At 44.1% G+C, this 56,710-nt stretch carries 59 protein-coding genes and 1 tRNA gene; 45 read left to right on the forward strand and 15 right to left on the reverse strand.

Annotated elements, in window-relative coordinates:
• Position 1: 1 nt before the first annotated feature.
• Positions 2-77, forward strand: a tRNA-Gly gene (locus MSG38_RS22810).
• A 632-nt stretch (positions 78-709) separates the two neighbouring features.
• Here the strand turns inward: MSG38_RS22810 and queG are convergent.
• Positions 710-1,870, reverse strand: coding sequence for a tRNA epoxyqueuosine(34) reductase QueG (queG, locus tag MSG38_RS22815; protein ID WP_048617802.1), 1,161 nt, complete (start codon positions 1,868-1,870; stop codon positions 710-712).
• A gap of 240 nt (positions 1,871-2,110) precedes the next feature.
• Between queG and tsaE the strand changes: the two genes are divergently transcribed.
• From tsaE to hflC, 8 genes are all read left to right on the forward strand, one after another.
• Complete coding sequence (gene tsaE / locus MSG38_RS22820) at positions 2,111-2,575, forward strand: tRNA (adenosine(37)-N6)-threonylcarbamoyltransferase complex ATPase subunit type 1 TsaE (RefSeq protein WP_004735870.1); 465 nt, start codon at positions 2,111-2,113, stop codon at positions 2,573-2,575.
• Complete coding sequence (locus MSG38_RS22825) at positions 2,569-4,284, forward strand: N-acetylmuramoyl-L-alanine amidase (protein WP_248369871.1); 1,716 nt, start codon at positions 2,569-2,571, stop codon at positions 4,282-4,284. The genes tsaE and MSG38_RS22825 overlap by 7 nt, the downstream gene beginning before the upstream one ends.
• A 102-nt stretch (positions 4,285-4,386) precedes the next feature.
• On the forward strand, positions 4,387-6,567 hold the full coding sequence (gene mutL, locus MSG38_RS22830) for a DNA mismatch repair endonuclease MutL (protein WP_248402704.1): 2,181 nt from the start codon (positions 4,387-4,389) through the stop codon (positions 6,565-6,567).
• 97 nt (positions 6,568-6,664) lie between these two features.
• Positions 6,665-7,597 (forward strand): tRNA (adenosine(37)-N6)-dimethylallyltransferase MiaA, encoded by a 933-nt coding sequence (gene miaA / locus MSG38_RS22835; RefSeq protein WP_248402705.1) that lies wholly within the window; start codon positions 6,665-6,667, stop codon positions 7,595-7,597.
• Positions 7,598-7,790: 193 nt separating this feature from the next.
• A complete protein-coding gene (gene hfq, locus MSG38_RS22840; protein WP_017059927.1) occupies positions 7,791-8,054 on the forward strand; it encodes an RNA chaperone Hfq in 264 nt (87 codons plus the stop codon).
• Between the two features lie 44 nt (positions 8,055-8,098).
• On the forward strand, positions 8,099-9,406 hold the full coding sequence (hflX, locus tag MSG38_RS22845) for a ribosome rescue GTPase HflX (RefSeq protein ID WP_017059928.1): 1,308 nt from the start codon (positions 8,099-8,101) through the stop codon (positions 9,404-9,406).
• 27 nt (positions 9,407-9,433) lie between these two features.
• Positions 9,434-10,636 (forward strand): FtsH protease activity modulator HflK, encoded by a 1,203-nt coding sequence (gene hflK, locus MSG38_RS22850; RefSeq protein WP_048610697.1) that lies wholly within the window; start codon positions 9,434-9,436, stop codon positions 10,634-10,636.
• Between the two features lie 2 nt (positions 10,637-10,638).
• A complete protein-coding gene (hflC, locus tag MSG38_RS22855) occupies positions 10,639-11,616 on the forward strand; it encodes a protease modulator HflC (RefSeq protein ID WP_050647226.1) in 978 nt (325 codons plus the stop codon).
• Positions 11,617-11,768: 152 nt separating this feature from the next.
• Here the strand turns inward: hflC and MSG38_RS22860 are convergent, their stop codons facing one another.
• Complete coding sequence (locus MSG38_RS22860; RefSeq protein WP_010434105.1) at positions 11,769-11,957, reverse strand: DUF2065 domain-containing protein; 189 nt, start codon at positions 11,955-11,957, stop codon at positions 11,769-11,771.
• Positions 11,958-12,129: 172 nt separating this feature from the next.
• Here MSG38_RS22860 and MSG38_RS22865 point away from each other — a divergent pair, with 172 nt between their 5' ends.
• Together MSG38_RS22865 and MSG38_RS22870 are read left to right on the forward strand one after the other, a co-directional pair.
• Positions 12,130-13,446, forward strand: a complete 1,317-nt coding sequence (locus tag MSG38_RS22865) for an adenylosuccinate synthase (protein ID WP_010434108.1) — start codon at positions 12,130-12,132, stop codon at positions 13,444-13,446.
• 299 nt (positions 13,447-13,745) lie between these two features.
• Complete coding sequence (locus tag MSG38_RS22870) at positions 13,746-14,381, forward strand: tetratricopeptide repeat protein (protein ID WP_017063177.1); 636 nt, start codon at positions 13,746-13,748, stop codon at positions 14,379-14,381.
• Positions 14,382-14,509: 128 nt separating this feature from the next.
• On the opposite strand, the gene MSG38_RS22875 is transcribed toward MSG38_RS22870, so the two are convergent.
• Positions 14,510-15,919: an amidohydrolase gene (locus tag MSG38_RS22875; RefSeq protein ID WP_060983117.1), complete on the reverse strand. Its 1,410-nt coding sequence runs from the start codon at positions 15,917-15,919 to the stop codon at positions 14,510-14,512.
• Positions 15,920-16,166: 247 nt separating this feature from the next.
• On the opposite strand from MSG38_RS22875, the gene rnr reads away from it, so the two are divergent.
• The 5 genes from rnr to rplI all read left to right on the forward strand — a co-directional run bounded on the left by rnr (position 16,167) and on the right by rplI (position 21,366).
• Entirely contained in the window at positions 16,167-18,668 is a 2,502-nt protein-coding gene (rnr, locus tag MSG38_RS22880; protein ID WP_050647227.1) for a ribonuclease R, read from the forward strand.
• 178 nt (positions 18,669-18,846) lie between these two features.
• The gene (rlmB, locus tag MSG38_RS22885) at positions 18,847-19,587 is read left to right on the forward strand and encodes a 23S rRNA (guanosine(2251)-2'-O)-methyltransferase RlmB (protein ID WP_017063180.1); all 741 of its coding nucleotides are present in this window, start codon (positions 18,847-18,849) and stop codon (positions 19,585-19,587) included.
• Between the two features lie 558 nt (positions 19,588-20,145).
• Positions 20,146-20,535: a 30S ribosomal protein S6 gene (gene rpsF / locus MSG38_RS22890; protein ID WP_004741278.1), complete on the forward strand. Its 390-nt coding sequence runs from the start codon at positions 20,146-20,148 to the stop codon at positions 20,533-20,535.
• Positions 20,536-20,647: 112 nt separating this feature from the next.
• Entirely contained in the window at positions 20,648-20,875 is a 228-nt protein-coding gene (gene rpsR, locus MSG38_RS22895) for a 30S ribosomal protein S18 (protein WP_000090472.1), read from the forward strand.
• 38 nt (positions 20,876-20,913) lie between these two features.
• Positions 20,914-21,366, forward strand: a complete 453-nt coding sequence (gene rplI, locus MSG38_RS22900; protein WP_048610692.1) for a 50S ribosomal protein L9 — start codon at positions 20,914-20,916, stop codon at positions 21,364-21,366.
• A 178-nt stretch (positions 21,367-21,544) separates the two neighbouring features.
• Here the strand turns inward: rplI and MSG38_RS22905 are convergent, their stop codons facing one another.
• Entirely contained in the window at positions 21,545-22,429 is an 885-nt protein-coding gene (locus MSG38_RS22905; protein ID WP_050652213.1) for a DUF481 domain-containing protein, read from the reverse strand.
• Positions 22,430-22,605: 176 nt separating this feature from the next.
• On the opposite strand from MSG38_RS22905, the gene MSG38_RS22910 reads away from it, so the two are divergent.
• From MSG38_RS22910 to MSG38_RS22920, 3 genes are read left to right on the forward strand one after another with little or no spacing between them, the layout of a single operon-like run.
• Positions 22,606-23,997: a replicative DNA helicase gene (locus MSG38_RS22910; RefSeq protein ID WP_016767560.1), complete on the forward strand. Its 1,392-nt coding sequence runs from the start codon at positions 22,606-22,608 to the stop codon at positions 23,995-23,997.
• 6 nt (positions 23,998-24,003) lie between these two features.
• A complete protein-coding gene (gene alr / locus MSG38_RS22915) occupies positions 24,004-25,089 on the forward strand; it encodes an alanine racemase (RefSeq protein ID WP_248369865.1) in 1,086 nt (361 codons plus the stop codon).
• A 23-nt stretch (positions 25,090-25,112) separates the two neighbouring features.
• The gene (locus MSG38_RS22920; protein WP_102447833.1) at positions 25,113-26,318 is read left to right on the forward strand and encodes a BamA/TamA family outer membrane protein; all 1,206 of its coding nucleotides are present in this window, start codon (positions 25,113-25,115) and stop codon (positions 26,316-26,318) included.
• Between the two features lie 117 nt (positions 26,319-26,435).
• On the opposite strand, the gene MSG38_RS22925 is transcribed toward MSG38_RS22920, so the two are convergent.
• Positions 26,436-26,855, reverse strand: a complete 420-nt coding sequence (locus tag MSG38_RS22925; protein WP_248402706.1) for a secondary thiamine-phosphate synthase enzyme YjbQ — start codon at positions 26,853-26,855, stop codon at positions 26,436-26,438.
• Positions 26,856-27,181: 326 nt separating this feature from the next.
• On the opposite strand from MSG38_RS22925, the gene pgi reads away from it, so the two are divergent.
• Complete coding sequence (gene pgi, locus MSG38_RS22930) at positions 27,182-28,834, forward strand: glucose-6-phosphate isomerase (protein ID WP_017632690.1); 1,653 nt, start codon at positions 27,182-27,184, stop codon at positions 28,832-28,834.
• A 152-nt stretch (positions 28,835-28,986) separates the two neighbouring features.
• Here the strand turns inward: pgi and MSG38_RS22935 are convergent, their stop codons facing one another.
• Both MSG38_RS22935 and zur read right to left on the reverse strand, forming a co-directional pair.
• On the reverse strand, positions 28,987-29,448 hold the full coding sequence (locus MSG38_RS22935; protein ID WP_017059940.1) for a chemotaxis protein CheX: 462 nt from the start codon (positions 29,446-29,448) through the stop codon (positions 28,987-28,989).
• Positions 29,449-29,465: 17 nt separating this feature from the next.
• Positions 29,466-29,924 carry a zinc uptake transcriptional repressor Zur gene (gene zur / locus MSG38_RS22940; RefSeq protein WP_017059941.1) on the reverse strand — a complete coding sequence of 153 codons (459 nt, stop codon included), beginning with the start codon at positions 29,922-29,924 and terminating at the stop codon, positions 29,466-29,468.
• Between the two features lie 612 nt (positions 29,925-30,536).
• On the opposite strand from zur, the gene MSG38_RS22945 reads away from it, so the two are divergent.
• Both MSG38_RS22945 and MSG38_RS22950 read left to right on the forward strand, forming a co-directional pair.
• Positions 30,537-30,830 (forward strand): pyocin activator PrtN family protein, encoded by a 294-nt coding sequence (locus MSG38_RS22945; RefSeq protein WP_248402707.1) that lies wholly within the window; start codon positions 30,537-30,539, stop codon positions 30,828-30,830.
• Between the two features lie 441 nt (positions 30,831-31,271).
• Positions 31,272-31,655 (forward strand): hypothetical protein, encoded by a 384-nt coding sequence (locus MSG38_RS22950; protein WP_248402708.1) that lies wholly within the window; start codon positions 31,272-31,274, stop codon positions 31,653-31,655.
• Positions 31,656-31,694: 39 nt separating this feature from the next.
• Here MSG38_RS22950 and MSG38_RS22955 read toward each other — a convergent pair whose 3' ends face one another.
• Positions 31,695-32,543: a hypothetical protein gene (locus MSG38_RS22955; protein WP_248402709.1), complete on the reverse strand. Its 849-nt coding sequence runs from the start codon at positions 32,541-32,543 to the stop codon at positions 31,695-31,697.
• A 209-nt stretch (positions 32,544-32,752) separates the two neighbouring features.
• On the opposite strand from MSG38_RS22955, the gene MSG38_RS22960 reads away from it, so the two are divergent.
• The 4 genes from MSG38_RS22960 (at position 32,753) to MSG38_RS22975 (ending at position 40,292) form a co-directional block, all read left to right on the forward strand.
• Positions 32,753-33,157 (forward strand): hypothetical protein, encoded by a 405-nt coding sequence (locus tag MSG38_RS22960; protein WP_248402710.1) that lies wholly within the window; start codon positions 32,753-32,755, stop codon positions 33,155-33,157.
• Positions 33,158-33,241: 84 nt separating this feature from the next.
• Positions 33,242-35,677: a class I SAM-dependent DNA methyltransferase gene (locus MSG38_RS22965; protein WP_248402711.1), complete on the forward strand. Its 2,436-nt coding sequence runs from the start codon at positions 33,242-33,244 to the stop codon at positions 35,675-35,677.
• Positions 35,674-37,023 carry a restriction endonuclease subunit S gene (locus MSG38_RS22970; protein WP_248402712.1) on the forward strand — a complete coding sequence of 450 codons (1,350 nt, stop codon included), beginning with the start codon at positions 35,674-35,676 and terminating at the stop codon, positions 37,021-37,023. Before MSG38_RS22965 ends, MSG38_RS22970 begins: the two co-directional genes overlap by 4 nt.
• Positions 37,020-40,292: a DEAD/DEAH box helicase family protein gene (locus tag MSG38_RS22975; RefSeq protein ID WP_248402713.1), complete on the forward strand. Its 3,273-nt coding sequence runs from the start codon at positions 37,020-37,022 to the stop codon at positions 40,290-40,292. Before MSG38_RS22970 ends, MSG38_RS22975 begins: the two co-directional genes overlap by 4 nt.
• Positions 40,293-40,438: 146 nt before the next feature.
• Here the strand turns inward: MSG38_RS22975 and MSG38_RS22980 are convergent, their stop codons facing one another.
• The 4 genes from MSG38_RS22980 to MSG38_RS22995 all read right to left on the reverse strand — a co-directional run bounded on the left by MSG38_RS22980 (position 40,439) and on the right by MSG38_RS22995 (position 44,521).
• A complete protein-coding gene (locus MSG38_RS22980) occupies positions 40,439-41,509 on the reverse strand; it encodes a helicase RepA family protein (RefSeq protein ID WP_248402714.1) in 1,071 nt (356 codons plus the stop codon).
• A 131-nt stretch (positions 41,510-41,640) separates the two neighbouring features.
• Complete coding sequence (locus tag MSG38_RS22985; protein WP_248402715.1) at positions 41,641-42,900, reverse strand: site-specific integrase; 1,260 nt, start codon at positions 42,898-42,900, stop codon at positions 41,641-41,643.
• Positions 42,901-43,178: 278 nt separating this feature from the next.
• Positions 43,179-43,913, reverse strand: coding sequence for a hypothetical protein (locus tag MSG38_RS22990; protein ID WP_248402716.1), 735 nt, complete (start codon positions 43,911-43,913; stop codon positions 43,179-43,181).
• Between the two features lie 2 nt (positions 43,914-43,915).
• The gene (locus tag MSG38_RS22995; protein ID WP_102277782.1) at positions 43,916-44,521 is read right to left on the reverse strand and encodes a S24 family peptidase; all 606 of its coding nucleotides are present in this window, start codon (positions 44,519-44,521) and stop codon (positions 43,916-43,918) included.
• A gap of 134 nt (positions 44,522-44,655) precedes the next feature.
• Here MSG38_RS22995 and MSG38_RS23000 point away from each other — a divergent pair, with 134 nt between their 5' ends.
• The 19 genes from MSG38_RS23000 to MSG38_RS23085 all read left to right on the forward strand — a co-directional run bounded on the left by MSG38_RS23000 (position 44,656) and on the right by MSG38_RS23085 (position 54,109).
• A complete protein-coding gene (locus MSG38_RS23000; RefSeq protein WP_017108645.1) occupies positions 44,656-44,910 on the forward strand; it encodes a pyocin activator PrtN family protein in 255 nt (84 codons plus the stop codon).
• A gap of 11 nt (positions 44,911-44,921) precedes the next feature.
• The gene (locus MSG38_RS23005; protein ID WP_248388859.1) at positions 44,922-45,116 is read left to right on the forward strand and encodes a hypothetical protein; all 195 of its coding nucleotides are present in this window, start codon (positions 44,922-44,924) and stop codon (positions 45,114-45,116) included.
• A gap of 2 nt (positions 45,117-45,118) precedes the next feature.
• Complete coding sequence (locus tag MSG38_RS23010; RefSeq protein WP_048662771.1) at positions 45,119-45,313, forward strand: hypothetical protein; 195 nt, start codon at positions 45,119-45,121, stop codon at positions 45,311-45,313.
• Entirely contained in the window at positions 45,313-47,142 is a 1,830-nt protein-coding gene (locus tag MSG38_RS23015) for a replication endonuclease (RefSeq protein ID WP_248402717.1), read from the forward strand. Before MSG38_RS23010 ends, MSG38_RS23015 begins: the two co-directional genes overlap by 1 nt.
• A 64-nt stretch (positions 47,143-47,206) precedes the next feature.
• Positions 47,207-47,524 (forward strand): hypothetical protein, encoded by a 318-nt coding sequence (locus tag MSG38_RS23020; RefSeq protein ID WP_102554673.1) that lies wholly within the window; start codon positions 47,207-47,209, stop codon positions 47,522-47,524.
• On the forward strand, positions 47,517-48,056 hold the full coding sequence (locus MSG38_RS23025) for a hypothetical protein (protein ID WP_248402718.1): 540 nt from the start codon (positions 47,517-47,519) through the stop codon (positions 48,054-48,056). Before MSG38_RS23020 ends, MSG38_RS23025 begins: the two co-directional genes overlap by 8 nt.
• Positions 48,043-48,510 (forward strand): hypothetical protein, encoded by a 468-nt coding sequence (locus MSG38_RS23030; RefSeq protein WP_061040027.1) that lies wholly within the window; start codon positions 48,043-48,045, stop codon positions 48,508-48,510. The genes MSG38_RS23025 and MSG38_RS23030 overlap by 14 nt, the downstream gene beginning before the upstream one ends.
• On the forward strand, positions 48,419-49,234 hold the full coding sequence (locus tag MSG38_RS23035) for a hypothetical protein (RefSeq protein WP_050621037.1): 816 nt from the start codon (positions 48,419-48,421) through the stop codon (positions 49,232-49,234). Before MSG38_RS23030 ends, MSG38_RS23035 begins: the two co-directional genes overlap by 92 nt.
• 131 nt (positions 49,235-49,365) lie before the next feature.
• The gene (locus MSG38_RS24015; protein ID WP_004735828.1) at positions 49,366-49,494 is read left to right on the forward strand and encodes a hypothetical protein; all 129 of its coding nucleotides are present in this window, start codon (positions 49,366-49,368) and stop codon (positions 49,492-49,494) included.
• Positions 49,495-49,506: 12 nt separating this feature from the next.
• Positions 49,507-50,322: a major capsid protein P2 gene (locus tag MSG38_RS23040; RefSeq protein WP_050621038.1), complete on the forward strand. Its 816-nt coding sequence runs from the start codon at positions 49,507-49,509 to the stop codon at positions 50,320-50,322.
• A gap of 9 nt (positions 50,323-50,331) precedes the next feature.
• Complete coding sequence (locus MSG38_RS23045; protein ID WP_004735826.1) at positions 50,332-50,604, forward strand: hypothetical protein; 273 nt, start codon at positions 50,332-50,334, stop codon at positions 50,602-50,604.
• A 2-nt stretch (positions 50,605-50,606) separates the two neighbouring features.
• Complete coding sequence (locus MSG38_RS23050; protein ID WP_164091129.1) at positions 50,607-50,753, forward strand: hypothetical protein; 147 nt, start codon at positions 50,607-50,609, stop codon at positions 50,751-50,753.
• Entirely contained in the window at positions 50,753-50,959 is a 207-nt protein-coding gene (locus MSG38_RS23055) for a hypothetical protein (RefSeq protein ID WP_059021657.1), read from the forward strand. The genes MSG38_RS23050 and MSG38_RS23055 overlap by 1 nt, the downstream gene beginning before the upstream one ends.
• Positions 50,940-51,863 (forward strand): hypothetical protein, encoded by a 924-nt coding sequence (locus MSG38_RS23060; protein ID WP_059021655.1) that lies wholly within the window; start codon positions 50,940-50,942, stop codon positions 51,861-51,863. Before MSG38_RS23055 ends, MSG38_RS23060 begins: the two co-directional genes overlap by 20 nt.
• On the forward strand, positions 51,860-52,510 hold the full coding sequence (locus MSG38_RS23065; RefSeq protein ID WP_061034285.1) for a hypothetical protein: 651 nt from the start codon (positions 51,860-51,862) through the stop codon (positions 52,508-52,510). Before MSG38_RS23060 ends, MSG38_RS23065 begins: the two co-directional genes overlap by 4 nt.
• Positions 52,510-53,193, forward strand: coding sequence for a hypothetical protein (locus MSG38_RS23070; RefSeq protein WP_248402719.1), 684 nt, complete (start codon positions 52,510-52,512; stop codon positions 53,191-53,193). The genes MSG38_RS23065 and MSG38_RS23070 overlap by 1 nt, the downstream gene beginning before the upstream one ends.
• A 73-nt stretch (positions 53,194-53,266) precedes the next feature.
• Positions 53,267-53,695, forward strand: coding sequence for a M15 family metallopeptidase (locus MSG38_RS23075; RefSeq protein WP_050621050.1), 429 nt, complete (start codon positions 53,267-53,269; stop codon positions 53,693-53,695).
• A 36-nt stretch (positions 53,696-53,731) separates the two neighbouring features.
• Positions 53,732-53,950, forward strand: a complete 219-nt coding sequence (locus MSG38_RS23080; protein ID WP_248402720.1) for a hypothetical protein — start codon at positions 53,732-53,734, stop codon at positions 53,948-53,950.
• The gene (locus tag MSG38_RS23085) at positions 53,951-54,109 is read left to right on the forward strand and encodes a hypothetical protein (RefSeq protein WP_198596053.1); all 159 of its coding nucleotides are present in this window, start codon (positions 53,951-53,953) and stop codon (positions 54,107-54,109) included.
• A 5-nt stretch (positions 54,110-54,114) separates the two neighbouring features.
• Here the strand turns inward: MSG38_RS23085 and MSG38_RS23090 are convergent, their stop codons facing one another.
• The 3 genes from MSG38_RS23090 to MSG38_RS23100 form a co-directional block, all read right to left on the reverse strand.
• Complete coding sequence (locus MSG38_RS23090; RefSeq protein WP_248402721.1) at positions 54,115-54,588, reverse strand: hypothetical protein; 474 nt, start codon at positions 54,586-54,588, stop codon at positions 54,115-54,117.
• Between the two features lie 17 nt (positions 54,589-54,605).
• Positions 54,606-55,526 carry a hypothetical protein gene (locus MSG38_RS23095; RefSeq protein WP_248402722.1) on the reverse strand — a complete coding sequence of 307 codons (921 nt, stop codon included), beginning with the start codon at positions 55,524-55,526 and terminating at the stop codon, positions 54,606-54,608.
• A 112-nt stretch (positions 55,527-55,638) separates the two neighbouring features.
• Positions 55,639-56,706 carry a site-specific integrase gene (locus tag MSG38_RS23100; RefSeq protein WP_248402723.1) on the reverse strand — a complete coding sequence of 356 codons (1,068 nt, stop codon included), beginning with the start codon at positions 56,704-56,706 and terminating at the stop codon, positions 55,639-55,641.
• Positions 56,707-56,710 lie beyond the last annotated feature (4 nt).

Raw genomic sequence — 56,710 nt, forward strand, 5'->3', positions numbered from 1 at the left:
TGCGATACTAGCTCAGTTGGTAGAGCGCAACCTTGCCAAGGTTGAGGTCATCGGTTCGAACCCGATGTATCGCTCCAGCTTTCTTCTAAAAAGCTATTAAGACTCTTTAAACCACCGTGTTTTTCTTTAGATCACAGAGTTTAAAGGCGACCTTAAGGGTCACGCTCTTTCTTTAATGCTGCGAAGCATAATCCCCCCAAAAAGCAAATAATCCTCCATCATGGTGGATATTTTTTTGTCTTAAATTTTTCTTAGCAACTGGAATGCTAGTAAACATCAGGTCTCTGAAGCAGATACTTGAGGTTTTTCATATCTATAAACAGACTTATCCACAAAATGTTAGGTGTGGATAACTTGGTTGATAAAGTTATTTCAGTCTTAATTCTTTACATATCCCTAAAAGATCTTTCTTGTTTTCAATATATTAGCTGAATTGTGGTGATCGTAACTTGTTGTTTTTTATCAAGTTGAATGCTTATCTTGAATTTGATAAAAGATCGTTAACTTGTTGTTTTTTGATCTTAATCATTTATCGGTACTGTGTTTAACTTTGTGCGGGTGTCGGAAGTTTACGAGAGTTCTGAATTTTTTCCACATTGTTAGAATTGAGAACAAGGTCAAACATTGTTCTAAAATTATGTGCAACGAGTTGTCTTAAATATTGGACTATCGATGTGGGTGTCGCTGTCAATCCTTGATGCCAAAAGGGCTAGGCGTCTCTTGGTAGCCCTTTCTCAACAATGCGTATCAGTCTGTGCTTTTTGGTGAGGATTTTGCTGTTACTTTTTTGTACACCGTTATCTTCTTGCAGACTGCTAGAGTTGGGTAACTGCTGTAGTTGTTTATTCAAAGCCCACTCTATATGCACATCCAACATATCGTTTTTTCCTTGATGGGATTCCAGCGTTTCAACAATGCGTTGTTGGAATGGTGCATTGCCCATCGCAACAAAGATGTTGCGTAACCACTGGGTGTGGCCGATACGTCTTATTGCTGAGCCTTCCATTTTCTTTAGGAAGGTTGCTTCGTCCCAACTTGAAAGTGAAACCAGATCGGCTTCTTGGAAATCTTCTCTGCGGTGAAAGTCTGTTTGCTCTGTGAGTTCGGCATGACGATTCCACGGGCAAACTAACTGACAATCATCGCAACCGTAGATACGGTTACCAATAGCATCTCTATACTCTTCAGGGATCACACCATCATATTCAATAGTTAAGTACGAGATACATTTTCGCGCATCAACCACGCCATCAGCAATAATGGCACCCGTTGGGCAAGAAGTGATACATGCGGTGCATTTGCCGCACTCATCGACACTGGGTTCATCCGTTGGAAGAGGGATGTTAACCAACAGCTCCCCTAAAAAGAACCAAGAGCCAGCGTCTTTATCAAGAATTAATGAGTGTTTACCTGTCCAACCCAACCCGGCTTTCTGAGCGAGCGGTCTTTCCAAAATAGGTGCTGAATCGACGAAAGGGCGTGAGTCTAAACCCTCGACCTCTTTTTCAATTCTTTGTCCCAGCTTTTTCAACTGGTTACGGAACAATTTGTGATAGTCGCGGCCTAAAGAATAACGGCTGATGTAGCCTTGAGTGGTATCGCTTAGGTTAGAGGCAAACTGAGCTTCTGGTGGTAGGTAATTCATTCGAGCGCTGATCACTCGAATTGTGCCTGGGTGAAGTTCATCAGGACGTGCACGCATCATCCCATGTCGAGCCATCCAATCCATTTCGCCGTGATTGCCAGCATCTAGCCATGCTTGAAGAGGGGCTTCGTGTTCACTTAAGTCAACATCGCAGATGCCAACTTTTTGAAAGCCTAGCTCTTTTCCCCAGATTTTAATTTTTTCAGCAAGATGGTCTAGATTCATGGCTTAATTCTTATTTTCTCTGTTTTACAATTAGAGATAAGGCTAATTAAAATTAGGTTCGGCAAAAATGGGGGCGGATCTTAACGGATCTTAGTGGTGTTGACCAGAACAGACGCGTTTTGAGCAGTATTTTTCATAGAACTTACACTTGAGTGCTTGTCTCCCAAAAGCATCACGGTTTACTATTCTTGTTCTTTTGATTTTTATATAGTCAACGATCGATTTTTAGAGAACGTATTCATGAGCACGAAACAATTTACTTTGAAAGATGAACAAGCAACGATTCAATTAGGAACGGAGCTCTCTAATCTTTGCTCACAGCAGACGACTATTTATCTGCATGGTGATCTTGGCGCAGGTAAAACGACCTTCAGTCGTGGCTTTGTAAAAGCACTTGGCCATCAAGGAAATGTAAAGAGCCCAACGTATACTCTAGTTGAACCTTATCAACTTGCCGATTGGCAGGTGTACCACTTTGACCTTTATCGCCTAGCCGATCCTGAAGAGTTAGAGTTCATGGGAATTCGTGACTACTTTACTCCGGATGCTATCTGTTTGGTTGAATGGCCTGAGAAAGGTTATGGGATGCTACCAGAAGCCGATTTGGATATTGATATTCGTTACCAAGACGATCACCGTATTGTTTCTTTAACCGCTAATAGTGAATACGGACAGCGCTTACTTAGTCAGTTGGAGTTATGTTGATTTCTAAACGCCTTATTTCAACAGTGGCCATGATGGCTGCTGTTTTTTCTATACTGTTTTCTTCACTTGTTTCTGCAAACTCACTGAAAAGTTTAAGGGTTTGGCCTTCTCCAGAAGAAACTCGTGTGGTTATCGACTTAAAATCAGAAGCGGACTTTAGCTATTTCACCCTGAGTAGCCCGAGTCGTTTAGTGGTCGATTTAAAAAATACCAATCTTGCGACTAAGTTACCGGTCGTGGTGAAAGACAGTCCTGTTTTGTCTAAGATTCGTAAGAGCTCACCACCAAACAAAAACACCTATCGCTTGGTTTTTGAATTAAAGAAGTCGTCTAAAGCCGAGTTGTTCAAACTGAGCCCGACTCCGGGTGGTCAGTATGGACACCGTTTGGTGATCGACTTACCTCATGGTGCGGCAAGTAAAGCGACATCGACGCCGAGTAAGCCAACGGTAAGTAAGAACATTAATCAGGTTAAGCGCCAGAAAGACATTCTAATTGTGATTGACCCTGGCCACGGCGGTGAAGATCCTGGCTCAATCGGTCCATCTCGTAAGTATGAAAAAGACGCGACTCTGAGTATTTCTAAGAAGTTAGCAGCTCAACTGAATGCGGTCCCGGGGATCAAAACTCGTATGACTCGTAATGCTGACTACTTTGTGAACCTGAATCGACGTGTTGCGATTGCTCGAGAGAATGAAGCTCACCTGTTGATCTCTATTCACGCCGATGCCTTTACTACGCCTCAACCAAGAGGTGGTTCGGTATTTGTGTTGAATACTCGACGTGCGAATACCGAGATCTCACGCTGGATTGAGAACAAAGAGAAACAGTCAGAATTGCTGGGTGGCAGTGGTGCAGCGTTCACCGGCAATATTGATGATAAGAACGTAAACCAAACCCTACTTGATTTGCAGTTTAGTCACTCACAGAAAGAGGGCTACAAACTGGCAACGGCGATTCTGTCTGAAATGGGTAAGGTTGCGAAGTTGCATAACAGTAAGCCGATTAACACCAGTTTAGCAGTATTACGTTCACCACAGATTCCATCAGTACTGGTAGAGACTGGCTTTATTTCTAATCCGACGGAAGAGAAGCTTCTTTTCCAACGTTCGCACCAAGATAAATTGGCACGAGCAGTGACTAAAGCGGTCGTTAAGTATTTGAAGGCTAACCCGCCTGAAGGGATTATCTTATCTAACGCAACGTCATCAACGGGTAGCGTGAGCCAACATAAAGTCTCTCGTGGCGAGTCTTTGTCTGTGATTGCGAGCAAATATGGTACGTCGACACAGACGTTGATGAAGTTCAACAATCTGAAATCGAGCAGCCTAGCAATTGGCCAAGTACTTAAGATTCCAGGCAGCGCTTCAAGTTCATCATCAAGCAGTGCGGTTAAAACGAAGACCATAACTCACACGGTTAAGTCTGGAGAGTACCTAGGTAAGATAGCCAGCCGTTACAAAGTATTGGTGGCAGATATCAAACGTGAGAATCGCTTGAAGTCTGAAACATTGAGAGTCGGTCAGAAGTTACGTATTACGGTTGAAGTGAAAGATGTTCCTCTGCGTAAACACAAAGTTGCAAGAGGTGATTACCTTGGCAAGATTGCGTCGAAATACGGCGTGAGCGTCAACAGCATTCGCCAAGCGAATAAGCTACGATCTGACAGCCTAGCTATCGGCCAAGTGTTGATTATTCCTCACAAGTAGTCTTGGGAATACTAAGCGGCTTCAGGTATATCAATGTTAAAAAAGAAGAACTAGTGCAAACGTAACAGCGTTTCCATCAATGGCAGTAAGGTAGCTATAAATATGACGATCAAAATACTGCCAGCTCGGTTAGCTAACCAAATCGCAGCGGGTGAGGTGGTAGAAAGACCCGCTTCTGTTGTAAAAGAGTTGGTTGAGAACAGTTTGGATTCGGGTGCCACTCGTATCGATATTGATATCGAGAAAGGTGGCGCTAAGATGATCCGCGTTCGTGACAATGGTAAGGGCATCGTTAAAGATGAGCTTGCCTTGGCGCTGAGTCGTCATGCTACCTCCAAAATCCACACTCTTGATGACCTAGAGGCGATCGTCAGCCTCGGTTTCCGTGGTGAAGCGCTGGCGAGTATTAGCTCGGTTGCGCGCTTAACCATGACTTCACGTCCTGCCACTCAAGATCAAGCTTGGGCAGCGCACAGTGAAGGTCGTGATATGCAGGTCAAACTGCAGCCTGCGGCGCACCCTATTGGTACTTCGGTTGAGGTGTTGGATCTGTTCTTCAATACACCAGCACGCCGCAAGTTCTTACGCACCGAGAAAACCGAATTCACGCATATCGATGAACTGCTTAAACGCATCGCATTGAGCCGTTTCGATGTGACGATCAACCTTCGCCATAACGGTAAAATGATTCGTCAGTACCGTGCTGCTAAAACACAAGTTCAAGCAGAAAAGCGTATCGCTGCGGTATGTGGCAATCCTTTTGTTCGTCATATGCTTAAGATCGAGCTTGAGCACCAAGGTCTAAAACTCCATGGCTGGATCACCACGCCAGAAGGAGCAAGACAACAAAGCGACCTGCAATACTGCTATGTGAATGGTCGTATGATGCGTGACAAGCTGATCAACCATGCGATTCGTCAAAGCTACGAAACCAGTCTGCGTCCAGACCAATTCGCGACGTATGTGTTGTTTATTGAACTTGACCCGCATCAGGTGGACGTGAATGTTCACCCTGCAAAACACGAAGTACGTTTTCATCAAGCGCGTCTTGTGCATGACTTTATTTACCAAGCATTGAGTGATGGTTTAGCACAGAGCAAGCAGATCGATGCTGCACCGATCAATCAGTCGGCTTTTCATCAATCAGAAGTGATTCATCATCAGCAGGATAGTACGAGCTCTGAAGTTGATGGTGTTGCAAGTTTCGCTGAGCCAGAAAGCGTAATGTCTAGCAGTTCGGATCAAAGCCAAGTTTCGGATAGGGTGCGACACGCTATTGAGCAAACGCCTGCCTACCCGAGAAAAGCAGAATCAGAGCACGCTTTTGATAAGCCTCAACACAGTGTTAATGATGCTGGGCGATACTATGCTCCATCAACCAGCTCAAGTTCATCTGCTGGCCGAAGCTCGTCTGCTAGTGAAAGCAGTTTTACCGGTTCTCCTCGCCAAGAGTGGATAGAGTCTCGACCTGAACCTAAAAAAGAGAAAGAGCCACACCAGCATCATGGTGACCCCGCGCCATCTAAGCGAGAAGTGAAAGCCTATAAAGAGCTTCTGAAAACGCCTGATTTTGATGTTCAAGTTGTACAGCCTTCATCTTCTCAAGCGCATGTGGCACCAGTAGATAACGTAGAAAATATAGAAGCTAAGCCTGCTCAACAGAATCCCGTTAACTTGAAGCCAAGAGTACCTGTAACGGACTTGGGTAAAGCGGTCTCGATTGTGGAACGTCAATATCTGGTGATGGGCAATAAGAACGGCAGTGTATTGGTTTCCTTGGCTAAGGCTGAGTTATTGCGTGTTGTTGGTCAGCTTGATACTCGAGGGGGCGCGTTAAAAAGCCAACCACTATTGGTGCCCTTATCGATTAAGCTGGGTAGTGAACTTGTCGAGGTTGCTAAGGCGCTGAGCCAAACTTTGGCATTGCTGGGGATTGAGCTTAAGGCGCGAAACAGCGAGGCGGTAATGGTGATGGGCGTACCTTCTCCTTTGAGGCAGCAAAACTTACAAATTTTGATCCCAGATCTGTTATCTTACGCGGCTTCATTAAACGCTCAGATTGCTGATAATCACACGGCTAATGTTTCTAACGACCTATTGCCATCATTGGTCAACTGGATAGGGATTCAAACGGCACAAGTAAAAAGCGACTACACTTTATCTGAAGCGGTTCAACTAGTTGGGGAACTAGAACAACTTTGGCATGGTCTACTTCCATTAGATGATCCAGAGTTTGTTAATCCTATCGACTTTTCAGCGACTATAGCCGCGTTTACGGTTTAATTTTTTCGCGACGACCTTTGTCTTTTTAGCTGAATACGTCGCGACACAAAGCCCTTTGCTAAAAAGCGCTAAAACAGAGAAGCAAATACAAAATATCATGACTGAAAAATTACCTTTAGCGTTGTTTTTAATGGGCCCAACGGCGTCGGGAAAAACAGATTTAGCTATCCGCTTACGTCAGAAATACCCTGTAGAGATCATCAGCGTCGATTCGGCATTGATCTACAAAGACATGGATATTGGTACCGCTAAACCGGATGCGGAAGAGCTTGAGCTCGCGCCTCATCGCTTGATTGATATTTTGGATCCAAGCGAAGCGTATTCTGCGGCAGATTTTCGTCGTGATGCGATCAATGAAATGAATAAGATTGTAGCGGAAGGCAAAATCCCGTTACTTGTTGGCGGCACAATGCTTTACTACAAAGCATTGTTGGAAGGTTTATCGCCATTACCAGCCGCGGATCAAGAGATTCGTAAGCAGATTGAAGCGGAATCTATCGAACAAGGTTGGCAGGCATTGCACGATCAATTAAGAGAGATAGATCCCGTATCCGCTGAAAGAATACACCCAAATGATCCACAAAGGCTTTCAAGGGCATTGGAAGTTTACCGAATTTCGGGTAAAACATTAACAGAGCTAACTCAAACGAAAGGCGATAGCCTGCCATTTCGTGTAAAACAATTTGCAATAACTCCCAAGGAAAGGACTGAACTCCATCGCCGCATTGAGCTGCGTTTCGAGAAGATGATAGAAGCGGGATTTGAAGATGAAATGAAGGCGTTGTACGCCAGAGAAGATCTTCACCCTGAACTGCCATCGATCCGATGCGTTGGTTATAGGCAGATGTGGGATTATTTAGACGGTAATTGTGATTTAGACGAAGCGGTTTTCCGTGGTGTCTGTGCAACCCGTCAGTTGGCCAAGCGACAAATCACCTGGTTGCGCAGTTGGGATGATTTAACTTGGTTAGATAGCGAAAACATTGATCAAGCGTTAGAAACTCTTTCAGATGCAATAGCATCTGATTAGTATTGCTGTGTATAATGTGATCGCTTTTGCGTGAATATACTCTGGAAAGGATCCGTTATTGAGGCTTTTAAAAAATCACAGCCTTTCAATAACAACGGAGTTTTTTTATTCATTTAGCTCAGATGCAAAGGCCGCACCTTTTTGTGCACCACTAGCTAAATAATTACAACAAAATACAAATAAGGAAAATAAAATGGCTAAGGGGCAATCGCTACAAGACCCATTCCTAAATGCACTCCGTCGTGAGCGCATTCCAGTCTCTATCTATCTTGTTAACGGCATTAAGCTACAAGGTCAGATCGAGTCTTTCGATCAATTCGTGATCTTATTGAAGAACACAGTAAACCAAATGGTTTACAAGCATGCGATTTCTACTGTGGTACCTGCTCGCGCAGTTAGTCACCACAGCGGCGAGCAACGCACGCCATCTGATCGTCCAGAGAAGACTGAAGATTAATCGTTCAATTGATACAGCTTGCGCTGTAATAAGGAGTTGGTTGCTTGTTTGACCGTTATGAATCCGGCGAGCGAGCCGTACTTGTTCATATCAACTTCACGCAAGAGGGAGAATGGGAAGATCTAAGCGAATGTGAAATGCTGGTCTCCTCAGCGGGGGTAGAAACGCTACAAGTGATTACTGGTAGCCGACAATCCCCACTCCCTAAATACTACGTTGGAGAAGGTAAAGCCCTAGAAATCGCACAAGCTGTTCAGCTAACCGGTGCTGAAATTGTGATTTTTAACCACTCCCTCTCTCCTGCCCAAGAGCGAAATCTCGAGCAATTGTGTAAATGTCGTGTGATTGATCGCACGGGTTTGATCTTAGATATCTTTGCACAACGTGCGCGAACTCATGAAGGTAAGCTACAAGTTGAGCTCGCTCAGCTTCGTCATATCTCTACTCGATTGATTCGTGGTTGGACTCACCTTGAAAGGCAGAAAGGTGGTATTGGTCTTCGTGGTCCAGGTGAAACTCAACTGGAAACCGATCGACGTTTGTTGCGTGACCGTATAAAGGCAATACTACGTCGTTTAGCGAAAGTCGCTAAGCAGCGTGAACAAGGACGACGTGCTCGTAATCGAGCTGAAATCCCAACAATTTCTTTGGTTGGTTATACCAACGCAGGGAAATCAACACTTTTCAATCGCATCACAAGTGCTGGTGTTTATGCGGCAGACCAACTGTTTGCAACTCTAGACCCAACACTACGTAAGATTGATTTGGCAGATGTCGGGCCTGCAATTCTCGCAGACACCGTAGGTTTTATCCGTCATCTACCACACGACTTGGTCGCTGCGTTCAAGGCAACATTACAAGAGACGCAGGAAGCTGACATTTTGTTACATGTTGTTGATGCCAGTGATGACCGTTTTCGTGAGAACATTCAGGCTGTTCATGAAGTATTAGAAGAAATTGATGCTCATGAAGTGCCAACCCTTGTAGTCATGAACAAAATTGACTGCATGGAAGACCAAAAACCTCGAATTGAAAGAGACGAAGAGGGCGCACCTCGCGCTGTTTGGGTTTCTGCAATGGAAGGAGAAGGTATTGAACTGCTGTTTGAAGCTTTAACTGAGCGTTTAGCTAGCCAGATGGTTCAATTCCGGTTGTGTATTCCACATCAACATCAGGGCCGTATTCGCAGCTTATTCTTCGAGATGAAATGTATTCAACAGGAAGAGTATGATGAAAATGGTAACTTGTTGATAGATATCCGAATGCAACAAATAGATTGGTCTAAACTTGAAAAAAGAGAAGGGGCGCTCTTAGGTGACTTTATCGTTACCAAAGAGACTGCTACAGTATAACGTCATATCAAATGATGGAGCTTTCTAATGGCGTGGAATGAGCCTGGAAATAACAACAACGGCGATAATAACGGCCGCGATAATGACCCTTGGGGTAATAAAAACAATCGCGGCGGCCGAGATCAAGGACCGCCAGATCTAGACGAAGTGTTTAGTAAACTAAGTCAAAAGTTAGGTGGCAAGTTTGGTAAAAAGGGTGGCAACGGTAACGGGCCATCTATTGGCGGTGGCGGTGCAATTGGCTTTGGTGTCATTGCCGTTATTGCTATTGCTATCTGGTTCTTCGCTGGTTTCTACACCGTTGGCGAAGCAGAAAGAGCAGTAGTACTTCGACTGGGTCAATTCGACCGTATCGAAGAACCTGGTCTTAACTGGCACCCACGCTTCATCGATGAAATCAAAGATGAGCAACTAGTAAACGTTCAAGCGATTCGTTCTCTACGTGCTGCTGGCACGATGCTAACGAAAGATGAAAACGTTGTGACTGTTGAAATGGGTGTTCAATACCGTGTTTCTGACCCATACAAGTACTTGTATCGTGTAACGAATGCAGACGACAGTTTACGCCAAGCAACCGATTCTGCTCTTCGTGCGGTAATTGGTGACTCACTAATGGATAGTATCCTGACAAGTGGTCGTCAGCAGATTCGTCAAAGCACTCAAGAAACGTTGAACCGTATTATTGATAGCTACGACATGGGTATTCTGATTGTTGACGTGAACTTCCAGTCAGCACGTCCACCTGAGCAAGTGAAAGATGCATTTGATGATGCTATCGCGGCTCGTGAGGATGAAGAGCGTTTCGAGCGTGAAGCTGAAGCTTACCGAAATGACATTCTTCCAAAAGCAACAGGTCGAGCTGAGCGTTTGAAGAAAGAAGCGGTAGGTTACTCAGAGCGCACAGTTAATGGTGCTCTAGGTCAAGTTGCTCAATTCGAGAAACTGCTACCTGAATACCAAGCTGCTCCTGAAGTAACACGTAACCGTATGTACCTAGATACAATGGAAAAAGTGTACTCAAGCACATCGAAAGTCCTGATTGATTCTGAATCAAGCGGTAACTTGCTATACCTACCAATTGATAAGCTAGGCGCACAAGGTGGTTCTCAGTCGGGCTCTCGCCCTGCAAAAGCATCATCAACTTACGATCAAATTGAGTTAGAAACTCAAGCGGATCCTAAGCCTAGCACTCAAACTCGTTCAGACAGTTCACGCCAAGGGAGATACTAATAATGCGTAAATTAATGATCCCTGTATTAGTTGTGACGATTGCCCTTCTATTGATGTCACTATTTGTGATTCAAGAAGGCGAACGTGGCATGGTAATTCGTTTTGGTCGAGTTCTCGATGACAACGGCGTATCACGAATCTATGAACCAGGCCTGCACTTTAAACTGCCTATGTTTGATCGCGTAAAAGTACTTGATGCTCGTATTCAAACTATGGATGGCCGTTCTGACCGTTTCGTAACATCAGAGAAAAAAGACGTTCTAATTGATACCTACGCAAAATGGCGCATTGCTGATTTTGGACGTTTCTATCTGAGTACCGGTGGCGGTAATATCATGACGGCAGAAGCACTTCTTGAGCGTAAAGTGACAGATGTTCTTCGTTCTGAAATTGGTTCTCGTGAAATTAAGCAAATCGTGTCAGGTCCTCGTAATAAGGACATCCTGCCAGACTCTGCTGATAGCGAAGTCGTCACAACGGTAGCGGCTGCAGAAGCACTAGAAGTTGATGGCGAACGCGATAAGATCATGGAAAACGTTTTGTCTGGAACGGCAGAAAGTGCGATGGCTGATTTAGGTGTTGAAGTTGTTGATTTCCGTATGAAGAAGATTAACCTTCCTGACGAAATCAGTGAATCTATCTACCGTCGTATGCGTGCAGAACGTGAGTCGGTTGCTCGTAGACACCGTTCTCAAGGTCGTGAGAAAGCGGAAGTTATCCGTGCTCAAGCTGAGCTAGAAGTGGCAACAGTTCTTGCTGAAGCTGACCGTACAGCTCGAATCACTCGTGGTGATGCGGATGCAGAAGCAGCGAAGATCTACTCTGATGCGTTCAGCAAAGATGCTGAGTTCTACGGCTTCATGCGTTCATTGCAAGCTTATGAGACATCATTTAGCGACAAGAGCGACATTCTAGTACTGGATCCGAAGACAGACTTCTTCCAATACATGAATCAAGCAAGCGGCGCTCCAGCAAAATAAGCTGATGCGTTAGCGAATGCTTAGCTCAATAAGCAAAATACGTTAAAACTTAAAAGGCTCCCATTGTGGGAGCCTTTTTGTTTTCTATGCGTTGAATATTGACCATTGAATCTTCGAGGGAGATTGAGTAACAGCTCCGTGCTTTGGAAAACCTAACGGTAGGTCATGAAAGCGATAACCGCTCCAGCCACTACAAGACAGCCTCCAATGCGGCGCAGTTGCGTGTCTGGTTGCTCGCTCAGTTGTGCGACCATGTTTCTCCAGCCATTGGGTGCAATCAAGGGGCCGAGCCCTTCAACAATAAGTACGAGCCCAATAGCGAGCCAAATTGATTGAGACATGGTTCTGCCTTTTGTCTGTAAAAAAGCAATGATATCAGTATCTTTACACATCTGCCCCCAGTTATAGCTGGTTTATTTTTGTACAGCGTTAACGTTTATGAACAAAAAGTGACTGCAAGAAGTGTGATTCAGTGCTAGAATCCATTTTTAATTAGCAACAGAAATTGGAAAGATGGGAAATAACGTAGTCGTTCTAGGCACCCAATGGGGTGATGAAGGTAAAGGTAAAATCGTTGACCTTTTAACTGAAGATGCAAAATACGTGGTTCGCTACCAAGGCGGTCACAATGCAGGTCACACACTTGTAATTGACGGTGAAAAAACCGTTCTTCACTTAATTCCATCAGGCATCCTACGTAATAACGTTAAATGTGTTATTGGTAACGGTGTAGTATTATCGCCTGACGCACTTCTAAAAGAAATGAAGCCTCTTGAAGATCGCGGTATTCCAGTACGTGAACGTCTTTTCATCTCTGAAGCTTGTCCTCTAATTCTTCCGTACCACATTGCAATCGACAACGCGCGTGAAATCGCTCGTGGCGCTAAAGCTATCGGTACAACGGGTCGTGGTATCGGTCCTGCTTACGAAGATAAAGTTGCTCGTCGCGGTCTACGCGTTGGCGACCTTTTCGATAAAGAAGCATTTGCTGAGAAGCTAAAAGAAGTTATGGAATTCCACAACTTCCAACTAGAGCACTTCTACAAAGCTGAAACAGTAAGCTACGAAGAAGTTCTTGAGCAAGCGATGAGCTACGCAGACATGTTAACTGCGATGGTTATCGACGTAACTGACGAACTAGACGCAGCACGTAAGCGCGGCGACAAGATCATGTTCGAAGGTGCTCAAGGTACGCTACTAGATATCGACCACGGTACTTACCCATACGTAACGTCTTCTAACACGACTGCTGGTGGTGTTGCTGCAGGTTCTGGTTTCGGTCCTCGTCACATCGGTTATATCCTTGGTATTACTAAGGCTTACTGTACTCGTGTTGGTTCTGGTCCATTCCCAACTGAGCTATACGATGGCCTTGAGAAGCAAGACCCAGTTGGTAAACACCTAGGCGATGTTGGTCACGAGTTTGGCGCAACAACTGGTCGTCTACGTCGTACTGGTTGGTTCGATGCTGTTGCTATGCGTCGTGCAATCCAAATCAACTCTCTATCTGGTATGTGTCTAACTAAACTAGACGTTCTAGATGGCCTAGAAGAACTAAAAATCTGTACTGGTTACAAGATGAAAGATGGTTCTATCCTAGAAGTTTCTCCAATGGCTGCTGAGTCATTCGAAGAAGCGACGCCAATCTACGAAACAATGCCTGGTTGGTCTGAAAACACATTTGGTGCTAAATCTATCGACGCGCTTCCACAAGCTGCTCTAGATTACATCAAGCGTATCGAAGACCTAACTGGCGTTCCAATTGATATCGTATCAACTGGCCCAGATCGTAACGAAACTATCATCAAGGTTCACCCATACGGCGCGTAATGCCCGTTGAGTGATTACCACAGCACATAAAGTGCTTTGATAATTAAATAGTTTTCTAAAAGCCGACTTTATTAAGTCGGCTTTTTAATACCTGCAATTTAGCCGTTCACTCTTTGATGGTGATCTTTTAAGCGTCATCAGGCAAAATATTGCCCATTAGCGGCAAGTTTTGTCTAAAGCCGTCGGGGTTATTGCCGATACAGATATCATGGAAAGTGAAGTTCACCCTGTTTTGTGCGTGTAGAAATCCTCTGCACCCCTCAATAGATAACTTTAGCGACAGATAATAGAGTGCAGGTATGAAGCTACGAATTGTGGCAGCTTCATTAATAATGGCGCTGAGCTCACCCTTGAGTCATGCAAATTTGGCTGATGTGGGAGAGCCCGTTCCAATATATACAGAAGCTGAACTGATTAATTTAATCGAAAATAATCAACATCTAGAACGAGTGAAAGCTGATAAGTGCCAGTTAGTTGAAGATATCGTTGCTCGTGCAACGCGTATTAGCTTGCCTTCTTATGAGTTTTTATATGGTGATATGTTGGCTTGGGGTGTGTGTGTTCCACAAGATGTAGAGCTTGGCCTTTACTATATGGAAAACGCGGCACATCAAGGTTTACCCGCTGCATTAGAGCAGTTAGGTCGTTATTACTCTCGTGGTACTTTGGTACAACAAGATCAAGAGCGTGCGATTCCGTATCTACGTGAAGCAGCCTCGATGGGTAACTTAAGTGCGAGTATTCACTTAGCGGAACTCTTGTTACGTGACTACGGCAGCCCATTGGATTATGAAGATGCTTACCGTTGGTTGTATAACTCGGTAACGGCAGACCAAAGACAACACAGACGTATCACTGTGCTTCGTAGTGGTCTGGAACAGAGAATGCCAGACAATATTATTGCTCGAGCAAAACGTCGAGACGTGTTCTGGTAATACCGAGCCAAAAAACTGTAATGATCCCTGCACTCATTGTTACAGGAAATAAGATTTAAAAAGCCCCGCCTAACTGAATTAGTGCGGGGCTTTTTACGTTTAGATGGTCATGCTATTCGATAGCGAGCTTATTGAACAACCTCACCAGACTCAATGACCGTTTCACGAACAACCTTGGTGAAATCGAGTGCTTCTTGACGAATCTTGTCTTCGTCTACCGTTAGCATGTCGCGGTCTTGCATGATGATCTTGCCATCAACGATGGTGTGACGAACGTTACCTGAGTTTGCTGAGTACACTAACGCTGAATATGGATTGTACACTGGCACCATGTTCGGAGCCTTAGTATCGATCACTATGATGTCCGCGAGCTTACCTGTTTCAAGAGAACCGATCTTATCTTCCATGTGTAGCGCTTTTGCTGCGCCCATTGTCGCCATGTCGATCACTTTGATCGGCGGCATCGCAGCACGATCTTTATTAACTAGTTTGTGAACCTTAGCGACTTGGTTGAACTCATCAATGGTGCTCAGTGTGTTACCAGACATTGGGCCATCAGTACCTAAACCGATACGCACGTTCTCGTCATACATCTTAAGGGCAGGTGATACACCTTTTGCTGACTTGATGTTAGCACTCATGTTATGAGCCACACCCATATCCGATTTCTTCACCAGTTCGATATCATGATCGTCAACGAGGATCATGTGTGCACCCACCAAGTTCTTGTTGAGTGCACCAATGCTGTCCATGTATTGAACCGGAGATAACCCATCAGAACGCTCTGCGATTTTCTCTTCTTCACGGTGTGATTCTGCAAGGTGAATCATTACTGGCACATCTAACTCTAGGGATAGCTTAGATATTTTCTGCAGGATCTCTGTGGTGTTGGTGTAAGGCGCATGCGGGGCAAACGCTGGTGTGATTCGCGGGTGATCTTTGTATTCTTCAATAAAATTCAACGCGTACTTAATGCCTTCTTCGGCGTTAGCCGCATCGGCGACTGGGAACTTAATAACGGTTTCACCTAGGATGGCACGCATACCGATCTTATCGACGGTTTTTGCGACTTCATCTTCGAAGTAGTACATGTCGGCGTAAGTTGTCACACCGCCTTTCACCATTTCAACGTTACCTAGGTTGGCACCAATGCGTACCATGTCTCGCGATACTAGCTTCTTCTCTAGTGGGAAGATGTAGCGGTGCAGGCGATCTGGCACATCATCGGCCAACGAACGGAAAACTGTCATTGATACATGAGTATGGGTATTGATGAGACCTGGCATAACGATATCGCCATCCACGTCTAACACTTGCTTAGCTTGGTACTGCTTCTCTAGTGAAGCATCTCCAACCGCAATGATTTTGTTGTCTTTGACCACAACAGTACCGCTTTCATAAACCGTTTTGTCTTGGTTCATGGTCAGAACCATCGCATCGGTAATCATCAGGTCAGCTTTTTCCATTGCCGAACTTGCGAATGGGAACAGAGCTAGGCTCGCCATAGCTGAAGCCAATAAAGTGCGTTTTAGTTTCATATCATACTCAGAACAGGAGTTGGTAAAGTGCGTGGATAATAGTGTATTTCATTCATGGCGCAAACGTTTGTTTTATCGTTTGCTTGAAATTTTGATGATAGTCCACGTCTATGAAGTGATGTTTCACAAAGTGAAGATATGTATCAATCTGAGGTTATTTGAGTGTTTTCTAAAGCATATCTGTAGCTTACCCCTAGCATCAGATATACTAGGGGTATATACCTTCCTTGCTTAAGCAGGCCCGCCTATGTCAAAAAACACACCAACGTCAGAAAATACGACAGCGACAACCACTGTTGATCCTTTTGCCGACCGAGAGTCGAAAAATTACGATAACCCAGTACCAAGCCGAGAGTTCATTATTTCGTTTCTAACAGACGCGAATATTCCGATGAACCGCAACGATCTATTCGAAGCTTTGGGTCTTGCTGGAGAGGAACAATATGAAGGGCTGCGTCGTCGTTTACGTGCAATGGAGCGTGATGGACAGCTTATCTTTACTCGTCGTCAGTGCTACGCATTGCCTGAGAAGATGGAACTGATCAAAGGCTATGTGATTGGTCATAAAGACGGTCATGGTTGGGTGCGCCCAGACGGCAGTGTGGGTAAAGACAACGATATCGTTCTGCCGCATCATCAGATGAAAACCATCATGCACGGTGATTACGTATTGGTTCAGCCTACTGATAACAGTAAGCGTGGCCGTCGTGAAGGTCGTTTGGTTCGTGTGCTTGAAGAGCGTAAAACGCCACTTGTTGGTCGCTTCTTCCTAGAGTACGGCCATTCTTACGTTGTTGCTGATGATTCGCGTATTAGTCATGACATCCAGATCCCTACTGAGCATAAAGGCGGTGCTCGAATGGGTAATGTGGTTGTGATTGAAATTACGGATCGCGGTGGTCGTTCTCGTAACATGATGGGTAAAGTAACCGAAGTTCTTGGTGAAAACATGGCGCCGGGTATGGAAACGCAGATTGCGATCCGTACTCACCAGATCCCACAAGAGTGGCCTGAAGCAGTAGATAAGCAAATCGAAAACCTCGGTGAGCATGTTCCTGAAGAAGCAAAAGAAGGACGTGTAGACCTGCGTAAACTGCCATTGGTTACCATTGATGGTGAAGATGCGCGTGACTTCGATGATGCGGTTTACTGCGAAGCGAAGAAAGGCGGCGGCTGGCGTCTATGGGTAGCGATTGCTGACGTAAGTTACTACGTTCGCCCAGATACAGCGCTAGACAAAGAAGCGATTAACCGTGGTAACTCGGTATACTTCCCGTCACAAGTTGTCCCAATGCTGCCTGAAGTGCTTTCAAATGGTTTGTGTTCATTGAACCCTCAAGTAGACCGTTTATGTATGGTGTGTGAGATGACTATCTCAGACAAAGGTAAGCTGTCGGGTTACAAGCACTACGAAGCGGTAATGAACTCTCATGCTCGCCTTACTTACAACAAAGTAGGCGCGATCTTAGATGGCAATGAAGAACTTCGTGAGCGTTACGAGCCAGAAGTACCGCATCTTGAAGAACTGCACAAGATGTACAAAGTGCTTAAGAAAACGCGTGATGAGCGTGGTGCGATAGAGTTTGAAACGGTAGAAACCAAATTTATCTTCAATGCGGATCGTAAGATCGACCGTATTGAACCGGTAATCCGTAACGATGCACACAAGATCATCGAAGAGTGTATGATTCTGGCGAACATCGCATCGGCATCTTACGTAGAGAAAGCGAAAGAGCCTGCTCTGTACCGTGTTCACGAAACTCCGGGCGAAGAGCGCTTAATGGGCTTCAAGAGCTTCTTAAGTGAATTAGGTTTAACGCTGGAAGGTGGTCTGTCACCATCTCCTGTAGACTACGCGCAACTGATGCAACAGATTAATGAACGTGAAGACCGTGAGTTAATCCAAACCATGTTGCTGCGCTCAATGAAACAAGCGGTCTACAACGCGGATAACGCGGGTCACTTTGGCTTAGCCCTTAAACGCTATGCTCACTTTACCTCGCCGATTCGTCGTTACCCTGACTTGCTATTGCACCGTGCGATTAAGTACCTTATTGCGAAAGAAGGCGGTCGCAACAGCGAACGTTGGACGCCAACCGGTGGTTACCACTACACTTTCGATGATATGGACTTCTACGGCGAGCAGTGTTCAATGACTGAGCGTCGTGCTGATGACGCAACACGTGAAGTAAACGACTGGTTGAAGTGTGAATACATGCAAGACCATGTCGGCGAAGTGATGGATGGCGTAATTGCCAACGTGACTGGTTTTGGCTTCTTTGTTCGTCTAACTGAGCTGCACATTGATGGCTTGGTACATATCTCAGCGCTAGCGAATGATTACTACCAATTTGATGCTGTTGGCCAGCGTCTAGTGGGTGAAAGCTCTGGTAATATCTACCGCTTGGGTGATTCGGTTAAAGTGAAGGTTTCTGCGGTTAACTTAGAAACTCGTCAAATCGACTTTGACTTAGAAGACACCGATCGTCAGCCGCGTGGTAAAGGCAAAACAGCCAAGAAGCGTGCAGCAGAAGCGATGAAAAAGGCGAAAAGCAAGAAGCGCTCAGCAGTGAAGAGTAATAAGCCAGGTGTATCAGCGAAGCCTATGGTTGAGCCAACTAAGCGACCTGACGGAAGCAGCGAAGGCCCTGCTAAGAAGAAAAAGCCAGCGAATAAAACCGGTGCTGCTAAAGCTCGCGCTAAGAAAAAGCGTGCTGCAAGCCGTAAGCCAAAGGCTGATAAGTCTTAAGACTGATAGATCTTAAGGTTAAATAAGGCGCTTTGCTAATCAGGTTTAGCGCCTAACTGATTTAATTTAATGCGAGAGTATCAGGCGCAAGACGCATACTCTCGAAATGAACAACACAGAGAGGGATGCATCGGCATTGATGTCATTCTTCTCTGAGCAATAAGAGTAACTTGAGACAATGAGTAACGAATTTATTTACGGTATTCACGCGGTGAAAGCCGTACTAGAAAAAGATCCTGCACGTTTTATCGAAGCGTATGTATTGAAAGGTCGCCAAGACGAGCGCCTTCTTCCATTACTGAACCAACTGCAACAGTTTGGTGTGTCGATTCAGCAGATGGGCCGTAAGCCGCTGGATGAAAAAGCACAAGGTGCGAATCACCAAGGTCTTATTGCTAAGGTGAAGCCTGCTAAGCAGCTTAATGAAACTCACCTAGACGATATCCTAGCGCAGCACGAACAGCCTTTGCTGTTGGTTCTAGACGGCGTAACAGACCCTCACAACCTAGGTGCTTGTCTACGTAACGCGGATGCCGCAGGTGTCGCTGCTGTTATCGTACCGAAAGATCGCTCTTCGCCGTTAACCGCAACGGTAAGCAAGGTTGCATGTGGCGCAGCTGAAACGGTTCCGCTAGTACGTGTAACCAACCTAGCTCGCACAATGCGAGCACTGCAAGAGCAGGGCGTATGGTTTGTGGGTACGGCAGGTGAAGCTACGCATGATATCTACCAAGCGAAGCTAACAGGCCCTCTTGCGGTTGTTATGGGGGCAGAAGGTGACGGTATGCGTCGTCTAACGCGTGAAACCTGTGATGACCTAATTAAGATTCCAATGGCCGGCAGCGTGTCGAGCCTAAACGTTTCGGTAGCATCAGGCATCTGTCTGTTTGAAGCGGTACGTCAGCGCCTAGCTCAATAGAGTAAAGCTGAGTCAAAAGGCAAAACGACTTTAAGTCTATGAATTTATTAACGCTCACCACTTGTTGGTGGGCGTTTGTTTTTAGGCTGTTATGGCAGAATCGATTGGTTTATCAGATGGCAAGGGGCTGTTGCTCTTTCGTGGTTGAATTTTGTTCGAGATAAAATCGTTTTAGGCGCGGCGAAGAGTATGTAGCCTAGTCATTCTAAGCAAATATTCTTCAACAAAGCATAAAACGATTTTAGCCGAACCCTTCGGGCAGTCTTTGTGGTTCATTTCTACTGCGTTATCGGCTTTTTATGTAGGCTAGCTACACGTCAAAGCCTCTGCCTTGTATAAATTTCCCACAAAGAACTGCAAAAGCCAGCTCGAAAGATTAACAGCCCCTAAATGGCGAAAGAAAAACTGTTTCATTATTCGCCAAATACCACTTGCCAATACAGGGTTCTTTCTATAATATTTGCCGTCCTTAAAACTCGGTCATTTATCTTTAGTTCCTTGCTTCCTCTGGACGACCGGGCCACTCGTGGAAGCTAATAATCCGTAAGGAGCAACCAAATGCGTCATTACGAAATCGTATTCATGGTTCACCCTGATCAAAGCGAGCAAGTTGCTGGCATGATCGAGCGTTACACTGGTTCTATCACTGAAGCTGGCGGTACTATCCACCGTCTAGAAGACTGGGGTCGTCGTCAAATGGCTTACCCAATCAACAAGCTTCACAAAGCTCACTACGTTCTTATGAACGTTGAAGCTGGTCAAGAAGTGATTGACGAGCTAGAAACTGCTTTCCGTTTCAACGATGCAGTTCTACGTAACATGATCATGCGCACTAAAGGCGCTGTGACTGAGCAATCTATTATGCTTAAGCAAAAAGAAGAGCGTGCAGAGCGTGCTCCTCGTCGCGAAGAGCGTACAGAAGCTAAACCAGAAGCAGCTGCTGAGTAATTCTTTTTTGGCTTAACGCCTTAAAAAATTCTCAACTTGTTTTAGGTCATTGATAGTTATTTCGATAATTGTGAAAGACCGCTTTACTAAATTTAAGATCAGGAGATAGCCCATGGCTCGTTTCTTCCGTCGTCGTAAATTCTGCCGTTTCACTGCAGAAGGCGTACAAGAGATTGACTACAAAGACGTAGCAACTCTTAAAAACTACATCACTGAAGCTGGTAAAATCGTACCTAGCCGTATCACTGGTACAAGCGCTAAGTACCAGCGTCAACTAGCTCGCGCTATCAAGCGTTCTCGTTACCTAGCTCTACTACCGTACACTGACAAGCATCAGTAATCGGTAATAGTTAATAATAGTTTAAGAGGACTAAGATAATGCAAGTTATTCTACTTGATAAGATCGGTAACCTAGGTGGCCTTGGCGACCAAGTAAACGTTAAATCTGGTTACGCTCGTAACTTCCTTATCCCACAGGGTAAAGCAGTTATGGCAACTAAAGACAACGTTGCTATGTTCGAAACTCGTCGTGCTGAACTAGAAGCTAAAGTTGCTGAGCAACTAGCTGCTGCTGAAGCTCGTGCAGAGAACGTTAACACTCTAGAAGGCGTTTCAATCGCTTCTAAAGCTGGTGACGAAGGTAAACTATTCGGTTCTATCGGTACTCGTGACATCGCTGACGCTATTACAGCGGCAGGTGTTGCAGTAGCTAAGAGCGAAGTACGCCTACCTGAAGGCGCTCTACGTAACATCGGCGAATTCGAAGTAAGCATCCAACTTCACTCTGAAGTTTTTGCTACTGCGAAAATCGCTATCGTTGCAGCTGAGTAATTTCAGTACCAAGACGAATTCTTTCTTTTGAAAGTTTTAAACACCAGCTTCGGCTGGTGTTTTTTTATGTCTGGAATATAGGAGTATAAGGAAGGGCTACAATCGGTAAAAAGCTTATAGTGATCCATAAGCTGTTATTGCTGAGCAAGCCGTTCTCAAGGTTAGAAGTGGCCTAAGATTAGAATTGGAATAGCAAGTTGATCGATAGAACAGAGTCTTCTTTGCTTAACCCTTCAGGCACTTTATCGTGGTACTGGCGAGAGTGTGCGATCTTCAGCGCGATATTGTCAGTGATATCATTGATGGCTTCGAGTTCAGTATCAAACTTTAGGTTACTGTGACCAGAGACAAGCGTCACGTCGGCCTTGAGCTGCAAATTCTTCAATACCTGCCAAGACGTATTCACGTTGCCACGGAAAATTGCCTCTTCAACAATCTCTGGGAAGATGATGTCATCGTCGTCTAATTCATCAAGGTTAGGTTCTTGGTAACGAAAACCTGGGCCCACTTCGACTTCTAACACAAACTTTTCGGTATTTGAAAACTGGTAACCCAGACCACTCGAAATTGTGTAGTCCTTAAAGTAAGCACTGTATCGCGAGTCGACTCCTTTAAAGCTGCCGTAAAGGTAGGTTTTAGGGCTTAACTTGTAGTCACTCTGAGCTGAGTAAGTCGATTGCCTTTTATCCTCTTCGCCATCTTTGTAGAGGTTGTAGTATTTCCATTCACCACTGGTTCTATGACGGCCAGCCGTGTACTCACCGTTAAGGCGTGCGTTAAGCGAACGTGAATCAGAATTACCAGTATGCGACTGATATCCAAATTCAACTTCCGTTTTTAGCGGGCTCGGCAGTTCTGTATCACTAGCATCACTCGGTGCGATATCCATATCTTTTTCTTCAGGTGTCGGTGCAACGACGATCGGCTCAGCAGTAGGTTCTGGAACCACTATAGAGTCGAGGATTGCATCAACAGAGGCTTTAGCATCATCAGCTAAGGCCATTGGAGCGCTCAGGAGGCCAGTGCTTAGAAGACCAGTGCTCAGAGCCAATAATTTGGACACGCATACCTCTAGTTATACAGTGAATGAATGGCAGGATCGTAATGCTACCCTTGGTTAATTCCGTCAGCAATAGGTAAATTCTTCCTGAAGAATAAAACAAACTCATAGGATCGGATTACAAACGGATGTTCTTGGGTATAATGAACGATCATTATTAGTTATTGAGTGTAGTCATAGTGGATACCAAAAGTCAGAAATCAGCCAACGATCAGGTGGACGCCATCAAGGTCCCGCCACATTCATTAGAAGCTGAGCAATCTGTTATTGGCGGTTTGTTATTAGATAACGAACGCTGGGATACAGTTGCCGAAAAGGTTGTGGCCAAAGACTTTTATAGCCGTCCTCACCGTCTGATCTTTGAAGCGGTAAAGGATATCCTTGAAGAAAGTTCTCCTCTGGATCTTATTACACTCTCTGAACATTTAGAGCTGCGTGAGCAACTTGAAGAAGTGGGTGGCTTTGCTTACCTTGCTGACTTAGCGAAAAACACACCAAGTGCCGCAAACATCAATGCGTATGCGGATATCGTAGCGCAACGTGCACTTGTTCGTAGCCTGATTGGTGTCGCGAATGAGATTGCTGATTCTGGTTATGACCCTCAAGGTCGTACATCGGAAGAGCTGGTTGATCTTGCTGAAAGTAAAGTCTTCGCGATTGCCGAAGGCCGTGCAAGTGAAAACGAAGGTCCACAAAACGTTGATAGCATTCTAGAGAAGACGCTAGAACGTATCGAGATCCTATACAAAACGCCGCAAGATGGTGTGACAGGTGTCGATACTGGCTTCAACGACCTCAACAAGAAAACAGCAGGTCTACAAGGCTCTGACTTAATTATTGTTGCTGCTCGTCCATCGATGGGTAAAACCACATTTGCGATGAACTTGTGTGAAAACGCAGCGATGAAGCAAGACAAACCGGTTTTAATCTTCTCGCTAGAGATGCCAGCCGAACAGCTGATGATGCGTATGCTTGCGTCACTTTCTCGCGTAGACCAAACCAAGATTCGTACTGGTCAGCTAGATGATGAAGATTGGGCTCGTATCTCGTCGAGTATGGGTATTCTGATGGATAAGAAGAATATGTATATCGATGACAGCTCGGGTCTAACGCCAACAGAAGTGCGTTCTCGTGCTCGACGTATCGCTCGTGAACACGATGGTATCTCTATGATTATGATAGATTACCTTCAATTAATGCGTGTACCTTCGTTATCTGATAACCGTACTCTTGAAATCGCCGAGATTTCTCGCTCATTGAAAGCGCTGGCAAAGGAGCTGAACGTTCCGGTTGTGGCACTTTCTCAGCTTAACCGTTCCCTAGAGCAACGTGCTGATAAGCGCCCAGTAAACTCGGATTTGCGTGAATCAGGTTCGATTGAGCAAGATGCCGATTTGATCATGTTCATCTATCGTGATGAGGTTTATAACCCAGATAGTTCCTTGAAAGGCATTGCTGAGATCATCCTTGGTAAGCAACGTAACGGTCCGATCGGTTCGGTTCGTCTTACGTTCCAAGGCCAACACTCCCGATTTGATAACTATGCAGGCCCTGCATTTGATGATGAGTAATCGCTAATGACTTACATGAAAGCGGCGACGGCGAGCATTGACTTAAACGCGCTCGAACATAACCTGAACCAGATAAAGTCGAAGGCTCCTCAGTGCAAGGTCATGTCTGTTGTGAAAGCCAATGGCTACGGACACGGCTTACTGCATATAGCCAGGCATTCAAAAAGCTCTGATGCTTTTGGTGTAGCGCGTATTGAAGAAGCGTTACAACTTCGTGCTGGTGGCATTGTTAAACCTATTTTGTTGCTGGAAGGGTTTTACTCTTCGGGCGATTTACCCATCCTGGTGACCAACAACATTCAAACCGTGGTGCATTGTGAAGAGCAATTAAGCGCGCTAGAGAATGCAGATTTGGAAACACCCGTTGTGGTATGGCTCAAAGTCGACAGCGGCATGCACCGATTAGGTGTTCGCCCTGAGCAATACCAAAACTTTGTTGAGCGTTTGCATCAATGTGCGAATGTTGCTAAACCTCTACGTTACATGAGCCACTTCGGTTGTGCTGATGAACTGGATAGAGCAACCACTGTTGAACAGACAAAGCTTTTCTTATCTCTTACCGAAGGTTGTGAAGGTGAGCGTTCACTTGCTGCCTCTGCGGGTTTGCTCGCTTGGCCAGACAGCCACCTTGATTGGGTTCGTCCGGGAATCATCTCTTATGGTGTCTCTCCGTTTGTTGATAAATCGGCGCAAGAGCTTGGATTTTTGCCTGTGATGACCCTGACCTCACACCTAATTGCCGTTCGCGATGTGAAAGCCGGTGAAAGTGTGGGTTATGGCGGAAACTGGACCAGTGAGCGTGATACTAAGGTTGGTGTTATCGCGATTGGTTATGGTGATGGCTATCCTCGCACTGCACCTAACGGCACTCCAGTGTTCGTTAACGGTCGAAAAGTACCGATCGCAGGACGTGTATCAATGGACATGCTAACGGTCGACCTTGGCCCTGATGCTGCAGATAAAGTCGGTGATGAAGCGACATTATGGGGTAAAGATTTACCTTCAGAAGAAGTGGCAGAACATATCGGCACTATCGCGTACGAGCTAGTCACTAAGCTGACTTCGCGTGTTGCGATGGAGTATGTGAAGTAGCTATGGATCTTGTAAACTAAATGATGTTCAAGCGAACTACTCGACACTGGCTAACGTCAGTCTTGGCGTTAGCCAGTGTCAGCTTTTCTTCTTCTGTCTTGAGCGAAGAAAAAGATTCAGCCTTTGTCCCTTTCTATTTTAGTACTGAAACTTTGGGCAATACCTTTGGGGTTGCGGGTGTCGCAAAGGGCGTTTGGCAACCTCAAGCCGCTCTGTTTGGTATGGCACTCTATTCAGACAAAGACAGTTATGTCGGTTTTCTATCGGCCTTTAACTACGCTTTGTCTGAGAATGTTTTATTCAGTACTCAGATGTACCAAGCGCGCTTCAACGACAATCCTTATTACATAGGCTCTCAAGGCGATAACGATTCATCTATTGATGATAAAACCATTGCCGATGGCTTAGAACAGAACTATCAGTTTGAATTCAAGTATTTGCTACCTTGGGGCAATGTTGCAGAACATGGCTTGTTAGGGGCTTTTCAGCCAATCAAAGATGTGAGCTTTGCTTCGCCAGTCGAGTCGGGTGTCAGTTCGATTATCTTCACGCCTTTCTATACCGCTCGTGAACTGGAAGGTTTAAATAATACTGAAGAGGCGACAGGCTTTAGTCTGGCATTGGATTGGGATAACCGTGATAGCACACGTAACCCAACCACGGGCTCTCATACTAACCTGGAATTCACCACCGGAGCAGAAAGCTGGTCTAACGATGACTTGTGGCTCAAGTGGACCTTCCAAAACAGTCAGTACTTCGCATTAGGCCCTTTAGGTGACCTGTTCGACCAACAAGTCGTGGCACTCGATTTCTATACGGCTGACACGCCTACATGGGATAACTGTTCTGGGCAAGATTGTGCTCGTCCACCGGAAACGGAACAAGCTCGACTTGGTGGTTTATATCGCTTACGAGGTTATACCGGAGGTCGCTACCACGGACGTTCTGCGGTTCATTACTCTGCTGAGTACCGAGTGATTCCTGACTGGCAACCTTTGGGTGATATCCCATTGATTAATTACTATGATTTGCCTTGGTGGCAATGGGTAGCGTTTGCCGAAGTCGGGCGCGTTGCGGATGAGTACGACATCAAAACACTGCACTCAGACATGAAATGGAGCTTAGGTGGCGCGGTGCGTTTCCAAGTGGAAGGCATTGTTGTACGTGCTGAGTTGGCGCGAGGTGGTGATGAAGGGACCTTTAGGGTCATGATCAATCAGCCCTTCTAAAGCTTTCGGCCTACAGTAGGCCAAATACTATTTTTATAAGAGTGGTTGTGGAAACTCACCACTCTTTTTTATTAACAAGATATTGTTTTTATTAAGGAGACCTTGTTTTCAAGCAGTCTACTCACCTTGCATCGTAGCAATCACAGTTCGGCTTCCACTACAATCTCGGTGCTCTCCTAAGTAAATGCCCTGCCATGTACCTAAAGCTAAACGACCATTGCTAATCGGTATTGTCACACTGGTGCCAAGTGTCGATGCTTTAATGTGGGCAGGCATGTCATCATCACCTTCATAGGTGTGTCTGTAGTAGGGCGCTCGCTCTGGGACAAACTTATTAAAGTGCGACTCCATATCGGTACGGACGGTAGGATCAGCGTTCTCGTTTAGCGTGAGGCTGGCAGAGGTATGTTGGATAAAAAGATGTAATAAACCAACAGATAGAGAATTGATATCGTGTATCTGTTGTTCAATTTCATCAGTAATGAGATGAAATCCACGCTTTCGTGCATTTAGGTGTATAGTCTTCTGAATCCACATACGCCATCCTTTATAATGTATTTGGAAAAAAAGTGGTTTAACGCTATCTTTTGAACTTGAATTTATCAGGTATCGCTCACATTTAATTATGTTAGAGCTAGAGTCTGTACCGATTCTTCTGTCAGGAAATCTAATCCTGATTTATCTCAAGGTACAGCTCTTCATATGCGGCATAATACGTCGTGAAAAAAAATTACAAAGAATCTTTCAGTGGTGACGCGGTTTGGTCATCACAGAAAAATATAAACTTTCGCCTAATCGGGGGTTCTATTCATCACCCAGGTGACGTTTAGAATAAAACCTACAGTAACATCGGGATAGATACCATGTTGAAAAATATCAACCCAACGCAAACACAAGCGTGGAAAGCTCTAACGGCACATTTTGAGTCTGCTCAAGATATGGATATGAAAGAACTGTTTGCTCAAGATGCAAAGCGTTTCGAGAGCTTTTCTACTCGTTTCGGTTCTGACATCTTAGTGGATTACTCTAAGAACCTTATCGATGCTGAAACTATGCAGCACCTATTTGCTCTTGCGAACGAGACTGAAGTTAAGTCCGCAATCGAAGCAATGTTCGGTGGTGATGCAATCAACAAGACTGAAGGTCGTTCAGTACTTCACACTGCTCTACGTAACCGTAGCGACAACCCAGTAATGGTTGACGGCAAAGACGTAATGCCGGCAGTGAATGCAGTACTAGCAAAAATGGAACTGTTCACACACCGCATCGTTTCTGGTGAGTGGAAAGGTTACACAGGTAAAGAGATCACTGATGTAGTTAACATCGGTATCGGCGGTTCGGACCTTGGTCCATACATGGTGACTGAAGCTCTAACGCCATACAAAACTCGTCTAAACATGCACTTCGTTTCTAACGTAGATGGCACTCACATCGTTGAGACTCTTAAGCCTCTTAACCCAGAAACAACGCTATTCCTAGTGGCATCTAAAACATTCACGACTCAAGAAACAATGACTAACGCGCACTCTGCACGTGATTGGTTCTTGGCTGAAGCGGGTGATAACGCACACGTAGCTAAACACTTCGCAGCACTATCAACGAATGCAACTGCGGTCGCTGAGTTTGGTATTGATACTGACAACATGTTCGAATTCTGGGACTGGGTTGGTGGTCGTTACTCACTATGGTCTGCAATCGGTCTTTCTATCTCACTATCTGTTGGCTTCGATAACTTCGTTGAGCTACTAGAAGGTGCTCACGAGATGGATAACCACTTTGCTTCAACTGAGTTTGAAAGCAACATTCCAGTAATCCTTGCGCTTATCGGTATTTGGTACAACAACTTCCACGGCGCTGAGTCAGAAGCAATTCTTCCTTACGATCAATACATGCACCGTTTTGCTGCTTACTTCCAGCAAGGCAACATGGAATCGAACGGCAAGTTTGTTGACCGTGAAGGCAACCCAGTAGAGTACCAAACAGGTCCTATCATCTGGGGTGAACCTGGTACAAACGGCCAGCACGCGTTCTACCAACTGATTCACCAAGGCACTAAGCTGATCCCATCAGACTTCATCGCGCCTGCTATCAGCCACAACCCAGCATCTGATCACCACCAGAAGCTAATGTCTAACTTCTTTGCTCAAACTGAAGCGCTCGCTTTCGGTAAGACAAAAGAGACAGTAGAAGCTGAATTCCTAGCTGCGGGTAAAACAGCTGAAGAAGTTGCTGAGCTAGTACCTTTCAAAGTATTTGAAGGTAACCGCCCAACGAACTCAATTCTTGTTAAGCAAATCAACCCTCGCTCTTTAGGTAACCTAATCGCGATGTACGAGCACAAGATCTTCGTTCAAGGCGTTATCTGGAACATCTTCAGCTTCGACCAATGGGGTGTAGAGCTTGGTAAGCAACTAGCAAACCAAATTCTTCCAGAGCTTGCTGACGATGCTCAAGTAACGTCTCACGACAGCTCAACGAACGGTCTAATCAACGCATTTAAAGCGCTTAAAGCTTAATTGAGTTGATAGCACCAAAAAAACGCCAACCTTCGGGTTGGCGTTTTTGTATCTGTAGAGCAAGAATTGCTTAAATCGCAGGTAATAAAAAAGGCTGGCATTACGCCAACCTTCTTTGATTCGATACTCAGTACTGCTAGAAATAAACAGCGTTATTCGAAGCAGATCTCGATGAAAGCATTACCCCATTGAGATGAGAAAGGCATGATGATGATTGCCCCATCACACTTGTGACGAATCGTATGACCTTTACCGGAAACCACGATTGGCGTTGCCATATCGAAGTCAAAACCGCTTTCTGCAAGAATACGTTTTGCACCGCCAGTCACCATGTTAGTGATTTCACCCACCATATCGGTCACTTCTTCGTTGAGGCCGTTTGGTCGTTCACCGAGCATGTTTTCCATGATTTCGAGAGCGAGACCTTCATCAAAGGTGATCGACATCGAACCACGAGATTGTGTACCAACCATACCAATTAGGCCGGATACATCACCACGAGCGATTTCATCTTTCTTAACTCTCGGTTTTTGTGGCTTCAATTCTAAAGAAGCCATCGTTTTTAATACGTTCATCAAAGAAGCTAAAAACGGGTTTACAAATTCAGCGCGCATAATGTTCTTCTATAATCTTATTCTTTCATCTCAGAGGAGCAAGATTGGCAAATGCCATGCGATTCAATGACATGATTCGTCAATTGAAAGCCATGCTTCTCAGCGTTACTGGCGAGTAGGGTGACAAGCGCATCGTCTTGCAGTTCTATCACAGTGCCACATTTATCGCAGATCAGTAGTTGGGAGAAATGTTTGTTGGCATTGCAAGAACAGCAGCATATGAAGCTATTGGTTGACTCAACTCGGTGAATGAAACCTTGTTCCAACAAGAAATCCAAAGCGCGATAAACTGTAGGAGGCTTGGCCTGTGGTTCACTGACTTTCAACTGCTCTAATAATTCATAAGCACTGGAGGCTTTCTTATTAGAGAGGATGAGCTCAAACACTCGCTTTCTTTGAGGTGTTAATCTAACGCCTCGCGATGCGCATATCCCTTCAACTTGCTCTATTAATGTGTGGTCCAAATTTTTCACCATTCAATCGGACATCCCTAATCAAACCTTATTTCTAGGTTACTACGTTTTGGGAGCCAATGATTTCTATTAAAGTCAGGTACAGAGCGTATTGTGACCCACGACTTTGAATAAGACAAGGTAACTCAAAATGACAGTGTGACTCAAGGCATAACTGATTAATGAGGTTGAATTAGAGATCTGGTGAATAGGTTTATAAAAAAGTGTGAGGCAAAGTTCATATAGCACAAATAGGGCATAGCATTTACAATAGCCGACCTTGCTTTTGCTGGGTATTCCAGCATATTTTTTTGACTCGCTACTAGGGTACTTTGCCATGACACATTCATGTAGGTTGTCTGTCGCTCCAATGCTCGATTCGTGCAACTGTAGATAAAAACTCCATAATAACAGTGCCTTAGGTTTTCCCTTTGTATTTAGGGGGTAAATTGGGGGCAAATACTAGATTCGGTCTCTTCGATATCCTTCACACTACCTTCAAATCTCATATTATTGCCCCCACAAAAAAAATCGACTTATTTTCAAAATAAATTTGGATTCTTGCTCAAAAGTTTGTAATAGCTATGAGTATGAGCAATTTTGCTTATACGTTCACGTCATCTACAGAGGTAAAAAATGGCAGGACGTAAGACTCGTAGTACCAATAATCTTTTATCCACTAAATCAATGCTTGCTGGAATGTTTGGAATGAAGCCTTGTGTCTCCTTGGAAGAGGTGACAGAAGAGTTCTTGGATATATCTTTCAGTACAGCTCAACGTAAAGCACGCTTAAATGAACTCCCTTTTCCAGCCTTTAGACTAGGTTTAAGTCAAAAATCACCTTGGTTCATAAATCTAGATGATCTTGCCGAATATATTGACGAGCGCAGTTCTACGGCTCGTACAGCATGGAAGAGGGCGATGGTATGAATCTTGGTAATATGCCTATTCTCAACCCAACGTTCGCACTACCTAGCGATGACAAGATCATTTTGGAAGATTTCGTTCGCGGATTGGTTCACAGCCCTTATTTTATACAATTAGTTTTGAACTTGTCACGAGACGCTGTGGGTAGTTCAATAAACCTAAGCGGGTTAATTAATGAGATGACAATCTTTGAGGGTTCAGGATTTTTGCGTTTTATTGAACTGACTCAATTTCATTCAAGTGATGAGTTGTTCTCTAAAGAATTTATGTCTTTTATAAGACTAAAGCGGTGACTTACCTATTGTACCATGATTGGTTTTCATGTCATTTTTATCTTTTAAAGTCAATAGCTTGGAATTATTTGCTTACATTTTTATTCCCTAAGATTGCTTTTAATGTGGCATCATTCTCAGCAAGTTAATTCAACGTAAAGGAACAAAAATTATGAACACAGGAACTTACCAAACGAGCTTTGAAAAAATGCAGACTCTACGCGCTCATCATCTTAGGTATGTAGATCATTATGCTGAGATGCTACATGACTTTAGAGAGCATTTGTTAACTGCGGTGAAGAGTGACGATTTGTGTGCTGTTGATAAGCATGACTTTACTACATTTGCTAGCCATCTGAATGAGGTTGTACATTGTGCAATGTTCGGTGGTGTGTTGTCTTCAGAAACAGAAGAGTACCTTCGTTATCGTCTTGGGATGGAGTTGATTAGCTACCATGATGAAGGTGACACTGGAGCGTTTGAGAGTCTAGAAGAGCTTTGTGAGTGGATGGATGAAATGTTTGGAGTAGATTTTAACGTTTACAAAACTCACTAATATGTAAACGTTAGAACCTATTAGCTGTATTAGCACCTTTTAAAGGGGCTTTTTTGTAGACAAAATTCGGTATTTTAATTTGTCTATTTCCACTGCGTAATTTTCAGTTACAGCTAATTCTGATAGCTCATCAAATGTTTTAATCAGACGATTTAGCTGGCGGTTAGCCTGCCGTTGATTATTGTTATCATTAGCCTCAAACCACCTTGCTGCCTGATTTTGCATTCGTAGAACTATTTTTTCAACGTGAAGAGATTCTTCAGCTTTTTGTTGTTGATACCGCCATGTTTCTAGGCGTTTACTTCGCCCCATTTCGTAGGGGGTGTACTTTTTATGATCTATGCCAACGTGTTTTAATACAGCTGCATTAAAAGCTGTTTTGAGCATCTTAGTGCCTTTTTTTTGTTGGAGTGCTTTTAGCACCCTTTTTCCAACTATTTTACCGATCAAAAGGTGTACATGATCGCCAGCCCCATGCTTAGTGTCTTGTTTTTGTCTGTGCAGTACAGCTCTGATTTGTGATTTTAATTGTTTTATTTCTTGTGGCTGTAACTCGCATAACTGAGCAAGAGTGCTGCAGCAGTCGCTCAAGATTAACTTCCACTGCCTTTCTGTTGGTCGATAGCCCTTTGGCAGTGTCAAACAGTATTCCATAGCATAGCTGGAAAGGGGTCTACCTCCCTTACGATTTAGATGTTGCCGCACTCTAAATTGTTCTCCAGCTAGAGCTATTCTCTGTGATGTTTTTGCATCACCTATGAGTGAGATGATTGATTCTGTATTACGGTGATTTGGGTGTTTTTGGGCAAGTAAATATCGCTCTCTAGCCATAACACCATCACTTTGATTCTTGATAGACTCCGTTGTAACAACCCAGTTTTTGATCATAGTTTTCTATAAGTGTATTAATTCTTATAGACAGATTGCAAACAACGAATCACCAACATCATACTGAGTCCGGTATTCCAGATAGTACAACCCCATATGCTACGCATTTGTTGGTTGTCACTGGTGAGATTGGGATACCCCCTCTCAACGCCCCCAAGGTATTTGCTATTTGTATTCAGAGTTATTACGCTCAATACAAAAGATACTTTATGAAAAACGTCGAAAATGAGTTATCTCATTTAGAAAAGTGCCTAATTCCTGCAATATCCACTGATGAACTAATCAATAAAGCCATTGAAACTAAGGTGATTAATCATTGTAAAAAATCAGGGTTTATTACCGTAGAGGATATTGAATTAAAGTCTGAACGCTACCTGTGGCTAGTCAGCGTTCTTGATGTCAACCTGCAAGCTCTATGTCTGCTAGATCAGATCGTTTTAGAGGTCGTCAGTAATACCGATTCAGACGATTACAACTCAGAGGTTGGAGATAAGTCGGCAGCAATAATTAAAGACCTTGTCAGGAGGTTAATGGTGATTGCTCCTGTAAGTACAGGCTTCTCCTCAAGCGATAGTAAGATATCGCAATCCTCTACTTCGCTTTATATGAAATAGTGTTCAACCTATCAGACAGTTAGTTGTTATTTAGATATAATCCCCTGAATTATGCATATTGCTATACTCAGGGTTTTTCTTTTCATGACTAACACAAATTTCTCTCAAACCGCAGCCTTCATCTGGTCGGTAGCTGACCTGCTTCGCGGTGACTTTAAACAATCCCAATACGGTCGTGTGATCCTGCCGTTTACCCTTCTTCGTCGCCTTGAGTGTGTATTAGAAGAAACAAAAGATGCAGTAATCGCTCAAGTTCCTTTAGTTGATGCAATGAGTCAGAAGTTAGTTGACTCAGAAAAACCAGCTTTGGATGAAAATCAGCGAGAAAAGTTGCTATTACGAGCGACGCAAACTGCAACTGACAAAAAGGGACTGTCATTCTTCAATACCTCTCCAATGAACCTTGGCAAGATGGGGCAGAGCGACATTAAAGCTAACCTAGAGAACTACATTCAATGTTTCTCTGCTGATGCCCGTGAAATCTTTGAGCATTTTAAGTTTGATGAGTTTGTTGGTCTGCTGGATGATGCCAATCTGCTTTATAAGGTAGTGAAGAAGTTTGCCACTACTGACCTAAGTCCTAAAGCCATTTCTAACCACGATATGGGTTTGGTATTTGAAGAGTTGATTCGCCGCTTTGCTGAAAGCTCTAATGAAACGGCAGGTGAGCACTTCACCCCTCGTGATATTGTTCGCTTAACCACATCTCTCGTGTTTATGGAAGATGATGATGCTCTGACTAAAGAAGGCATTATTCGCACCATTTACGACCCTACAGCAGGTACGGGCGGCTTCTTATCTTCAGGTATGGAATATGTCCATGAGCTGAACCCTAAAGCCGTGATGCGTGCGTTTGGTCAGGAGTTAAACCCAGAGTCATACGCTATCTGTAAAGCGGATATGTTGATTAAGGGGCAGGATGTTAGCCGTATCAAACTAGGTAACACCCTTTCTAATGACCAACTGCCAGCCGACCAGTTTGATTACATGCTATCTAACCCTCCGTTTGGTGTTGACTGGAAGAAGATTGAAGGTGAGATCAAAGACGAACATACCCTAAAAGGTTTCGATGGTCGTTTTGGCGCAGGTTTGCCTCGTGTATCTGATGGTTCTCTACTGTTCTTGATGCACTTGATCAGCAAAATGCGTGACACTCATGCTGTTGACGGCAGCGTTACGGATGGTGGGCGTATCGGCATCATTCTTAATGGTTCACCACTGTTTACTGGTGGTGCTGGTAGTGGCGAAAGTGAAATTCGTCGTTACATCCTTGAAGCTGACTTACTTGAAGCCATCGTCGCGCTGCCTACCGACATGTTCTATAACACGGGCATTGCAACTTACGTATGGGTGCTAAGCAATAAGAAAGGCTCAGAACGCAAAGGCAAAGTGCAATTAATTGATGGCTCTAACCTGTGTGGCAAGATGCGAAAATCGCTAGGATCGAAGCGTAACGTGATGAGTGAAGACGACATTAAAACCATTACTCGCAGCTTTGGGGATTTTGAAGTGGTTGATGCTCGCGAGCTTGATAAGCCAGCAGAGCAAAAGTCAAACCGTGGCCGTCAGTCAGCGACACCAAAAACGGAAGCGCCTAAAACCTTCGCCAGTAAGATCTTCAGTACCCACGAGTTTGGTTACCGCCGCTTAACAATCGAACGTCCATTACGTTTATCTACACAGCTAACGGATGAGCGAATCAATACGCTCCGTTTTGCTCCCAAGCCATTCAACGCAGTTATGCCTGAGATCTATGAGAAGTTTGGCTCCGAGTGGACAAACGAAACATATGGTCTGTTAGGTCATGTTGAAACAGAGGTTCGTGCATTAATCAAAGCAGATTTCCCAGAACTAAAAGAGAAGCAAATCAAAGATGTCTTGGGTAGCAAAGTATGGTTATTCCAAAAGTCATTACTTGAGAAAGCTCAGCAGCTACAAGCTGAAATCGGTATTTCTCATAATGAAAAAGGGCTTGGTGGCAAAGCGCAACAGTCTGATGATTTCAATCAGTTTGAATTGACCTTGAAAGGTGCGTTTAAAAACACTGGTATTAAACTAGATACTAAAGAGAAAAAGCAGTTTATAGATGCGGTAACGTGGAAAAATCAAGATGCCGAACGAGTGGTCAAGAAAATATTAAAAGAAGAATCACAACCATTGTATGGTGCTTTTGAATACATTGGCGATGTTAAAGGTCTAGTAGGTAAGGTTGTTGAGTTCCAACAAGATGGCGATCTACGTGATAATGAGAACGTGCCACTTGACCCAAGCGTTAGCACATCAACTCTGATTGAAAGCTACTTCAAGCGCGAAGTGCAGCCACACGTTGCTGATGCGTGGATTAACGCAGACAAGCGCGATGAAAAAGACAAAGAGATTGGTGTTGTAGGTTATGAGATTCCGTTTAACCGTCATTTCTATGTTTACCAGCCGCCACGTGATTTGGAAGTAATTGATGCCGATTTAGACGTAGTGAGTAGCGATATTATGAATTTGCTGAAAGAGGTACATTCGTCATGAGTAACTATCCTGCTTATTCTGAATACAAACCAACCCACTTGGGTTGGTTACATGAAATCCCCGCTCACTGGGAAGTAAAGCGTTTGAAATATCTTGGTGAAGCGATAATTGGATTAACTTATTCACCAGATGATGCTGTTGATAACTCAGATGAAGGAACATTGGTTCTACGATCTTCAAATGTCCAAAATAAGCAACTGGCATTTGAAGACAACGTATATGTGAATAAGAAAATCCCAGAAAAGCTAAAGACTCAGCTTGGTGACATATTGATATGTGCTCGGAATGGTAGTCGAGCATTGATCGGAAAGAATGCCCAAATTGATAAACAGGGATTGGGTATGACTTTTGGGGCTTTTATGTCTGTGTTTCGTAGTCCTTACAATGATTACCTTTCGAAAGTGTTTAATTCAGCTTTGTTTGAGTATCAATCGGGGTCATTTTTGACTGCTACGATCAATCAGTTAACGACGGCTAATCTAAACAGCTTTGAAATTCCATTGCCACCCAAGGATGAACGTCTTCAAATCGCCAACTTCCTCGATCACGAAACCGCCAAAATCGACACCTTGATCGACAAGCAGCAGCAACTTATCAAGCTGCTAAAAGAAAAACGCCAAGCGGTTATCAGCCATGCGGTGACTAAAGGGCTAAACCCAGATGCACCGATGAAAGATTCCGGTGTGGAATGGTTGGGGGAAGTGCCTGAGCAGTGGATAGTAGTTAAATGCGGCTATCTTGGACGGTTATTTGGTTCTGAAACTATTGCTGATACCTTGATTGGTGACGACGGTGACATTCCATTTATCAAAGTATCAACTTTGTCTTTGGACACCTTTGATTTAGCTGAAAAGAGCTTTTTTGTTGATAGCTCGAAAGTAACCACCAGTAAAGCAAAGTCTAACTATATTGTGTTCCCTAAAAGGGGGGCTGCAATATTCACAAATAAAGTTAATTTCGTTAGGGAAAATTCCTTTATTGATCCCAATTTAATGGGCTGGGAGTTAAATGAAAAAGTCATGCCTGAATATGTTGCATATATGCTGAAGCTTCGTGGGCTTGGTGACATTGCTGATGTGTCTACTGTTCCACAGATAAACAATAAGCATATTGAGCCTATGAAATTTCCTCTCCCTCCAATTAAGGAGCAAGAGGAGATATTGGAAGCCTTGAAAGGTGAAGTATCTAACTTCAACACGTTAGTGCAAAAATCCAGAGAAGCCATTGCTTTGATGCAAGAGCGCCGCACCGCTTTAATTTCAGCCGCCGTTACAGGAAAGATTGACGTGCGCAATTGGCAAGCTCCAGTGAACCAAGAAGTTCAACAGCAGGAGGCTGGCTCATGAGTACCGATTCAACTCAAGAACGTATCTTCCAAGATGACATCATTCGCCAAATGGTGGCGAATGGTTGGGTGGAAGGTAAACCTGAAGGCTATAACCGAGAGTCGGCACTCTATGAACAAGATGTGCTGAACTTCGTAAAAGCGACCCAACCCAAAGAGTGGGAGAAGTTTTGCAAGGTTTACCCTAATGAATCTGACCGTCACTTTATTGAAGCACTGGTTGCTCAACTAAAAAAAGCCGATGTGAATGCTACCAATCAAGCCTCACGTAGTTTTGGTACTTTGGGTGTTCTGCGTCATGGCTTGAAGATTCGTAATGCGCGTTTTTCGCTATGCCAGTTTAAACCTGAGCATAACCTAAACCCTGAAACCTTAGCGCGTTATGAGAAGAACATCTGCCGCATCGTTCCTGAGCTGGTTTACAGCCCTTATGCCACCAAAGAGCACCTAGAAGCGACGGGTAAAAAGGCTAAAGCATGGCGTATTGATCTGGTTCTGTTCGTCAACGGCTTACCAGTCTCAACGCTTGAGCTGAAATCCGAATTCAAACAAGCGGTAGAGAATGCAATTAAGCAGTACAAGCGCACCCGTCTACCCAAAGACCCTGCAACTAAGAAACCAGAGCCACTATTGACCTTTAAACGTGGTGCTTTGGTGCATTTCGCTGTGAGTCAATATGAAGTGCATATGGCAACCAAACTGGCAGGTGATGACACCTTCTTCCTTCCTTTCAATAAAGGGACTAAAGAAGGCGGTGCGGGTAACGATGTACCTAAAGACAAAAGCCTTTATGCTACAGATTATCTTTGGAATGAGGTATTAGTCCCTGACAACCTACTAAATATTATCGGGCGCTTTGTTCACCTTCAAATTGAAGAGAAGGAAGATTGGGAGGGACGTAAATCTAAGAAAGAAACGCTGATCTTCCCTCGTTACCACCAATGGGATGTCGTGACTAAGCTGATTGACGCCGCCATCGAAGAAGGGACGGGTAACAAATATCTTGTGCAGCATAGTGCGGGTTCTGGTAAGTCGAACTCTATTGCATGGACAGCACACCAGCTTTCTACGCTTTATGACTCTGAAGGCAACAAGCAATTCCATTCTGTCATTGTCGTCACCGACCGAACCGTGCTTGATGACCAACTGCAAGATACCATCTACCAATTTGAACATGCCGATGGTGTGGTAGGGCGTATCAATAACAAAGAGGGCGATGGTTCTAAGTCTGAGAAGCTGGCTTCAGCGTTGGAGAACTCGCAACCTATCATCATTGTGACCATTCAAACCTTCCCGTTTGTTTTACGTGCGATAGAAAACAGTACCAGCCTGAAAGAGCGTAGCTATGCTGTAATCGCGGATGAAGCGCACTCATCACAAAGTGGTTCTACTGCTCGTCAGTTAAAAGAAGTATTGATGACCGAAGAAGCCGATGATGACGTTGAGTTGTCTTCGGAAGATATTTTGGATGCGACCATTGCAGCACGTCAAGGCAGCGCCAACCTTAACTACTACGCATTCACGGCAACCCCTAAGCCAAAGACAATGGAGCTATTTGGGCGTTTACCTAAGCCTGAGCTTACGCCGTCTAAGCAGAATAAGCCAGAAGCGTATCATGTGTATTCGATGCGCCAAGCCATTGAAGAAGGCTTTATTCTGGATGTGTTAAAGAACTACACCAACTACAAGGTGATGTATCAATTAGCGCAGAAGGTGGATGCCGCTGATAAAGAAGTCGATAGCAAGAAAGCTAAGGTGAAGTTAAATCAGTGGGTGCGCCTACACGATCACAATATCTCACAAAAGGTCAAAGTGATTGTTGAGCACTTTAAAGATAACGTTATGGGCTTATTAGGTGGTCAGGCTAAAGCTATGGTGGTTACTAGCTCTCGCAAAGAGGCAGTGCGTTACAAACTAGCTTTTGACAAGTATGTGGCGGATGCGCTTGCCGAGAAGAAGATGGGCTATGATGCGATTCGCGCAATGGTTGCCTTTTCTGGAGAAGTCGAATTCAATGCCAATGATCCTGATAGTTTTGCTTTTATCGATCAGAAGTTCACTGAAAAGAACATGAACCCAGACTTAAAAGGTCGAGATATGCGTAAAGCCTTTGATAGTGACGACTATCAGGTAATGCTTGTGGCGAATAAGTTCCAAACAGGCTTTGACCAACCGAAGTTATGCGCTATGTACGTTGATAAGAAGCTAGGTGGCGTAGAGTGTGTTCAAACTCTTTCTCGCCTTAACCGTACTTATCCGGGCAAGGCAGAAACAGGCACATTCGTATTAGACTTTTATAATGAACCAGACGAGATTTTAGGTTCCTTCCAGCCCTATTACCAAACCGCAGAATTGGCGGACGTCACCGATCCTAATATGGTGTTTGATCTGTATGAGAAGCTGCGCACCAGTGGCATTTTCTTATGGTCCGAAGTAGAGCAGTTCTGTGAAGCCTTCTTTACCAAGAACAAATCTAATGCCGCGATTAGTAACATCTGCCATCCAGCCAAAGAGCGTTGGCAAAAGCGTTATACCTCTGCAGTAGAGGCTTATATTAAAGCCAAAGAAATGTTTGAGCGTACAAAGAAAACAGGTGACGCTGTTCTTATTGCCAATGCAGAGAATAGTTTTAAAGACTGCAAGCAAGAGAAAGACCGTCTTGAGATATTCAAGAAGGATCTCGGCAGTTTCACACGCTTCTATGAGTTTATGTCTCAGCTTGTCGATTACGATGACAAAGAGTTAGAAAAGCTAAGCCTATATGCTCGTCACTTGCGTCCGTTGTTGCGTGAGAAGGTGATTGAGGAAGATGAGTTAGATTTAGATAACGTGGTAATGAGTCACTACCGTCTATCGAAGATCCGTCAACAAGATATACAGCTTAAAGAAGACGCTCCTGACTACCAACTAGAGCCAAGTACCGATATCGGTACTGCTAAGGCAAAAGATAAGAAGGAAGAGTTCCTTTCTCATATCCTCGATAAGCTCAATGAAGTCTTCATCACCGATAACCTGTCAGACAAAGACATGATCAACTATGCCTTTACTGTTAGAGACAAGCTCACAGAGAACGAAGCGGTAATGAGTCAAATTGCCAATAACACGCGTGAACAGGCGATGCTAGGTGATTTCCCTCAAGCGATTGATGATGCGATTCTTGGAAGTAATGAGGCTCACCAAGAGCAGATGATGCAGTTGCTTTCTGACCCTACAAAAACTCAGCAGTTTGCACGGGTTATCTTTGATATGTTGAGTGGGTATAAGGGATAGGGTATTTGCGGCTCGCATAGTGCATGGAGTGGGAATCACTTCCCACCTAAAATGTGCCATTTCAGGCGAAAAGCGATTGAAGGTTTGAATAGTGCATTCACTGTGACAAAGTGACACACCTATACGGTGTGTCACATGTCACAGGTTTAATGCACGACGGTTATCACGTCAGTATTTGAAGCTTTGGCTGAAGACTGCTCCAAGGAGACGAGTCTGTTTTCAATAAGCGTTTTAATTGAACGACTAAAGCTTTTTCTCTGGGCATCTGTCATCTTACCCGTTGGATACAGCATGGAGCGTAACTGCTCCCTTGTGGCTTTACCTGCGAAGTCTCTATTCAGTATTTCTAAAATAGGGTCTTTCTTAGGTTTCACTTTGATTGTTTTTGTTACAGCTTTTTTTGTTCTTGCCAATGAGGTTATGGGTCTGTGGCTGTCGCAAACAATACCTAAGTCCACAGTTTCCATTTCAAACTCCATACATGGCATTTCAGTTCCATCTTTTTGTTTAGTATTACTGAAAGTAAGCAACTTAGATTGTCCACTGCGTTTGACGTGGAACTCATAGTCACAAGCTGCTCGCAGCACACTACTACCCCTTGCTCCTTTACTTGCGTCCTTTCCCGTATGGTGTACGCACATGATGCTTGTGCTGGTAGCTGCTTTTACTTTGTCGCAGCCTGAGATGAAAGCACCCATATCACGAGATGAATTTTCATCACCGCTAAAGCAGCGCGCTAGCGTATCTAGGATAATTAATTGCACTTTGACGTTTTCACGCTCTTCAAGCTGTTGTATAGCAGTAATCATTTGCTCTTGTGTTGTTTCTTCCGCTAGCAACAAGCTATTACCTAATACAAAAACCTTGTCAGCCTTCAGGCCGTTCGTTAGTTCCCATGCTTTAATTCTCTTGGATATACCAATTTGCCCTTCGGCTGCGACATACACCACAGCACCTTGCTCTACATTTCTATCACACCATGTTTTTTCTGTTGCAATAGAACAAGCAATATCAATGGCTTGAAAAGATTTTAATGTGCCACTTGCACCGTAAATTACACCAAAGGATAAAGTAGGGAAGTAGTCCTTGATCAACCATTGTGCTTGGTAGTCATAACCTGTGGAACCGCGGGAAAACATAAAGTCTCCGTACTGCTCCAATGTGTTTTGTTGTTCTGAATTTGTAACTTTTTCATTTAAATTTACGCCTTGCTTCATAGTTCTAATTTTAGTTTTTTTCCGCACTCTTAATGTGCAGTCTCTATTGATTAGATCTTTTGAATGAGCGTTGCAAATTTTTCTTATAAAAAAAGCGAGCTATCTAGCTCGCTTTACTTTGAATGCTAAGATTATCTTATTTCATTTAGCATCTTACTAATATCTGAGGCTTGGATTCGGTTGTAGTGTTCTTGAAGGATTCGGAAGTCTTTGTGTCCCGTGATTTTTGCGACAATAGCTATATCCAACCCTTTTTCAAGTAAACGAGATGCACCTTCAGCTCTAAGGTCACGGTAGCATAGATCTGTTATCCCTAACTTGTTTCTTACTCGCTGCCACCCAGCCGTTACAGATCTTGAGTTGTAAGGAAAGATTCTTCCATCATCACTTTTTGGCTGAGATTCGATGATCTTTACCATCTCATTACAAAGCGGGAGAGCCATATCATTTCCTAGTTTTTTTGTAGGGTGTTTTCTATCCCGAACTAACAGTGTCTTTTTGTCAGCATCGTAGTCAGAGAGTTTTACATCGCACAGCTCCCCAATGCGTAGGCAGGAAAGGATAGAAAATGGAACAATTGAACTGTAGGGGATGTGTGCCGCACGATGCACTTCCCTTTTCTTCAGCTCCTCCATAATCCGATCAAGCTCCATACTAGTAGGTCGACGGGTGCGCCCTTTACTTCTAGCGATTAAACCTTTGTCTACTAGCTTCTTATACGCTTTGTCATGGTAGTCAGTATTAGCCTTTATGCTGAACTCTTCCTCAGCGATATCCATAACTGTTTTTAAGTAAATCACATCAGTCATTACCGTTGATGGGCTGGGTGAGGTAGGAGAGTTGATTCGTTGCTTACAGTGTCGTTCAAGATCCTTAGCTGTGATCTCATGTGCGAAAATCGTTCCTAAGTCAGAAATAGCTAGTCGTTGCAGAACGTAGTATTTGTCACTGCCTTCATATTTCCTTAGGTTGTCGGGATCGTCGAGGTACTCATAGATAAGAGTCGAGATGGTGGCATGTTCAAGTTTTTGTTGCTCTTGTTCCATACTTTGTGGGTTGTCTTGCAGGTATTCAAACTCAGCCTTTTTTTTCTTCGCCCAGCTAGCGGCTTGTGGTCGAGTATCAAAAGTACGACCCTCACTCTTTTCAACTACACCTTTCTTCGTGTTTTTTACACGAGCCTTAAAACGGATACCTTTCTTGTTCTTAACTTGAGTGATTTCAATTGATGCCATTATTGATGTACCTTCAGCGCTACCAAAATTACGCATGAGTTGTAAACTCATGCTGTGAGGTAAGAACATTCGACACAAACAATCCAACCAATAATAAAAAGTTGAAATAAATTTTCTGATTGTGGAATATTCTCTGAAGGTTGGTGTGAAAGACATTTCCTTGTATAATCCTCGCCCATTTTTCAGGGGGGATTTTGCCCCCTAATTTTGCCCCTGAGGGGGCAAATGAATGTCGAAATATGACAGAATTAGCCAGAATACCCACAAATAAGCCGGAATATCGGTATGGGTAAGGCATTGATAATATAAGGCTTACCAATGAAATACCCATCTTCTCGCTTCTCGGTTGCACCTATGCTCGATTGGACTCACTTTTAAGCAATACCAACTCCTAAAAGCAAGTCATCCGTACTAAATCCGTACTAATATTTAATTTAGTTTGCCTCTGAAGCTAAAAATAGTTTCTTGTGGGCGTTCTTCCATTTGTTCAGTGGCTTAACTTTTACCATCTTTCCATTTCCTAAGCACACGACAAGCTTGTAGTGTTTACATAAATTAGAATCACTAAGCTCTTCATTACTTTCAAAAAAGATTACAACATGACCAAATGAAGAGAGGCTTTTGGGTTCGCAGGTGTAATCAAGTAACTCTATTCTTTCTTGATTGGGACCCAATAAATACACACCTAAAATTGTCTCTGTTCGGTCTTTTTGGTTGGTAATGACAAGCCTTTGACGATTCTTATTAGGGCTTTTTGTTGGGGTTATGATGAATGCGAGCAGACTGTTGTATTTCATTTGATAGTTTATTGATGCGAGCAAGTATGCAGCAATGGAAATACAACCAACTAATACCTTGAACGTATCATCTACTAAGGCTGATTTGTCCTCGTATTCTTTTAGCCGTTTCGCAAGAAACCGCTCATAAGTGATTTCCTTTTGTGCCATTTTTGTTAGCTCATCCGGATATGTTGCATTGGGGTATTTTAGCTCTTGAATTTGGGTGCGGATTTTAGCTAACTCGGTTCGAGTCATAGCCACATACTCTTCATGTTGCTTTTTATCCTCGGTAGCTAACCAGAAAGCGCCGCCTATAATCACTAAAATAATGATCATTATGACGTGCAAAAAGCTACTACGAACGATATCAAAATCTATTTTTCCAAGCATATTTACATTCTCTGCCCTGACCAAACCACCTCACCGATGATCTCGAAGTCGTTGCCTTTAATCTCTTCTTTTCCAAGTTCCCATGCTTCATAAGCACTATTGTCACTGACTACCTTGATTCCGTTTGGTAGAAATTGAAGTCTCTTCACCATCAGTCGATTGTCATATCTGAATACGTAAATCCCATCAGTAGAAAAACCATCAACGCGGTTCACCATTACGATGCTCTGATTTTTGAGAGTTGGGATCATGCTGTCACCACGGACAGGCATTAAGAAAACGTTGTTTGGGTTAAAGCCAAGCTCTTGCCTAATGAATCGCTCACTAAAAACCATAGCGCTAGATTCTTCTTCTTTTTCAACAAGCGCCCCATGCCCAGCACTTACCTCAATATCGAAGAATTTCAATTCCAAATAGCCTTTTGGAGTCAATGAGCCACTTTTTGCGATCTCGTTCGCTTTTAGAAAAATATCTTCAGGAATTTTCCCACGCATTCTCCACGTTTGAATGGTTGATGCTGAAACCCCCAAAGCTTTTGATAAATCAGTATTTTTTGAGGTTTTGGTTAATTTTTTAAGTTCAGATATTTGTTCGTCCACGATGCTCATTGAATGCTCCAGTGTGCTCAAAGGTGTTGCAATGTATGAATTATGATCCAATAATGTCTCATGACGACATTGAGACATTCTTGAGTTAATTATAGTTGCTCTTAGTTAACTCACCATAATTGCATAGGTGATTTATGAACACAAACTTCGCATTACTCGCTAGATTTGAAAGCCCTACTGTAGAACTTAAACAAGTCAGCCAAGAGTTTTTTGGTATCACCCCTAAGACGGCAGAGCAAAGAGCGAAAGCTTGTGACTTTCCCGTTCCTACCTTCAAGTTGCGTGATTCTGAGCGCAGCCCGTCGTTAATCAAGATAGAAGACCTAGCTGCTTACATTGATGAACGTCATTCAGTGGCAAAGTGTGATTGGCTATCGGTAAACGGGTAGGAGGGTTGAGCATGGATAATGTAGCGACTCCAATTCACAACGTTAGCGTAGACCTTTCTCATTCGAGTGAAGCCAGAGAGCTTTTCATGATAATTAAAGGTCGCTTGTCTTGTTTAAGCGAGTCTTCACCTGAGTTTGAATTTTTATACCCGATTTATAACCAGTTCCTAGAAGCCACCATTTTATTGGAAAGCTTGGAGGAATAGACATGCAGGTATCTGACCCGATCCACTTACCTTGTCCCGATATGCTTGGCATGGTTGACCCAAAACCGGAACTACGCGAACGCTCTATTCATTTGATAGAGCAGTTACGTGAAAAACATGGTTTATCGAAGCGTTCAAAGCGCAAAGCTAGACCCATGAATTACGTTTGCACAAATCATTCGTGTACGGGGCTGTAATGAACGAACAAGCGATGATAGCCGCACTTGCTAACATGGAAGCTAAAAGTGACGCAGGGGAACTCACTCGTTACTCTGCGTTCACTAAACGCTTCTTTCCTCGCTTGCCTAAAATCGTGCGTAACGATGTGAAGCGCAAAATAGCCAAGCGTAAACAACGCCAAAACCCTACCAAAGAAAATTTGATACTCGCGGCAGAAGATGCCGTTAAGTTTGGGCTGAAAAGAGCGCACTTCATTGAAGACAAATTCCCGTTTGTTGATAGTCGCGCCAAGACTCGAACTCAACTGTTAAGCCACGATATTTTGATGCGTGATGATGCCGTTAATGAACTAGCAAAAACGTTCGCTGATAAGTGCGCGTTATTGCTTACCGAAGAAAGCCAACCCGAAGTATTCAAAAGCTTTTTAGATGCGATAGAGCATGTTTACCAATTGCAGGAAGCTGAATTAAAAACGATTCATGTTAACGCGCCACAAGTGAACCTTAAAAAACGCGATAAGAAACCGGAAGAGTTAGAACAAGACCTACAGGTAGCCGTACTCAAGATGCAATCTGAATCTTGGATTGAGGGACGCTTGTTACACCTCCGAGCACAATACATTGAGTATTCACAAATCACGCTTGAGCGAGTTGGTGAGGGAAAACATCAGTCACCGGTGATCAGTGCGTTGTCATTTGCCAATTGGAAACAGAAACAGCGTGACGCTAAAGCATTCCTTGAAACTATGGCCGTGATGAATAACGAGACGGGTGATTCTTTCAATCTTGAGGATGTGGTCAAGCGAACGACTGCGAATCCAGAAAACCGTCGTATTGAAATGATGGTGCGTTCTCGCGGGTTTGAAGAGTTGGCTCAAGACTTAGGTTATACCGCGCTTTTTATTACTTGGACGTTGCCGAGTAAATACCACCGAGTCTCTAAAAAGTGGAATGGTGCGAGTATCAAAGACGGCCACCAAGTTCTCATGCAGCAATGGGCGTTAGGCCGAGCACTGCTAGCGAAAGAAGAGATTCATTATTTTGGTTTTCGAGTGGCTGAACCACACAAAGACGCGACCAGTCATGCTCACTACTTTTTGTTTTGTTCGCCTGACGACAAAGACTTCATTATTGAAACCTTAAAGGTGTGCGCTATCTCTGAGGATAAGCACGAACTAGGTTCTGATATTTCGCCTCGTTTTGATGTGAAAGAAGCTGATCCGAAAAAGGGCGGGGCGACTGCCTACATTGCCAAATATGTATCGAAGAACATTAACGGTAAGCACATGCCAGAAAACGAGGGTGAAGAATCTGCCTATCGTGCACGTGCTTGGGCTTCCACTCACCGAATTCGTCAGTTTCAGCAATTTGGTGGTAAGCCTGTTTCCCTTTGGCGAAATCTACGCAGGGCAAAACCGGAACAGACCATGATAGACCCAAAGCTCGAAGAGCTGCGCCAAGCGGCAGATTCTTCGAAGTGGTCGCTGTTCTGCCAATTGGCTGATAGTGCAAAAGTGGCCTACCAAACAAAACAAAATCAATACGGTGAAGCAACCAAAAAGGTGATCGGCTTTTTTTGGCTCGGTCGTCTTATCGAAACATCTAGCGAGTGCTATTCGCTTGTTAAGAAAAAAGACGTGAAGCGTCTTCAAGAGGCGCGGAGCGTCTCACCTTGGAGCACTGAAAATAACTGTAACTCTCCCTTAGTTGAACATCTTCAACGCGTGACCGGATGGAGCGTGGAGGGAGTCCAATGCTTAATCTCACCGTTAATGCGGGGAGCAAAAGTCCAAATCGATAAATACACGAATATCAGCTTTAGAAACAATCGCCTGATTGTGTATTAAACCATTGCCAACGATGTGAATCAGGGGCTAAACACTAAACAACGTCGTGAGACAGAGGATTGAAATGAAAATACTATCGCTTGAAGAGTGCCAGCGAGATTTAGCCGCTTTGGACGCGGCCGACAAACTGACCGCCAACATGAAAGTGGAAATTGACCGCTTTAAAGAAATGGATACTAGCAAGCTCATGAAAAAAGCCATGGGAATGTTGATGGGTGGCAACTTATCACTGGAGGCGTTAGGGCTTCCCGTCAATCTATTTGAGCAATTAGAGCAACTCGAAAAGCTCAATGGGGTGGCGCGCAATAAATACCGCGCTGTCGTCGTGGCCAACCAAGAGCAACTTGGTGATGTGGAAAGCGTCGAGGTGAACCATGGCTAAATATGAAAACCCTGTTCGTGGGTATATCGCCTGTCCTGTTTGCCAGTCTACCGCCACCACTCACCAAGTGGGTGAGGGGCAATTGATCGCCTCTGGTGAGCCACCAAAAAATAGCCGTAACATTGGACTGATGTATTACCGTTGCCCTGAGTGCGGTAACAGTTCGAACAGTAAAAAGGTCACGGAGTTCATCAAAGCACATTCCGTTGCTGAGTTAACCGAACTTAAACCGAACTCAACCGAAAAAGGTTCGGTTATTGAGTCGGATTTAATAACCGAGCCTAACCCTATCGATGCAATTGAGCTAACCGAATTGGTGCAAGTGGATGAAGCCAGTAAAGACGCGGTTTCCAACCGAGAGATAACCGAAACAGTCGATGATAAAAAAACAGAAAAGACCCCAAATAAATTCACCTTTAAACGAGTAATCACGGGGTTAGCGTCGGTTATCTTTATCATTTGGGCGGTGTCTCAATTGCTACCGAAAGCCCAAGCTGAACAACCGCAAGGGGGTGAACATGGAGCAAGCTAACGAAACCTTACCAGGTGAACAAGTTGAACTGGATGATTGGGGGGATTTTGGCTCCGTTATTCACCAGCTTGAAGAACAAGAGAAAACCGAGAGCGATTTAGTTGGCTTAACCGAGCCAACCGAACCGGTAACCGAAGATAAAACGGAAGCTATGGCGGGCTTACTGAATATTTTGTTTGCCTTAACCGAGCAAGCGACCTCCATCATTTCAGGGGTTGAATTTGAGTTTGACGGTAAAGGTAAGCAAGCGGTGATGGATGCTGCTGAGCCTGTCTTTGCAAAACACGGTAGTTCGCTTATGGGCGTGTTTGGTGACTACATCGAAGAGGCAACCCTATTGCTTGCGGTTCTTGGTTTGATTTATGCCTCTAAAAAGCAATTGGTCATGCTGCAACAATCAAAGGAGGTGGACGGTGAAAAAACCGAAGCCCCTAGCCCTACCGAACCCCGTTAACTCGAACCCGTCACATGATGCCGAGCACACCATTTATGTGGCAGGAACCGGAGGGGGTAAAACCTCAGCCGTTAAGCATTTAGGGCTAGTCCCTAAAACGGCTCAAGCGGTCTTTTTTGACCCCTACACCAACTACGCAGGGAGTAAGTTCCAAGGTCAAATGTGTCACGGTACTTCATCACGTTTAACCTTTGTCAAAACGCTCATTATGGCGCGTCGTCGCGGTGGCTCGTTTAAGCTGGCCTACATCCCAGCAAACGGAGCAACGGGCGACGAATTAGAGTTCTTTGCGTCGGTGGTGTGGTCAGTGGGTAACGGTCGGGCTAGCCAGCTCTATACCGTTATCGAAGAATTGGCGTCATGTGTTGAAACCTCGGGCAAGCTTCGAGGTCGTGCGGGGGAGCTTTTGCGTGGAGGTCGTCAATACGGTCTTGTTGTTCATACGGTGTTTCAACGTGGTCAAGAGGTGCCTAAAACCGTGACCGAACAATCAAGTGTTTGGTGGGTGGGCGCGGTTAACTCAATGAGTGATGCGCACTGGATAGCGGATAAGCGTGGGTTGGATGTGAATATCGTGGCGGGGCTAAAGTCTGCCAAGGTCAATAAAGAACGCATAGGTAAACCGATAGCCGAATATTTATTGATTGGTGATGGTATCGGCAATATCGAGCACAAAGCGTTTAACTGTCAGTCCGGCTCTAAGCTTAATTTAAACTACCGTTAATCGACCTTTTTAACCTATAGGTTACCCGTTCAACCTATAGGTTACTTTCCCTTCCTTTTTTAACCTCACTCCTATTTGATAAACGCTCAATTTGATTATTCACAATCCAACGTCGAGAGACAGGGGAACTCATGAAAGCTCAACATAAAAACATGTTGATTGCTGTAGTACTGACCTTACTGGTGATTGCCATCATCAATAACGTATCAACGCTAGAAGCAGTCAAAGAACTCATTAACGGCAAGCGTGGCTGGTTTTAAGGAGATATAAACATGTCAGTAAAACCAATCAAACTTAATTCCATGGTCGGTGCTGCTTGGGGGCAAAAAGGTACTTTACCTATCCCTGTTGGTCCTACTTATCAAGAGTTGGTATTAGAGACCAATGCCGAAGCTGCAGATATTGAGCGTTTGTCTATCACGCTTAATGCAGAAGAAATCTATGTCTTAACGGGCAGTGAGATTTTGATGCTTGAGCGTTACAAACAACGTGCTCATACAACAGGCCACTACGTGATCCCATTTAGTGATATTTCCGCACGTACTAAAAATGGTGTTCGCTACACGGGGCTGGTGACGGAAGCGGGTGACAACATTCACTTAGATATCCAGTTCAAAGCGAAAGCCAGTGGCGACCCGCTATCGATTCAAGTTCATGCGTGGGTGACTAATGCACAACCTGCACGAATCATCGTGCCAATGGTTAAGCGTGAAACCATGCCAGCGAACGCGGCAGGGGTGAATGAATTCACAAGCCTAGTATCAAGCCCGTTGATTAGTTTACGTCGTGCGCACTTCATGCATACGGGTATCACTAAACTCGAAGTTGAGCGCGACTTTGTTAAAGAGTACGAAGCCAACAAGTTTATCAATGAAGCGAACGCCAAGCGTAACGAACGCACACCTCAAGCGGGTTACTTTCACTTCGATCCTATTGTGCGTGGCTTCTCTATCGATGAGCTATTTCCAACGCAGCATAGCTCTAACTTGAAGTTCTCAGTAACAACGAGTGACGTAGCGGGCTCAATCCCTATTTTGGTTGAATCGGTGAAAGTGGTTCGCCCTGAAATGCTCGCGGGTCGAAGCTAAGGAGCCGATATGAGCTTTTTTGATGACCTCTTAGAGTTTGGGGGCGGTGCGCTCGATAGCGTGGGTGAAAATGCCGATTGGCTGTTTGGTGATGATGACAATTCATCTAACCCAAACACGACTCAGCAACCTAACGCACCCGTCGTTGATAATAACGGCAACGCGGTTACAACCCCTCAAGGCTCACTTGTAGCGAAAGATAACACCCTGCTTTATATCGGTGGTGGTATTGCTGCGCTGTTAGTGCTGGTTCTGCTTGTTGTCATGCTGAAAGGTAAATAGTTATGCCATTACTTTTCATTGGTTTAGGTGGTCTTGGTCTTGGGTCTGCGCTTGGGTTTGGTGTGAGTCAGGGTATCAATAAGGCTCTGACTGCTACTGCGGTGATCGCCCTGTTATACCTTGCCTACAAATCGGGAGTGTTTCGCTAATGCTAGGTTCATTAACGTCTTTAACGGGTGGCGGTGGCTTGACTGGTGGGTCTTCGGGTCCTGCAAAATCAGGTAACACGTCTAACACCACAAATAACAGTGGCTTTACTGCTGGCGGAATGAATTTTGGCAGCAACAACGGCATACCGTGGTGGGGAATTGCGCTTGTTGCTCTGATTGCGCTGTATGTTCTCACTCGAAAGTAACTTAATTCCTGAAACTTGGGGTAATGCCAAGCCGAGGCTATGTAAAGCCCTTGGTGATTACCTCAAACAAGCAGAAATTGAAGTTCAAGAGGGGCGAGAGTCCCTTTATCGAGTGGAAGATACCTACATGTTACTGCGCGGTGAGCAATCACAATCAGGCTCTAAGGAGTTGGTGGTTGTTGCGTTAGCGGGTGATATGGCAGCGGGTACGCTCAGTGCAATTAATCACGGTAAAGCGAACGGCTTTGACTCCATTCGCGCCCACTTTAGCAAACGCGGAGCCCATCGCTATATTCAGCGTAAATTACGATTGCCTGTTCGAGAGGTTGAAACTCACAAGAATGAGCATGTATTACAGATAAGGTTTGATGATATGGGCGGGAAAAGTAGCTCAAGAAGTGACGCTAAAACCGTCACCACAACCACAAACAAAAGCAATAGCCAAGGCATCGGTGGCGATAACAATGGCTTTGCACTGTCAGGGATAGAAAACTCTGACATTAATTTAAGCATGACTGACCATGGCGCAATGGCGGTTGCAGGTCGAACGGCAGAAGAAGCGTTTAAATTCGGAACTGACGCATTAGATTTTTCAGCAGACACCGTTGATGCCTCTTTGGGCTTTGGTGAGAAAGCGTTAGACGGAGCGTTCAGTTTTGGTGAGAGCGCATTGGATGCAAATGCAAATCTTAGCGAGCACGCGATAGATTCCATTAAATCCATGGCAGGCCAACAAACGGAAACGACCAAAGCAGCACTTGCCATAGCAGGGGCAGCAAAAGCGCGAGAGCAAACGGGTGAGAACGAAAGTAATAACGAGCTACTGAAAAATGTGTCTCTTATTGTCGGGATTCTCGTCTCGTTATTAACGATGGCTTATATGTTCGCGGGGCGTAAGCAATGAAGCAACTGCATACCTTAAATACTGGTGAAGCAATTAAATTTAACGCGGGTCAGGCTGGTAAGTATCTCATCATGCGCGAGGCCAGTAATACCGTCATGCTGCGCGGTGATCTTCTGCGACCTGTAGAGATTGAACGCGGTGACACGGTTGATATCACTCGTTTTGACGAGCTTGAACTTTTTAATCACAAAGCGGATGCCGTGACGATTGAATATCAAATCGCAGATGTTCCAATCATCACCAAAGCGCAAAAAATTGATATCAGTAACTCGGTAGCGATTAGCGAGATTTTAACGCCAATTACCGTTGATAAAGTTCTATCCCCTATAACGGTGGGCGAAGTCCAAACCGAGGTAAAAACACGCATTCAAAATGACGTCCTCAAGGTGGAAAAGCTTGCTGATTTATACACCTTACAAAAGGTCGGCAGTGGGTTGTTGGATTTAACAAGCGATGAGCAAATTATTGATGGGAAAGCTGGACGTAAAGGGCTCTTTATTCAGGCTTCTACCAACAATGCCAGTCCCGTGTTGGTGCAAGGTTTAATTGATCTTACAGCTGGCGGTCATACATTAATTCAAACGGATGCCATTGTGACACTGCAAGGTGCTATAGGCGATAGCGTCAAAGTAGGGGAGTTTATCTAATGTTTCAACTTTCAAATCCGCCCCAAGCCTCTTCGAGTTCGGGCTCAGTTGGGGAAGTCGGGGCTAATGTTTTGGCCAGTATTCCTATAGGTGCTCAAGATGGCGGGAGTGCGTCCGGTTTCGTGACCATCTTAAATAACCTTTATGACAATCCTAAGCGTGGTCATAACGCGGCTCTGTATCATCGAAATGAAAGCATTAATGGTGAGTGGGGTCGAAGAATGCAATTAAAGTCAGCAGTCGATTTGATAACGAAAGCGGAGCCTTATGATTCTGTATCGTTAATGATGTCGGTCACGCTCAAAGGGAAGATAAATCTTGATGCGTCAACGGCTGCGAAGGTGAGCGCGTTAGATACTCCTATTTCTTGCGTAATCGGAATTAAGACTCAAGCCGCCCCATCATATAGAGGCGCGTATTGCAGTGTGCCAGCTGTGTACTCTTCGAGTGATTCGTCATTGGTATTCGATGGCTCGTCTGATGTTGTTCTTAATGTTCAAGCGGGCGATGTAGCCAGTATTGCAGAATCAGAACTTCAAATTTCTTTCGATGTGGAAGATATGACTAATGATGTGATGGTTTACTTGGAAGAGGCACCTGCAACGTTAGAAAACTTGTTTGGGCTTATTCATATCAAAAAGGCGTGGATTGCTGAGGAAGTCGTTTATCCGGTGCCTGATTAACAAGGGTTTGGTGGTAATGAATATTAAGTATTTGCTAGTACTGCTTTTCCTGATCCTGTTTGGGGGGTACCTAATGAAAAAAGACAAGATAATCAAAATAGTGAGTGGCTTTGCTTTATCAGCTAGAAGTGAGATGCGCATGGTCGGTGTACGCGGTGATTTAAAGCGAGTCGTTCGCCGCGCTATTGAGCTAACCCCGTTTGATTTTGGCATTACGTCAGGTAAGCGCACCGCAGAGGAACAGAACGCTCTATTCAAACAAGGCGCAAGCCAATTAGATGGATACAGCAAAAAAAGCCGTCATCAATCAGGCTGCGCGGTTGATTTTGTGGTGTACGACGAAAACGGCAAAGTGACGTGGGGCTTTAGTTATTACGAACAAGTGAGTTGGGCATTCAAACAGGCAGCGGATGAGTTAGGTATTCCGATTGTATGGGGCGGTGATTGGGTCAGCTTTAAGGATGGTCCTCATATCGAACTCGATAGGGCCCATTACTCATAGTTACATCATCAAGTATTTAAGGAAGAGAAAATTACTATGAAAAGTTTACTAGGAAAAATCGGAATCGACCTTGACCAACCATCCACTAAAAAGGGTTTAGCGTTACTTGGCGCGGGAGCTGCTTTGGTAGCTGGTCACCCTGAACTTATCACCGCTAGCGTATCGGCAGACGGTGTTCAATTCGGTGGCATTATCGGCGCAAGTGTTCCAATAGTATTTGGCCTATGGGAAACCCTACGCAATGAGTTCAAGTAAATGGCCGAGTATCAAACAATAATTGTTGCCGTTGTGAGTGCTCTATCTAGCGGGGTTGGTGTAGGCATTACACTCAAAACTGATGTTAAGTGGCTGCGCTTGATGATGGAAAAGATGGATGAGCGTTTGACGCGACTTGAAAGTAAAAGCCCTCAGTAGGAGGGCTATTTATGTTGTGAATTATTTATGATAACTGCTGTTATGTACGCAACCTGAATTAAGTTAAGTGCCAGAAATATCAACATTTGTTTGATGATGAATAGCTTAAATGGCATTACATAGTAAAAAATGCAGCTCGCAAAAGTCACAGTTAAGGAAAGCAAAGTTGCTAAGTAATAAAATTTATAAACACTTAAGTAACCTCCACTTCTCCATAGTTCGAAGCTTGGTTGTCCTGAGTTTAAGTACGTCCCCATAGCAGCAATGAAACCAGTCATTGTAAAGCTAAACGTTGCAGCAATTACAATTAGGTTGCTTAGGGAGTTTAAGTCAACAATAGAGATAAAAGGCCATGAAAAGTGAGTAAACAAGGCCTTCAATCCGCAGTAAATGAGGTTCACTCCTACAACAAAAGATGCGCTTAACAGGACAAATAATATTTTTGAATTTCTTATCTCTTTTCGAGTTAAAATTGTCAAAACTTCCTCCTTAATGTTTAGTGCTCGGGCTGTCCCTTATCTTTCAAGGATGCCACTAAATCATTAGTTGAATCGTGAGAAAAGGCATGTGAAATTTCTTTTAGGGCCTCCTCCACTTTATTTATAACTTCATTGTTTTTATAAGTGGCTTCTAGCATTTGTAATTCAATTGAATCGCTTTTATAGGGATTAATGTTTTCAACGTATAAAGTACCTTTTTCGTCTAGAACGAAGTTTCTGAGAGCTCTATCGTTTTCATCTCTACGAGCTTTGAGTGACACGTTCTTGTAATTTTCTTCATTAACGTCTTCAGCTATTGCAGATAAAATGTCACTTATATCTTCGGTAATATCATCCTTTACCGATTCTCTTTTTAATGTAATTTGTGCGACTAAGCCGCTTGGTATGTCTCTGTTCAGGAGCTTGCTCAGTACGCCCCTATCTTTCGAGTTTGTATCTAAGTCAAAGCGTAAATTAGTGACTGCTTTGAAATTACACATTTTGTCTCTAGTGCTGCTGTGATAAACAGGAGAATAAATGAACTCATATCGGTCGGACTCAATTGTGTTCAGTATCGCTTGTATATACCCCTGAAAATCTACGTCATTAGCGCCGCTTAAGTTAGATGTTAATGAGAAGAACGGGTGACTTTCCGAAAGACATAAGTAGGTTCTTTTTTCAAGAGTATTGTTCTTTCCTATAGCATCTTTGATGTTTTGAGACTTTCTATTTTGTCGATCAACAGCCGCATACTGATCTGGCAGAGTTGGAAGTGTCATATGAAAAACAGTGTCAACATCGGAGTTTTGGATAAAAACTGGTGAGTCAACAACTCCATGTGATAGACAGAAAGCTTCAAGGTGTTTTGTTACATTGTAGTTAAGGTATTTACCGTGCTTCTTGTCTTTCAAATAGTAAAAATAATATTTAACTTTCATATGTGGTTAATCTAGTTGTCTCAAATTTTATATAGCTTTTATCATAACATTGAATAGCTTTGAATTACATACAATACAGGTTTGGTCATGCCTTTTTCTATTGATAAAACAGTTATTTATCTTTTTGGTGTAGCTTGTGCGGAAACAGCTGCGTGTATACTTGCCATAAAATATTTAAGTTTCGATGCCCTGTGACTTGAGCAACTTCTTCTATTGAGTACCCTTTTTCAAACAATCTACTAGCACCCTCTCTGCGCAAGTCGTGATACCTCAAGTCTTCAATCCCCAACTCATTTCTGACTCTTTGGAATCCCGCACTAACACTTCGTGAGTTGTACGGGAAAATAAGTTCGCCTTTGTTTGGCTGATTTAGGGCGATCTCAAATGACTCACCAAGCAGCGGTACAATCATGTGATTACCTTCTTTCTTCCTTGGGTCTTTTCTGTCTCTGACGAGTATTGTTTTATGTTCTTGGTTGAGGTCTTCCCAACGTAGCTTGCAGACTTCACCTATTCGCATACAAGTGAGAATGCTGAATTCAAGAATGTCAGTGAATGGGATTCGAGTCTTTCCGTTTGGTCGATAAGACTCGCGTTGTTCTAGTCCTTGCTTTAAGCGTTTCAGTTCTTCGGAAGTCGGGCGCCTAGTTCGTTTTTGGCTCTTGCCGATTAATCCCATATCAATGAGAACAGGCACAGCTTCATCAAAGATCTGGAAGTTAGCGGCAATGTTGAAAACAGGTTTCGCTTTTTTCATAACAGAGCGTAGGTAAGCAACATCATGATAAACAGTTGCAGCTCCTGCTCCTGCACCTTTTCGGTTTTTACAGTGTTGGATTAAGTCACTAGTTCTTAGTTTGTCACTCTCAACTTTGGATATGTCACAGTCACGTAGTAGCTTAATTACGTATTGCTTCGTTCGTCCTGTTTTATCCCATAAATCAGGCTCTTCCATAAACCTATCCAAAAGTACGTATAGCGGTACGGATTTTTGTCCAGATTCGTCAGGGTTTTCTAGCTCAAGAACCCGTTTGTTTGCATAGGTTCTAGCGAGTTCTTTTTTCCTGAATGTTTTCGATTCCCTGTGTATAATCGCCGAATTCTTTTTGACTACAATGTCCACTGTGAAGCGTGATTCACCGCTTTTTAGTGTTCTTTTTTTAATGCTAAATGATGCCATTCGT

The organism is Vibrio sp. 1CM24A (genome assembly GCF_023161725.1).
GTDB lineage: Bacteria > Pseudomonadota > Gammaproteobacteria > Enterobacterales > Vibrionaceae > Vibrio > Vibrio coralliirubri.

Excerpts from the sequence above, each read along its gene's own strand:
- queG (WP_048617802.1), bottom strand. The coding sequence starts at position 1,870 with ATGAATCTAGACCATCTTGCTGAAAAAATTAAAATCTGGGGAAAAGAG.
- tsaE (WP_004735870.1), top strand. The coding sequence starts at position 2,111 with ATGAGCACGAAACAATTTACTTTGAAAGATGAACAAGCAACGATTCAA.
- MSG38_RS22825 (WP_248369871.1), top strand. The coding sequence starts at position 2,569 with ATGTTGATTTCTAAACGCCTTATTTCAACAGTGGCCATGATGGCTGCT.
- mutL (WP_248402704.1), top strand. The coding sequence starts at position 4,387 with ATGACGATCAAAATACTGCCAGCTCGGTTAGCTAACCAAATCGCAGCG.
- miaA (WP_248402705.1), top strand. The coding sequence starts at position 6,665 with ATGACTGAAAAATTACCTTTAGCGTTGTTTTTAATGGGCCCAACGGCG.
- hfq (WP_017059927.1), top strand. The coding sequence starts at position 7,791 with ATGGCTAAGGGGCAATCGCTACAAGACCCATTCCTAAATGCACTCCGT.
- hflK (WP_048610697.1), top strand. The coding sequence starts at position 9,434 with ATGGCGTGGAATGAGCCTGGAAATAACAACAACGGCGATAATAACGGC.
- hflC (WP_050647226.1), top strand. The coding sequence starts at position 10,639 with ATGCGTAAATTAATGATCCCTGTATTAGTTGTGACGATTGCCCTTCTA.
- MSG38_RS22860 (WP_010434105.1), bottom strand. The coding sequence starts at position 11,957 with ATGTCTCAATCAATTTGGCTCGCTATTGGGCTCGTACTTATTGTTGAA.
- MSG38_RS22865 (WP_010434108.1), top strand. The coding sequence starts at position 12,130 with ATGGGAAATAACGTAGTCGTTCTAGGCACCCAATGGGGTGATGAAGGT.
- MSG38_RS22870 (WP_017063177.1), top strand. The coding sequence starts at position 13,746 with ATGAAGCTACGAATTGTGGCAGCTTCATTAATAATGGCGCTGAGCTCA.
- MSG38_RS22875 (WP_060983117.1), bottom strand. The coding sequence starts at position 15,919 with ATGAAACTAAAACGCACTTTATTGGCTTCAGCTATGGCGAGCCTAGCT.
- rnr (WP_050647227.1), top strand. The coding sequence starts at position 16,167 with ATGTCAAAAAACACACCAACGTCAGAAAATACGACAGCGACAACCACT.
- rlmB (WP_017063180.1), top strand. The coding sequence starts at position 18,847 with ATGAGTAACGAATTTATTTACGGTATTCACGCGGTGAAAGCCGTACTA.
- rpsF (WP_004741278.1), top strand. The coding sequence starts at position 20,146 with ATGCGTCATTACGAAATCGTATTCATGGTTCACCCTGATCAAAGCGAG.
- rpsR (WP_000090472.1), top strand. The coding sequence starts at position 20,648 with ATGGCTCGTTTCTTCCGTCGTCGTAAATTCTGCCGTTTCACTGCAGAA.
- rplI (WP_048610692.1), top strand. The coding sequence starts at position 20,914 with ATGCAAGTTATTCTACTTGATAAGATCGGTAACCTAGGTGGCCTTGGC.
- alr (WP_248369865.1), top strand. The coding sequence starts at position 24,004 with ATGACTTACATGAAAGCGGCGACGGCGAGCATTGACTTAAACGCGCTC.
- MSG38_RS22920 (WP_102447833.1), top strand. The coding sequence starts at position 25,113 with ATGTTCAAGCGAACTACTCGACACTGGCTAACGTCAGTCTTGGCGTTA.
- MSG38_RS22925 (WP_248402706.1), bottom strand. The coding sequence starts at position 26,855 with ATGTGGATTCAGAAGACTATACACCTAAATGCACGAAAGCGTGGATTT.
- pgi (WP_017632690.1), top strand. The coding sequence starts at position 27,182 with ATGTTGAAAAATATCAACCCAACGCAAACACAAGCGTGGAAAGCTCTA.
- MSG38_RS22935 (WP_017059940.1), bottom strand. The coding sequence starts at position 29,448 with ATGCGCGCTGAATTTGTAAACCCGTTTTTAGCTTCTTTGATGAACGTA.
- zur (WP_017059941.1), bottom strand. The coding sequence starts at position 29,924 with ATGGTGAAAAATTTGGACCACACATTAATAGAGCAAGTTGAAGGGATA.
- MSG38_RS22945 (WP_248402707.1), top strand. The coding sequence starts at position 30,537 with ATGGCAGGACGTAAGACTCGTAGTACCAATAATCTTTTATCCACTAAA.
- MSG38_RS22950 (WP_248402708.1), top strand. The coding sequence starts at position 31,272 with ATGAACACAGGAACTTACCAAACGAGCTTTGAAAAAATGCAGACTCTA.
- MSG38_RS22955 (WP_248402709.1), bottom strand. The coding sequence starts at position 32,543 with ATGATCAAAAACTGGGTTGTTACAACGGAGTCTATCAAGAATCAAAGT.
- MSG38_RS22960 (WP_248402710.1), top strand. The coding sequence starts at position 32,753 with ATGAAAAACGTCGAAAATGAGTTATCTCATTTAGAAAAGTGCCTAATT.
- MSG38_RS22965 (WP_248402711.1), top strand. The coding sequence starts at position 33,242 with ATGACTAACACAAATTTCTCTCAAACCGCAGCCTTCATCTGGTCGGTA.
- MSG38_RS22970 (WP_248402712.1), top strand. The coding sequence starts at position 35,674 with ATGAGTAACTATCCTGCTTATTCTGAATACAAACCAACCCACTTGGGT.
- MSG38_RS22975 (WP_248402713.1), top strand. The coding sequence starts at position 37,020 with ATGAGTACCGATTCAACTCAAGAACGTATCTTCCAAGATGACATCATT.
- MSG38_RS22980 (WP_248402714.1), bottom strand. The coding sequence starts at position 41,509 with ATGAAGCAAGGCGTAAATTTAAATGAAAAAGTTACAAATTCAGAACAA.
- MSG38_RS22985 (WP_248402715.1), bottom strand. The coding sequence starts at position 42,900 with ATGTCTTTCACACCAACCTTCAGAGAATATTCCACAATCAGAAAATTT.
- MSG38_RS22990 (WP_248402716.1), bottom strand. The coding sequence starts at position 43,913 with ATGCTTGGAAAAATAGATTTTGATATCGTTCGTAGTAGCTTTTTGCAC.
- MSG38_RS22995 (WP_102277782.1), bottom strand. The coding sequence starts at position 44,521 with ATGAGCATCGTGGACGAACAAATATCTGAACTTAAAAAATTAACCAAA.
- MSG38_RS23000 (WP_017108645.1), top strand. The coding sequence starts at position 44,656 with ATGAACACAAACTTCGCATTACTCGCTAGATTTGAAAGCCCTACTGTA.
- MSG38_RS23005 (WP_248388859.1), top strand. The coding sequence starts at position 44,922 with ATGGATAATGTAGCGACTCCAATTCACAACGTTAGCGTAGACCTTTCT.
- MSG38_RS23010 (WP_048662771.1), top strand. The coding sequence starts at position 45,119 with ATGCAGGTATCTGACCCGATCCACTTACCTTGTCCCGATATGCTTGGC.
- MSG38_RS23015 (WP_248402717.1), top strand. The coding sequence starts at position 45,313 with ATGAACGAACAAGCGATGATAGCCGCACTTGCTAACATGGAAGCTAAA.
- MSG38_RS23020 (WP_102554673.1), top strand. The coding sequence starts at position 47,207 with ATGAAAATACTATCGCTTGAAGAGTGCCAGCGAGATTTAGCCGCTTTG.
- MSG38_RS23025 (WP_248402718.1), top strand. The coding sequence starts at position 47,517 with ATGGCTAAATATGAAAACCCTGTTCGTGGGTATATCGCCTGTCCTGTT.
- MSG38_RS23030 (WP_061040027.1), top strand. The coding sequence starts at position 48,043 with ATGGAGCAAGCTAACGAAACCTTACCAGGTGAACAAGTTGAACTGGAT.
- MSG38_RS23035 (WP_050621037.1), top strand. The coding sequence starts at position 48,419 with ATGCCTCTAAAAAGCAATTGGTCATGCTGCAACAATCAAAGGAGGTGG.
- MSG38_RS24015 (WP_004735828.1), top strand. The coding sequence starts at position 49,366 with ATGAAAGCTCAACATAAAAACATGTTGATTGCTGTAGTACTGACCTTA.
- MSG38_RS23040 (WP_050621038.1), top strand. The coding sequence starts at position 49,507 with ATGTCAGTAAAACCAATCAAACTTAATTCCATGGTCGGTGCTGCTTGG.
- MSG38_RS23045 (WP_004735826.1), top strand. The coding sequence starts at position 50,332 with ATGAGCTTTTTTGATGACCTCTTAGAGTTTGGGGGCGGTGCGCTCGAT.
- MSG38_RS23050 (WP_164091129.1), top strand. The coding sequence starts at position 50,607 with ATGCCATTACTTTTCATTGGTTTAGGTGGTCTTGGTCTTGGGTCTGCG.
- MSG38_RS23055 (WP_059021657.1), top strand. The coding sequence starts at position 50,753 with ATGCTAGGTTCATTAACGTCTTTAACGGGTGGCGGTGGCTTGACTGGT.
- MSG38_RS23060 (WP_059021655.1), top strand. The coding sequence starts at position 50,940 with ATGTTCTCACTCGAAAGTAACTTAATTCCTGAAACTTGGGGTAATGCC.
- MSG38_RS23065 (WP_061034285.1), top strand. The coding sequence starts at position 51,860 with ATGAAGCAACTGCATACCTTAAATACTGGTGAAGCAATTAAATTTAAC.
- MSG38_RS23070 (WP_248402719.1), top strand. The coding sequence starts at position 52,510 with ATGTTTCAACTTTCAAATCCGCCCCAAGCCTCTTCGAGTTCGGGCTCA.
- MSG38_RS23075 (WP_050621050.1), top strand. The coding sequence starts at position 53,267 with ATGAAAAAAGACAAGATAATCAAAATAGTGAGTGGCTTTGCTTTATCA.
- MSG38_RS23080 (WP_248402720.1), top strand. The coding sequence starts at position 53,732 with ATGAAAAGTTTACTAGGAAAAATCGGAATCGACCTTGACCAACCATCC.
- MSG38_RS23085 (WP_198596053.1), top strand. The coding sequence starts at position 53,951 with ATGGCCGAGTATCAAACAATAATTGTTGCCGTTGTGAGTGCTCTATCT.
- MSG38_RS23095 (WP_248402722.1), bottom strand. The coding sequence starts at position 55,526 with ATGAAAGTTAAATATTATTTTTACTATTTGAAAGACAAGAAGCACGGT.
- MSG38_RS23100 (WP_248402723.1), bottom strand. The coding sequence starts at position 56,706 with ATGGCATCATTTAGCATTAAAAAAAGAACACTAAAAAGCGGTGAATCA.